This window comes from Rhizobacter sp. (assembly GCF_046595475.1).
Classification (GTDB): Bacteria; Pseudomonadota; Gammaproteobacteria; order Burkholderiales; family Burkholderiaceae_C; genus Rhizobacter.
Genome location: NZ_JBKJOQ010000114.1, coordinates 1 through 44393 on the forward strand (window position 1 = coordinate 1; position 44393 = coordinate 44393).

The 44393-nt window shown below is 66.2% G+C and carries 49 protein-coding genes and 1 rRNA gene; 27 read left to right on the top strand and 23 right to left on the bottom strand.

What is annotated here, in order from left to right:
• Positions 1-2: 2 nt before the first annotated feature.
• A 5S ribosomal RNA gene (gene rrf, locus AC30QB_RS20815) occupies positions 3-115 on the top strand.
• A gap of 99 nt (positions 116-214) precedes the next feature.
• Here rrf and AC30QB_RS20820 read toward each other — a convergent pair.
• Both AC30QB_RS20820 and AC30QB_RS20825 read right to left on the bottom strand, forming a co-directional pair.
• Positions 215-1897, bottom strand: coding sequence for a long-chain-fatty-acid--CoA ligase (locus tag AC30QB_RS20820; RefSeq protein WP_489548185.1), 1683 nt, complete (start codon positions 1895-1897; stop codon positions 215-217).
• A gap of 61 nt (positions 1898-1958) precedes the next feature.
• The gene (locus AC30QB_RS20825; RefSeq protein ID WP_489548186.1) at positions 1959-2681 is read right to left on the bottom strand and encodes a DUF8198 family protein; all 723 of its coding nucleotides are present in this window, start codon (positions 2679-2681) and stop codon (positions 1959-1961) included.
• Positions 2682-2782: 101 nt separating this feature from the next.
• Between AC30QB_RS20825 and AC30QB_RS20830 the strand changes: the two genes are divergently transcribed.
• The 3 genes from AC30QB_RS20830 to AC30QB_RS20840 all read left to right on the top strand — a co-directional run bounded on the left by AC30QB_RS20830 (position 2783) and on the right by AC30QB_RS20840 (position 5910).
• Positions 2783-3298, top strand: coding sequence for a hypothetical protein (locus tag AC30QB_RS20830; RefSeq protein ID WP_489548187.1), 516 nt, complete (start codon positions 2783-2785; stop codon positions 3296-3298).
• 65 nt (positions 3299-3363) lie between these two features.
• Positions 3364-4974 carry a GMC family oxidoreductase N-terminal domain-containing protein gene (locus AC30QB_RS20835; protein ID WP_489548233.1) on the top strand — a complete coding sequence of 537 codons (1611 nt, stop codon included), beginning with the start codon at positions 3364-3366 and terminating at the stop codon, positions 4972-4974.
• 54 nt (positions 4975-5028) lie between these two features.
• Entirely contained in the window at positions 5029-5910 is an 882-nt protein-coding gene (locus tag AC30QB_RS20840; protein WP_489548188.1) for an esterase/lipase family protein, read from the top strand.
• 27 nt (positions 5911-5937) lie between these two features.
• Here AC30QB_RS20840 and phhA read toward each other — a convergent pair whose 3' ends face one another.
• The 9 genes from phhA to AC30QB_RS20885 form a co-directional block, all read right to left on the bottom strand.
• Positions 5938-6810 (bottom strand): phenylalanine 4-monooxygenase, encoded by an 873-nt coding sequence (gene phhA, locus AC30QB_RS20845; protein ID WP_489548189.1) that lies wholly within the window; start codon positions 6808-6810, stop codon positions 5938-5940.
• 12 nt (positions 6811-6822) lie between these two features.
• The gene (gene hppD, locus AC30QB_RS20850; protein ID WP_489548190.1) at positions 6823-7938 is read right to left on the bottom strand and encodes a 4-hydroxyphenylpyruvate dioxygenase; all 1116 of its coding nucleotides are present in this window, start codon (positions 7936-7938) and stop codon (positions 6823-6825) included.
• 100 nt (positions 7939-8038) lie between these two features.
• On the bottom strand, positions 8039-8887 hold the full coding sequence (locus AC30QB_RS20855) for an HDOD domain-containing protein (RefSeq protein ID WP_489548191.1): 849 nt from the start codon (positions 8885-8887) through the stop codon (positions 8039-8041).
• 63 nt (positions 8888-8950) lie between these two features.
• Positions 8951-9958, bottom strand: coding sequence for an ABC transporter substrate-binding protein (locus AC30QB_RS20860; protein ID WP_489548192.1), 1008 nt, complete (start codon positions 9956-9958; stop codon positions 8951-8953).
• Positions 9959-9974: 16 nt separating this feature from the next.
• Positions 9975-10745, bottom strand: a complete 771-nt coding sequence (locus AC30QB_RS20865) for an ABC transporter permease (RefSeq protein ID WP_489548193.1) — start codon at positions 10743-10745, stop codon at positions 9975-9977.
• A 2-nt stretch (positions 10746-10747) separates the two neighbouring features.
• Positions 10748-11506 (bottom strand): ABC transporter ATP-binding protein, encoded by a 759-nt coding sequence (locus AC30QB_RS20870; protein ID WP_489548194.1) that lies wholly within the window; start codon positions 11504-11506, stop codon positions 10748-10750.
• Between the two features lie 59 nt (positions 11507-11565).
• Entirely contained in the window at positions 11566-11832 is a 267-nt protein-coding gene (locus AC30QB_RS20875) for a hypothetical protein (RefSeq protein WP_489548195.1), read from the bottom strand.
• Between the two features lie 48 nt (positions 11833-11880).
• Positions 11881-12048, bottom strand: a complete 168-nt coding sequence (locus tag AC30QB_RS20880; RefSeq protein WP_489548196.1) for a hypothetical protein — start codon at positions 12046-12048, stop codon at positions 11881-11883.
• A 342-nt stretch (positions 12049-12390) separates the two neighbouring features.
• Positions 12391-12936 carry a hypothetical protein gene (locus tag AC30QB_RS20885; RefSeq protein WP_489548197.1) on the bottom strand — a complete coding sequence of 182 codons (546 nt, stop codon included), beginning with the start codon at positions 12934-12936 and terminating at the stop codon, positions 12391-12393.
• A gap of 98 nt (positions 12937-13034) precedes the next feature.
• Here AC30QB_RS20885 and purT point away from each other — a divergent pair, with 98 nt between their 5' ends.
• From purT to fabG, 15 genes are all read left to right on the top strand, one after another.
• The gene (gene purT / locus AC30QB_RS20890; protein ID WP_489548198.1) at positions 13035-14252 is read left to right on the top strand and encodes a formate-dependent phosphoribosylglycinamide formyltransferase; all 1218 of its coding nucleotides are present in this window, start codon (positions 13035-13037) and stop codon (positions 14250-14252) included.
• A 145-nt stretch (positions 14253-14397) separates the two neighbouring features.
• Positions 14398-14799, top strand: coding sequence for a hypothetical protein (locus AC30QB_RS20895; protein WP_489548199.1), 402 nt, complete (start codon positions 14398-14400; stop codon positions 14797-14799).
• Between the two features lie 124 nt (positions 14800-14923).
• A complete protein-coding gene (locus AC30QB_RS20900; RefSeq protein WP_489548200.1) occupies positions 14924-15193 on the top strand; it encodes a phosphopantetheine-binding protein in 270 nt (89 codons plus the stop codon).
• 4 nt (positions 15194-15197) lie between these two features.
• A complete protein-coding gene (locus tag AC30QB_RS20905) occupies positions 15198-15869 on the top strand; it encodes a COG4648 family protein (protein WP_489548201.1) in 672 nt (223 codons plus the stop codon).
• A complete protein-coding gene (locus tag AC30QB_RS20910) occupies positions 15866-17248 on the top strand; it encodes an AMP-binding protein (protein ID WP_489548202.1) in 1383 nt (460 codons plus the stop codon). The genes AC30QB_RS20905 and AC30QB_RS20910 overlap by 4 nt, the downstream gene beginning before the upstream one ends.
• 2 nt (positions 17249-17250) lie before the next feature.
• Positions 17251-17544, top strand: a complete 294-nt coding sequence (locus AC30QB_RS20915) for an ApeI family dehydratase (RefSeq protein WP_489548203.1) — start codon at positions 17251-17253, stop codon at positions 17542-17544.
• The gene (locus tag AC30QB_RS20920; RefSeq protein WP_489548204.1) at positions 17541-18515 is read left to right on the top strand and encodes a lysophospholipid acyltransferase family protein; all 975 of its coding nucleotides are present in this window, start codon (positions 17541-17543) and stop codon (positions 18513-18515) included. Before AC30QB_RS20915 ends, AC30QB_RS20920 begins: the two co-directional genes overlap by 4 nt.
• Positions 18481-19134 carry a LolA-related protein gene (locus AC30QB_RS20925; protein WP_489548205.1) on the top strand — a complete coding sequence of 218 codons (654 nt, stop codon included), beginning with the start codon at positions 18481-18483 and terminating at the stop codon, positions 19132-19134. The genes AC30QB_RS20920 and AC30QB_RS20925 overlap by 35 nt, the downstream gene beginning before the upstream one ends.
• The gene (locus AC30QB_RS20930) at positions 19134-21512 is read left to right on the top strand and encodes an MMPL family transporter (RefSeq protein ID WP_489548206.1); all 2379 of its coding nucleotides are present in this window, start codon (positions 19134-19136) and stop codon (positions 21510-21512) included. Before AC30QB_RS20925 ends, AC30QB_RS20930 begins: the two co-directional genes overlap by 1 nt.
• Positions 21513-21574: 62 nt before the next feature.
• Positions 21575-22423: a polysaccharide deacetylase family protein gene (locus tag AC30QB_RS20935; protein ID WP_489548207.1), complete on the top strand. Its 849-nt coding sequence runs from the start codon at positions 21575-21577 to the stop codon at positions 22421-22423.
• Positions 22420-23154, top strand: coding sequence for a class I SAM-dependent DNA methyltransferase (locus tag AC30QB_RS20940; RefSeq protein WP_489548208.1), 735 nt, complete (start codon positions 22420-22422; stop codon positions 23152-23154). The genes AC30QB_RS20935 and AC30QB_RS20940 overlap by 4 nt, the downstream gene beginning before the upstream one ends.
• The gene (locus tag AC30QB_RS20945) at positions 23151-24332 is read left to right on the top strand and encodes a beta-ketoacyl-[acyl-carrier-protein] synthase family protein (protein WP_489548209.1); all 1182 of its coding nucleotides are present in this window, start codon (positions 23151-23153) and stop codon (positions 24330-24332) included. Before AC30QB_RS20940 ends, AC30QB_RS20945 begins: the two co-directional genes overlap by 4 nt.
• Positions 24329-25147 carry a beta-ketoacyl synthase chain length factor gene (locus tag AC30QB_RS20950; RefSeq protein WP_489548210.1) on the top strand — a complete coding sequence of 273 codons (819 nt, stop codon included), beginning with the start codon at positions 24329-24331 and terminating at the stop codon, positions 25145-25147. The genes AC30QB_RS20945 and AC30QB_RS20950 overlap by 4 nt, the downstream gene beginning before the upstream one ends.
• Complete coding sequence (locus AC30QB_RS20955; protein WP_489548211.1) at positions 25144-25599, top strand: hotdog family protein; 456 nt, start codon at positions 25144-25146, stop codon at positions 25597-25599. The genes AC30QB_RS20950 and AC30QB_RS20955 overlap by 4 nt, the downstream gene beginning before the upstream one ends.
• Positions 25596-26339 carry a 3-oxoacyl-ACP reductase FabG gene (fabG, locus tag AC30QB_RS20960; RefSeq protein WP_489548212.1) on the top strand — a complete coding sequence of 248 codons (744 nt, stop codon included), beginning with the start codon at positions 25596-25598 and terminating at the stop codon, positions 26337-26339. Before AC30QB_RS20955 ends, fabG begins: the two co-directional genes overlap by 4 nt.
• Positions 26340-26414: 75 nt before the next feature.
• On the opposite strand, the gene AC30QB_RS20965 is transcribed toward fabG, so the two are convergent.
• From AC30QB_RS20965 to AC30QB_RS21005, 9 genes are all read right to left on the bottom strand, one after another.
• Complete coding sequence (locus AC30QB_RS20965) at positions 26415-27620, bottom strand: beta-ketoacyl-[acyl-carrier-protein] synthase family protein (RefSeq protein WP_489548213.1); 1206 nt, start codon at positions 27618-27620, stop codon at positions 26415-26417.
• On the bottom strand, positions 27617-27880 hold the full coding sequence (locus AC30QB_RS20970; RefSeq protein ID WP_489548214.1) for an acyl carrier protein: 264 nt from the start codon (positions 27878-27880) through the stop codon (positions 27617-27619). Before AC30QB_RS20970 ends, AC30QB_RS20965 begins: the two co-directional genes overlap by 4 nt.
• Before the next feature lie 84 nt (positions 27881-27964).
• The gene (locus tag AC30QB_RS20975; RefSeq protein ID WP_489548215.1) at positions 27965-28609 is read right to left on the bottom strand and encodes a phosphatase PAP2 family protein; all 645 of its coding nucleotides are present in this window, start codon (positions 28607-28609) and stop codon (positions 27965-27967) included.
• Between the two features lie 8 nt (positions 28610-28617).
• Positions 28618-29406: a glycosyltransferase family 2 protein gene (locus AC30QB_RS20980; RefSeq protein WP_489548216.1), complete on the bottom strand. Its 789-nt coding sequence runs from the start codon at positions 29404-29406 to the stop codon at positions 28618-28620.
• Entirely contained in the window at positions 29403-30134 is a 732-nt protein-coding gene (locus tag AC30QB_RS20985; protein ID WP_489548217.1) for a lysophospholipid acyltransferase family protein, read from the bottom strand. Before AC30QB_RS20985 ends, AC30QB_RS20980 begins: the two co-directional genes overlap by 4 nt.
• Entirely contained in the window at positions 30131-31042 is a 912-nt protein-coding gene (locus tag AC30QB_RS20990) for a MipA/OmpV family protein (RefSeq protein ID WP_489548218.1), read from the bottom strand. Before AC30QB_RS20990 ends, AC30QB_RS20985 begins: the two co-directional genes overlap by 4 nt.
• Positions 31039-32064 (bottom strand): chorismate transformation FkbO/Hyg5 family protein, encoded by a 1026-nt coding sequence (locus AC30QB_RS20995; RefSeq protein ID WP_489548219.1) that lies wholly within the window; start codon positions 32062-32064, stop codon positions 31039-31041. Before AC30QB_RS20995 ends, AC30QB_RS20990 begins: the two co-directional genes overlap by 4 nt.
• 189 nt (positions 32065-32253) lie before the next feature.
• On the bottom strand, positions 32254-33453 hold the full coding sequence (locus AC30QB_RS21000) for a cation:proton antiporter (protein WP_489548220.1): 1200 nt from the start codon (positions 33451-33453) through the stop codon (positions 32254-32256).
• Between the two features lie 66 nt (positions 33454-33519).
• The gene (locus AC30QB_RS21005; RefSeq protein ID WP_489548221.1) at positions 33520-34275 is read right to left on the bottom strand and encodes a DeoR/GlpR family DNA-binding transcription regulator; all 756 of its coding nucleotides are present in this window, start codon (positions 34273-34275) and stop codon (positions 33520-33522) included.
• Positions 34276-34374: 99 nt separating this feature from the next.
• Here AC30QB_RS21005 and nudK point away from each other — a divergent pair, with 99 nt between their 5' ends.
• Positions 34375-34968 carry a GDP-mannose pyrophosphatase NudK gene (gene nudK, locus AC30QB_RS21010; RefSeq protein ID WP_489548222.1) on the top strand — a complete coding sequence of 198 codons (594 nt, stop codon included), beginning with the start codon at positions 34375-34377 and terminating at the stop codon, positions 34966-34968.
• A gap of 9 nt (positions 34969-34977) precedes the next feature.
• Here nudK and AC30QB_RS21015 read toward each other — a convergent pair whose 3' ends face one another.
• Complete coding sequence (locus AC30QB_RS21015) at positions 34978-35352, bottom strand: cupin domain-containing protein (protein ID WP_489548223.1); 375 nt, start codon at positions 35350-35352, stop codon at positions 34978-34980.
• Positions 35353-35423: 71 nt separating this feature from the next.
• Between AC30QB_RS21015 and AC30QB_RS21020 the strand changes: the two genes are divergently transcribed.
• The 7 genes from AC30QB_RS21020 (at position 35424) to AC30QB_RS21050 (ending at position 41044) form a co-directional block, all read left to right on the top strand.
• A complete protein-coding gene (locus tag AC30QB_RS21020; protein WP_489548224.1) occupies positions 35424-35882 on the top strand; it encodes a MarR family winged helix-turn-helix transcriptional regulator in 459 nt (152 codons plus the stop codon).
• 165 nt (positions 35883-36047) lie between these two features.
• Positions 36048-36665: a DUF1161 domain-containing protein gene (locus tag AC30QB_RS21025; RefSeq protein ID WP_489548225.1), complete on the top strand. Its 618-nt coding sequence runs from the start codon at positions 36048-36050 to the stop codon at positions 36663-36665.
• A gap of 80 nt (positions 36666-36745) precedes the next feature.
• Positions 36746-37456 carry a YebC/PmpR family DNA-binding transcriptional regulator gene (locus tag AC30QB_RS21030; protein WP_489548226.1) on the top strand — a complete coding sequence of 237 codons (711 nt, stop codon included), beginning with the start codon at positions 36746-36748 and terminating at the stop codon, positions 37454-37456.
• A gap of 15 nt (positions 37457-37471) precedes the next feature.
• Positions 37472-37720 carry a DUF3297 family protein gene (locus AC30QB_RS21035; protein ID WP_489548227.1) on the top strand — a complete coding sequence of 83 codons (249 nt, stop codon included), beginning with the start codon at positions 37472-37474 and terminating at the stop codon, positions 37718-37720.
• 144 nt (positions 37721-37864) lie between these two features.
• Positions 37865-38041, top strand: coding sequence for a DUF3563 family protein (locus AC30QB_RS21040; RefSeq protein WP_489548228.1), 177 nt, complete (start codon positions 37865-37867; stop codon positions 38039-38041).
• A gap of 149 nt (positions 38042-38190) precedes the next feature.
• Positions 38191-38376, top strand: a complete 186-nt coding sequence (locus AC30QB_RS21045; protein ID WP_489548229.1) for a hypothetical protein — start codon at positions 38191-38193, stop codon at positions 38374-38376.
• A gap of 253 nt (positions 38377-38629) precedes the next feature.
• Positions 38630-41044, top strand: coding sequence for a response regulator (locus tag AC30QB_RS21050; RefSeq protein ID WP_489548230.1), 2415 nt, complete (start codon positions 38630-38632; stop codon positions 41042-41044).
• Positions 41045-41147: 103 nt separating this feature from the next.
• Here AC30QB_RS21050 and AC30QB_RS21055 read toward each other — a convergent pair whose 3' ends face one another.
• Positions 41148-42647, bottom strand: a complete 1500-nt coding sequence (locus tag AC30QB_RS21055; RefSeq protein WP_489548231.1) for an AMP nucleosidase — start codon at positions 42645-42647, stop codon at positions 41148-41150.
• 65 nt (positions 42648-42712) lie between these two features.
• Positions 42713-44095, bottom strand: coding sequence for a glutathione-disulfide reductase (gene gorA, locus AC30QB_RS21060; protein ID WP_489548232.1), 1383 nt, complete (start codon positions 44093-44095; stop codon positions 42713-42715).
• Between the last annotated feature and the right edge of the window lie 298 nt (positions 44096-44393).

Here is a 44393-nt window from a genome sequence, read left to right on the forward strand (position 1 = left end):
AGCCTGATGACCATAGCGAGGTGGTCCCACTCCTTCCCATCCCGAACAGGACAGTGAAACGCCTCAGCGCCGATGATAGTGCGGGTTCCCGTGTGAAAGTAGGACATTGTCAGGCTATTATTAGAGAAACCCCCGTCACGAAAGTGTCGGGGGTTTTTTGCGTTCTGATTCAAACGAGGTGAGACGACATCGGTTTTCAATGTCGCGCAGGGTATTAACTCCCTCGGAGCTCTCTTCGAAGAATTTTGCCTACATTTGACTTGGGCAGTTCTTCGCGGAACTCGATGGCCTTTGGTCGCTTGTAGGCCGTGAAGTTCTCCGTGCAATAAGCGACTAAGCTTTCCTCGTTCAGTGTCGGGTCGTTTCGGACAACGAAAAGTTTAACGACTTCTCCCGAGCGCTCGTCTGGGATACCAATTGCCGCGCACTCCAAAACACCAGGGTGCATGCCGACGACTTGTTCGATCTCGTTTGGATAGACGTTGAAACCAGAGACAAGAATCATGTCCTTCTTGCGGTCGACGATTTTGACGTAGCCTTGCTCGTCCATCACGCCTATGTCGCCTGACTTAAAGAACCCGTCGCTGGTCATGACCTTGGCTGTTTCGTCTGGCCTGTTCCAATAGCCAGCCATCACCTGCGGGCCTCGGATGCAGATTTCACCAGCCGTGCCTGCCGCCACGTCGATACCTTCGTCGTCGCGTATCGCGATGTCTGTCGAGGGAACGGGGAGGCCGATCGTGCCAGTGAAGCTTTCGATATCGAAGCGATTGATGGTCGCTACAGGAGACGTTTCCGACAAGCCGTAACCCTCCACCACAGGGCAGCCCGTGATCTTCAACCATTTCTCGGCGGTGGCCTGCTGCACCGCCATGCCGCCGCCGTTTGAAATCGCGAGTTCAGAGAAGTCCAAACTTGTGAAATCGGGGTGATTGGCCAACGCGTTGAACAAGGTGTTCACCGCAGGGAACATGTTGATCTTGCGCCCTCGTAAAATCTTGATGAAACCGGGAATATCTCTTGGGTTCGGAATCAGCAGATTCAACACACCAAGCCGGGCGCCAAGCATGTAGCACGCGGTCAGCGCGAAGATGTGATACAGCGGGAGTGCGCACACGACAACCAGCTGTCGATCGCCAACCTGTTCAAGCTTGGGCATGAACCAGGCTTCGGACTGAATGATGTTGGCCACCACATTCCGATGCAACAAGGTCGCGCCCTTTGAGACCCCTGTGGTACCGCCGGTGTACTGAAGAAAGGCCACGCTCTCCGGCCCAAGCTTCGGGCGTTGCAACGTTGTTCGCGAGCCCTCGGACACGGCGCTGTTGAACTTTGTCACAGTCCGCCCGGAATCCAGTGGCAGGCGAAACTCCGGCACGAGCTTGCGGACGTTGCGTACCACTAAGTTCACCATCTGGCCCTTTGCGGCGCCCAGCAAGTCGCCCATGGATGCCAGGACCACGTGACGCACATTCGTTGCGTTGATGACGTGCTCGAGTGTCTTCGCGAAATTCTCCAGAATGAAAATCGCCTCAGCTCCCGAATCCTTCAGCTGGTGCTCAAGCTCGCGGGCGGTGTACAGCGGGTTGACGTTCACCACGATGTAGCCGCCACGCAAGATGGCTGCGATGGCCGGCATGTACTGCAGCACGTTGGGCATCATGATGGCCACCCGAGCACCTGGCTGCAGACCCTTGGCCTGAAGCCAAGCGGCGAGTGAGGTCGACATGCGGTCGATGTCGCGAAACTTCAGCGTGCTCCCCATGCAGATGGCCGCATCACGCTGGGCGTACTTGGAATAGGACTCCTCTAGCAGTTCCACAAGCGAGGTGTACTGCGAGGTGTTCACTTCGGCCGGGACGCCAGGGGGGTAGCTCTTCAACCAGGGTTTTTGCATGGTGCGGGGAATCTCCGACGTGGTTCTGACGGCGGATGATCTCAGCGCTGGCCTGCCGCTGCTACGGTAATTGTCCTAGCGCGCGCGTGCGGGCCTCGCCTTTGCGCGCGGCCACGGGGTCGAACAGCGCCGCAGCCAGCAGGTGCTCGCGCGCACTCACCAGGGCCAAGAACTCTTTCGCTCCCCGCATCGCCTGGAAAGTGTCGAAGCCGCTCTCAAGAAACTGCTGCAGGTCGGCCAGCCCTGCAGCACGCGCCGGCCCGCGCATCATGCGCAAGGTGTGCCTGAGCAGCGGCTTGCGGGTGAGCTCGTCGAGCGACTGGCCCACGGCCAAGGTCAGCGCGATCTGGTTCTCGCGACTGGCTGCAAGTCCTGCGGCCTGCCACGCGTCTAGATACGAATCGGCCCGAACCGGCCCTTGCGCCAAGTGGCGTGCCATCTCGCTGTCCAGCGTTTCAGACAAGGCATGCAGTTGGGCGAGCGTGTTCACCGTCTCCACCACGTCACGTGGAAACAAACGCACCAGCGCTGGCACCACGCGCGCAAACTGTGCGTCGCGTTGGCTGAAGTCTCCCGGCCCGTACAGCTCTTCCAGGAAAAATCGCGAAGCACCGCCATAGCGCGTCGTTGCCAACAGGTCGGCGTAAGTGTGCGAAAAGCGTTGCTGTTGATAGGCCTTGATGGCCAACACCTGCTCCAGCAGCATCGAAGAGGCTGCGCGAGCATCGCGCTCCTGAGCGACAACGGCAAGGTGACTCAGGATAGATTCAGCAGAGGCTGGCATGTGATCGGCGCGGGTTTCTCATGGGGCGAGTTAGTCGCTCAACTCTACGGACGACTCGGCGAATGATGCAACACTCGGCGCGTTTCACTGTGCACGCGAGCATGCAACGACGACGCTTTCTCAAATTGGGTGTGGGTGCCGCCGCGGTGCTGGCTTTGGCGGGCGGCGGTCTGGCATTGTTCCAACCGGGCCTGGCGCAAGGGCGCTTGAGCCCGGCAGGTCGTGAGGTGTTTGAAGCGGCAGCGCGCGCGGTGCTCGACGGCAGCTTGCCGGACGAGCCCGCTCAACGCGCGGTGGCACTGCAAGCCCACCTGCAGCGTCTGGACGATGCGCTCGCAGCGTTTCCCACTTCTGTCCAGACCGAGCTGTCGCAGCTGCTGGCCATCCTCGCCGCCGCTCCAGGACGTGTGGCATTCGCCGGGCTCTCCGCGCCGTGGTCAGACGCCACAGTGCCTCAGCTGCAAGTCGCACTGCAAAGCATGCGTACCTCATCGCTTGCGCTGCGGCAGCAGGCCTATCACGCGCTACGCGACCTGACGAATGCCGCCTACTATGCTGACCCGCTGGCTTGGAGCCTGCTCGGCTACCCCGGCCCGCGGGCGATTGGAAGCGCATGAGCGCGCCGGCCCGCCCCAATAGCGAACACCGGATTGCGCAGCACGAAGGTAGTCCAGTGAACCAGATGCCAGACCCGATACGCGAAGGCTTGAACCGTGGGTGGCGAGTGTTCGGAGGCACGCACCCTGTATTGCCCGCACAGCTGAGCTGCGATGTGGTGATCGTCGGCACTGGCGCAGGGGCAGGCATCACCGCCGAGCTGTTAACCCAAGCCGGGCTGAGCGTGGTGCTGGTGGAAGAAGGCCCGCTCAAGAGCAGCAGTGATTTCCGCCAACGCGAAAGCGAGGCTTATCCCGATCTCTATCAGGAAAGCGCGGCCCGCAAGACAGCTGATAAGGCGATCAACATCCTGCAAGGCCGCTGCGTGGGCGGCTCCACCACGGTCAACTGGACGAGCTCCTTTCGCACGCCACCGAGCACGCTGCAACACTGGCAGAAGCACTTTGGCCTATCCAGTTTGACCGAAGCGGCGATGGCCCCTTGGTTCGAGCAAGCCGAGCGCCGCTTGAACATCGGGCCCTGGCTCGCCGAGCCCAATCAAAACAATGAACTGCTGCGCACCGGCGCTGCGCGTCTCGGCATTCCCGCGGCCGGAATTCAGCGCAATGTGAAGGGCTGCTGGAACCTGGGCTCCTGCGGCATGGGCTGCCCCACCAATGCCAAGCAGTCGATGCTTGTGACGACGATCCCTGCCGCCCTCGACCGCGGTGCCACGCTGCTGGTGCAGACGCGGGCGCACATGTTCGAGCTGACACAGCAAACGGTGAGCGCCCTGGTGTGTGTGCCCGTCACCAGCAATGGCAGCGTGGTGGCCGGTAGCAGGCCTACACGAATCGTTGCCAAGCACTACGTGGTGGCAGGCGGTGCCATCAACTCCCCTGCACTGCTTAAACGCTCTGATGTGCCCGACCCGCATGGCCTGCTGGGTGCGCGCACCTTCCTGCACCCTGTGGTGATTTCGGCAGCCACCTTCGAGCAAAAGGTCGAGGCCTGGGACGGCGCGCCGCAAACGCTCTACAGCGATCACTTCTTGCAAACGCACCCCATCGACGGCCCCATCGGCTACAAGCTCGAAGCGCCGCCCATGCACCCGCTGATCTTCTCCAGCACCTTGGCCGGCTACGGCCAGGCGCAGGCCAGCTCGCTGCGGCAGTTCCCGCACATGCACAGCCTGTTGGCGCTGATGCGCGACGGCTTTCACCCGCAATCGATTGGCGGCCAGGTGAAGCTCAATGGCGATGGCTCGCCGGTGCTCGACTACCCCCTCAATGACTTCGTGATGGAAGGCGCCCGCCGTGCCTTTCTCAGCATGGCCGAGATCCAGTTCGCCGCGGGCGCGCGCGCTGTTGTGCCTGTGCACGAGATGGGCGGCGAGTACAGCAGCTGGGCGCAGGCGCGCGAGGCCATCAAGGCCTTTCCGATGAAGCCCCTGCTCACCCGCGTGGTGAGCGCGCATGTGATGGGTGGTTGCGCCATGGGCATGAGCGAGCAGCGGGGTGTGGTGCAACCCGATGGCACCCACTGGCAGGTGAGCAACCTGTCGGTGCACGACGGGTCGATCTTCCCCACGAGCATCGGCGCCAACCCGCAGCTTTCGGTCTACGGCTTTGCCAACAAGCTCGCGACCGGCTTGGCCAAGCGCCTCAGCGGGCGCGAGGTTCACTTGATGCCCTAGGATCACCGCATGCTTGCGCGGCTCCAGCAATTCACGACCCTTTCACTTCTCACCTTGGCCGCGCTATGGGCCGCTTGGTTCTGGAACGCAGGCCAGCCCGGCTGGGCCTTCGGCGGCGCCGTGTTGGTCGTCTTCGGCTATGCAATCTTCCTGGCGGTCGAGTTCGTGATGCTGTGGTTCGTTCACGGCGACGACCCAGCGCCCAAGGCAAGTGCGGCTCAGTTGTTCAAGGCCTGGGTCGGTGAGGTGCTCACGGCACCTCGCGTTTTCTGCTGGCAGCAGCCCTTTCGCTCCCGCAAGGAGCCCGACTTCTTGCCCGCCGAGGCCAAGCGACGGGGCTTGGTGCTGGTGCATGGTTTCGTTTGCAATCGCGGGCTCTGGAACCGCTGGTTGCCGCACCTGCGTGAGCAGGGCATACCGTTTGTGGCGGTAAACCTGGAGCCGGTGTTCGGCACCATCAGCGACTACGCCGCCATCATCGAGCAAGCTGTGCAGCGCCTGGAGCGCGACACCGGTTTGCCGCCGGTGATCGTGGGGCACAGCATGGGCGGGCTCGCCATTCGCGCCTGGCTTGCCGCGTTCAACGGAAATGCGCGCGTGCACCGCATCGTCACCATCGGCAGCCCGCATCGGGGCACGTGGCTGGCGCGCTTCGGCATGACATCCAACGCCCGCGAAATGGCCTTGGGCACCGCCTGGCAGCGTGCGCTCGAGGCGCGTGAAGCGGCTGAGCATTTCGAGCGCTTCACCTGCTTCTACAGCCACTGCGACAACATCGTCTTCCCGCCGTCGACCGCCACCCTGCCGGGCGCCGACAACCGCCACGTGGCGGGCTCAGCCCATGTGCAGCTGCTCGATCAACCTGAGGTGTTGAGCGAGGTATTGGCTTGGGTCACGCCCGCCTTGTCAGTGGAACCTGCTGTGTTGGCTGGGTAGTTCAGCGGCAAACAAACGGGCCCAGGCTCAGTACACGGTGTCACTGGGCAGGCGCGCGTCGGCGCTCAATTCACCCTGCTGGGCCACCCGCTCGTACAGCGGCGTGAAATCGGGGGCCGTGGCTTCAAACAGCTGCTCGAAGCCTTTGATCACGAAGTAGGTGCCCTGAAAGTTGTCGATGCGGTAGTGTGTGCGCATGATGCGCTCCACGTCGAAGCCCAGGCGCTGCGGCGCGGGGCTCAGCACGCTGTGGCGCAGCTCGCCGGTTGACGACAGGATGCCCGCGCCATATGCCCGCAGGCCTGCCGGCGTGGCGATCAACCCGAACTCCACCGTGTACCAATACAGCCGCGCCAGTTGTTCGCAGGCCTGCAGCCGGCTCGCCTTCAGGCCGCCAGCACCGTAGGCCTGCATGTAGTCGGCAAACATCGGATTGAAGAGCAAAGGCACATGGCCGAAGAGGTCGTGAAAGACATCAGGCTCAACCACGTAGTCGAACTCTTCGGGCCGCCGTATCCAGCCGGTGACGGGGAAGCGGCGCTGCGCCAGCAGGCCGAAGAACGCTTCTTCAGGGATGAGGCCTGGTACGGCGGCCACCTCCCAGCCGGTGGCGCGTTGCAGCCGCTCCGACAGCGCATCGAAGCGCGGGATCGCGTCTGGCTTGCCCAGCTGTTGAACGGCAGTGATGAACTCCTCGCAGGCCAGCCCCGGTAGCTGCGCGGCCTGGCGCTCGTACAGACGCTGATACAGCGCATGCTCTTGCGGCGTGTAGCGATCCCACTGCTGGTCGCAGGTGTAGTCGGCGCGCGCCGCCGCGTAGTCGCCTCGCGGCGGGCGTGTGCCATTGCCATAGGTGACGGGCGCCACCCCCTGGTTGACGGCCTTGTCGTTTCTTCCCATGACGCCCATGGCTCAGGCAGCCGACGCATCGATGAGCACACCGCGGCGCACCTGGTCCAACTCAATGCTCTCGAACAGCGCGCGGAAGTTGCCTTCGCCAAAGCCTTGATCGCCCTTGCGCTGGATGATCTCGAAAAAGATCGGCCCGATCACCGTCTGCGTGAAGATCTGCAGCAGCAGTTCGTTGGGCGCGCCTTGGTGCGTGGCGCCGTCGACCAGCACGCGCAGCAGCTTGAGTTCGGCTATGTCTTCGCCGTGCCCAGGCAACCGCTGATTGATCAGGTCGTAATACGTGTCGATGGTGTGCTGGAAGGCCACGCCGTGCTCTCGCATCGCGCGCACCGTGGCGTAGATGTCGTCGGTGCCCATCGCGATGTGCTGGATGCCCTCGCCGTGGTACAGGTCGAGGTACTCGGCGATCTGGCTCTTGTCGTCAGAGCTCTCGTTGATGGGAATTCGGATCTTGCCGCAAGGGCTGGTCATGGCCTTGCTTTTCAGGCCGGTGAGCTTGCCTTCGATGTCGAAGTAGCGCACTTCTTTGAAGTTGAACAGGCGCTCGTAGAAGTCGGCCCACTCTTTCATGCGGCCGCGGTGCACGTTGTGCGTCAGGTGGTCGATGTAGGTCAGGCCATCGCCTGCCACTGAGGCCACGGCGCCGGGGATGGGCACGAAGTCGACGTCGTAGATGCTGATGTTGCCGATGGCGCCTGGCGTGGCGCCGTCTTTTCCCTGCCAGCGATCGACGAAGTAGATGAGCGAGTCACCGATGCCCTTGATGGCCGGAATGTTCAGCTCCATCGGCCCGGTCTGGTGGTCGAAACCCCAGGCACCCAGCTCGAGCGCACGGGCATACGCCAGGTTCGCGTCTTTCACGCGGAAGGCCATGGCGCAGACGCTGGGCCCGTGCAGGCGCGCAAAACGCTGTGCAAAGGAATTGGGCTCGGCGTTGACGATGAAGTTGACCTCGCCTTGGCGGTACAGCGTCACGTCTTTGTGGCGGTGCCGGGCGATGGGGCGAAAGCCCAGGGTTTCGAACAGCTGGCCCAAGGCCACGGGGTCGGGTGCGGCGTATTCGACAAACTCGAAGCCGTCGGTGCCCATGGGGTTGTCCCAAGGGATGAATTGCATGTGATGCTCCTGATCGATCTGTTTGATCTACCCGGATCGTAGGTTCCTCGGGCTGCCCTCGTTTGGCAAGACCGCTTTCCCCTAGCGGGGTATCAGGGGATCAGTCGTCCAGATCGCGCACGAACTTCATCGTGGCTGCGAGCGACAGGTTGAGCAGCTGCGCCAGCTCGACGATGTCATCGGGAATGGCCGCGTTGTCCCAGCTGTTGGCGGTGTGCCGCGCGAGCCGTATGGCCAGCACCACACTTTGCACGCTGGGGTGCTCGGCATGGCGGTCATCGGTGATGCGGATCAGCAGCTCGGGCAAGGCCCAAGCCTTCATCAGCGTTTGCTGCAGGTCGGCGAAGTCGACGTTGAGCAGGCTCAGTTGGGCTGCGCGCGAGCGCAGCGTGGGGTCGTCTTTCAGGGCAGCGCGCAGCTTGAGCGACAGCGCCGGCGCGTGGCACCACATCAGCATTTCGGCAAAGTCGTGCAGCAACGCGGCTTCATAGATCACCGCCGCGTCATGGTCCATGCGGTGAATGGCAAAGGCGAGCGCGAAATGCGCCGCGCGGTGGCTGCGCCGCAGCACCTCTTGCAAGCCTTGCAAGGCTTCGGGCTCCGTGGCCAGCCGGTCTTCAATCGTGGGCTGCTCACCGAACGCGCCGAAGAATGGCGAAATGCCCATCAGCACCACGGCGGCGGTGACGGTTTCCACATCGGTCACCAGGCGCGGCGGGCGGTGCGCGGCGGCGTAGGCCAGCACCTTGAGTGTCATCAGCGGGTCATCGGCCACCATCTCGCCGATGAGGTTGGCATCGACGTCGTCTTCGTTGGCGCGCATGGCCTCCAGTGCGTCGGCCGTGTTGCCCAGCACCGGGATCTCGGCTTGCCTGAAATAGTCCACCCACGCCGAGAGCTCACGCAGCGGCTGCGTGAGCGGGGTGAAGGGGGTGGGCGTGTTGGTCAAGGTACAAGAAGCAGAGGTCGTACCGGGAATATCGGCAGCAGGCCGCGGCGACTTGAGTCGTGGCTATTTGGCGCCCAGCTTGGCCTTCAGGTCCAGCCCGACCTTCTTGTTGATGAACTGCAGCGATGCCACCTTCGTCAGGTCGACTTCGCCGGCTTTGTACAGCCCGGCCTTCACCATCTGCGCATAGAAGTCTTGAATGCGCGCCTGGCTCATCGCGCCGATGCCACCGGCGAGGGCTTCGCCCGAGTCGACGATGCCTTGCTGCTTCATCAACCCGACCGAGGCCTCCATTTCGGCGAGGGTCATCTCGGGGTTGTCTTTCATCATCAGCGCGGCTGCAGCCTTGCGGTCGCCGTAGAGGTAGTTCACCCAGCCGATGGCCGAAGCATCGACAAAGCGCTGCACCAGATCGGGTTTGGTCTTGACCGTGTCGGCGCGCGCCTCTATCAGTGTGGAGTAGGTGCTGAAGCCATGGTCAGCCAGCAGGTGCACCACAGGCTTGAACTTACCCTGGTTCTCCACGTAGATCGGCTCTGCCACCGAGTAGCCCTGTTGGATAGCCTTGGGGTTGGCCAGGAAGGGGCCGAGGTTGTAGTTGTAGGGCTTGAGCACTTCGTCTTTGAAGCCGTGCGTGACCTTAAGCCACTGCCACCAGCTGAACTGGCCGTCTTTGGCGATCAAAGCGATGGGCGCGTTCTTCAGCGCCTCGAAGCTCTCGTATCCCTGGCCGGGGTGGGCGATCAATGCTTGCGGGTCTTTCTGGAAGATGGCCGATACCACCACCGTAGGCACGCCGTTCTTCACGTTGTCGAAACTGTGCAGCAGGTTGCCCGTCATCAGAAAATCGATGCGCCCGGCCGGCAGCAGCGGGCGGTTGTTGACCTGCGGGCCGCCTTGCTGAATGGTGACGTCGAGGCCGTACTTCTTGTAGGTGCCATCGGCCACCGCCTGGTAGAAACCGCCGTGCGCGGCCTGTGCCTTCCAGTTGGTGGCGAAGGTGACCTTGTCTTGCGCGAACGTGTTGCTGGCGGCGAAGGCCAGGGCGATGAGAGCGAGTCTGGTCAGCATGGGAATGGGCTCCGGGTTAGTCGATGCGGGTGGACTCCACTGCATGCCAGCGCCCGAGCAAGGCGCGCGACAAGGCGTTGAAGCCCCAGAAGATGATCACGCCTGTCAGTACCAGCAGCACGAGCGCGGCAAACATTTTGGGTGTCTCGGTGCGAAAGCTCGCCTCCAAAATGCGTGAGGCGAGGCCGGTTTCGCGGCCCGCGGCACCGGCCACCATTTCGGCTGTGACCGCGCCGATCAAGCTCAGGCCGCCGGAGATTTTGAGCCCTGCCACGAAGTAGGGCAAGGCGCTGGGTACCAGCAGCAAGCGCAGGCGCTGCAGGGGCGTGGCGCGGTAGAGGCGAAAGAGGTCGCGCAAATGCGGTTCGGCCGCGCGCAGGCCAATCACGGTGTTCGACAGAATCGGAAAGAAGGCCACGATCCAGGCGCACAGCAGCAGCGCCGCGGTGGTGCTCTCCACGTAGATCAGGATCAGCGGCGCCACCGCCACGATGGGCGTCACTTGCAGCATCACCGCCACGGGAAACAGCGCCACCTCGACTGGCCGCCACAGCGCAAACACGGCGGCGATCAGCACGCCACCGGCGCACGCCAGCAGCAGTGCGCCGAAGGTGATCTTGAGCGTGAACCACCAGCTGCCGGCCAGCGAGCCGAAGTTGAGCCACAGCGTCTGCGCGACCAGGCTGGGCGCGGGCAAGGTGTAGTGCGGAATGTGGGCCAGGCGAACCAGCGCTTCCCACGCGGCGAGCAGGGCCAGCAACGTGAGGGCAGGGGCGTAGCGCTGCATCGTCAAACGGGGGCCTGGGCCGAATCGAGCGCCTGCGTGATCTCGGCGCAGGCTTCGGCGTAGCGCGTAGAGGTGCGAAACGCGGCCAAGCGCGGGTAGGGCTCGTCTATGTGCAGCTCGGCGATCACGCGCCCCGGTCGTGCGCCCATCACCAGCACGCGCTGGCTCAGAAACACGGCCTCGAACACGCTGTGCGTAACGAACAGCAGCGCCAGCGGCTGCGCTTGCCACCACTTCAGCAGGTCGCCGTTGAGCTTTTGGCGCGTGAACTCGTCGAGTGCGGCAAAGGGCTCGTCCATCAGCAGCACGCGGGGCTGCGTCACCCATGCGCGGGCGATCGAGGCGCGCATCTTCATGCCGCCCGACAGCTCTGAGGGGAAGGCCTGCGCAAAGTCTTGCAGGCCAACCGATTGCAGTGCGGCGCTCACGCGTTCTCTGGCCTGCGCGCGCGACAAGCCGGCCAGCCGCAATGGCAGCCACACGTTGTCGAACACGCTGGCCCAGGGCATCAGGGTTGCGTCTTGAAAGACATAGGCGGTGTCGGCCACGGCCTGTGCCGACAAGGCCGGTGCGCTGATGTGGCCGTGGCTCGGTGCATCAAGACCGGCCGCCATGCGCAGCACGGTGCTCTTGCCGCAACCCGAGGGGCCGAGCAGGGCCACGAACTCGTCAGCGCCGACCTGCAGCGAGGTGTCGCTCAACGCCACGAGGCCGTTTGCAAAGCGCTTCTCGACGTGTTCAAGGGTGATCACCGCGGGCATGCGACGAAGTGTGCCCGCATTTCGCGTGGGGCCGGCGGGTGCCGGCCCCACGCAGCGCATCACAGGCGCTTCACGCCGGGCAGGTAGCCGACGAGCTTGCCGTCGAGGTACAGCGCGCCTTCCGGGGCGCCGGCTTCGGCGTAAAACTCCAACACTTCGGGCACTCGACGGGCATCGGGCACAGGCGGCACGGCGCAGAGCTGTGCCAGTTGGGCGAGTGCGCTGCTGGTGCCGCGCAAGCCGGCGGCCAAGAGGCGACGCACCGGGTAGGTCCAAGGAGGTGTGGCGGTGTCAGGGTGCCACGAAAGGGGTCTCTGGCTGGTCATGATGTTGTCCTTCGGGGGCCGCCCGCTTCGCGAGGCTCGGCCTTTTGTTCATGGGATGTCTTTGGTTCGGGTGAGCTGATCGAGCTCGCGCTTCAGCGTGCGGCCGACTTGCTGGCGCAGCGCGCCACCGCGAGGGCGGTGGCTGCCGGCGCGGCGAAAGTGCGCGGCGGCAATCAGCGGGTTGCGGGGCTTGGAAGAGGTGATGGTGATCTTCATGAAGGTTCTCCTAGAGGGCTGAAGAAATCAGCGACAAAAAACAAAACGGCCCGGGGCAGTGACGCAACCCGGGCCGTTTGAGGCTCTGTGTTCAGAGCACTCAATGCGGTGATGCGCCGGGCGGCGCCTCCATGGCACCGATGACTGCAAACGAAGCTCGCGCGCAGCGGCGCTTCGTTGAATTCAGTACACAGGTGAGTGCCATGGGGCTCCGAGAAATGGGTGGGTCGATCGGGGTGTCGTTGCGGTACGTCTCTGATCCGCGACTTGCGCAGATGATAAACATTTGATTATCTTGCGCAAGACCCCTTGCGCACTTTTTTCTAGGGGGTGCGACAGAAATCAGCGTTTGCGTTTCAGCGGCGCCACGCCGGCCTGGGTGCGCACCCAAAGGTCGTCGGCGTCTTGGGGTGTTTTGGCGCCGGCCTTGGGTGGCGCCGCTGGTGAGGGCGACAGTACTTCGCCCAGCAGGTCGAGCAGCCGCGCGCGGGCGCGCTGAGGGTGTCGCCGGTAATAGGTGAGCACCAGGCCGACGATGAAGCGCTCGTCGTCGTCTTGCGGCACGTTGCGCGCCGCGTCGTCGTCGGCAGGGCGCGGTGGCGCTGCTGCGGCGAGGCTGGCCTCGTCGTGCGGCTGATCCATCCAGCCAGTGGGTTTGTGGCACAGCTGCTCGAACTGCCGCGCCAGCCGCTCGCCGATCTGCCGTGAGCGCCCCTTGATCTGGCTCCAGTAGCTGGGCTGAATCTGCAGGCGCTCGGCGAAGCGGCCTTCCAGGCCGCGCAGCGTGGCGGCATCGGCGTGTTTGACAGTGGCACGGACGAACTCGTCGAACAAGGCCAGCGCGTTGTCCAGACGCGTCTGCGCCACATCACGGGGGCCTGTTTGCATGGGCGCGATGATAAAGCTTCGTTGACCTGCGCCTCTCTAGAATGCCGGCTGCCATCCCTTCTCCTTCTCTTCACCATTTGTCCTCTGGAAGCGCCCTCATGACCACGCTCGGAACCCCTTTGTCTCCATCGGCCACAAAGGTCATGCTGCTCGGCAGCGGCGAGCTGGGCAAAGAGGTGCTGATCGCGCTGCAGCGCCTGGGTGTAGAGACCATCGCGGTCGACCGCTACGACAACGCCCCCGGTCAGCAGGTGGCGCACCACGCCCGCACCATCACCATGAGCGACCCGGCACAGCTCAAGGCCTTGATTGAGGCCGAGCGCCCGCATCTGGTGGTGCCCGAGATCGAGGCCATCGCCACCGCCATGCTCGAAGAGCTGGAAGCCGCCGGCACCGTGCGCGTGATCCCCACCGCCCGTGCGGCGCGGCTCACCATGGACCGCGAAGGCATTCGGCGCCTGGCGGCTGAGACGCTCCGGTTGCCAACCAGCCCCTATGTGTTTTGCGACTCCCTGGCCGAGCTGCAGCAGGCCATTGATGGCGCGGGCGAGAAGCAAGGCATCGGCTACCCCTGCATCGTCAAGCCTGTCATGAGCAGCTCAGGCAAGGGCCAAAGCCGACTCGACGGCCCCGCCGACGTGAAGACCGCGTGGGACTGCGCCATGGCAGGCGGCCGCGTCAGCCACGGGCGGGTGATCGTCGAAGGCTTCATCGCTTTCGACTACGAGATCACGCTGCTCACCGTGCGCGCCCTGGGCGCCACCGGCCAGATCGAAACCCACTTTTGCGAGCCCATCGGCCACATCCAGGTGAGTGGCGACTATGTGGAGAGCTGGCAGCCGCACCGCATGCCGCCCGCCGCGCTGCAGCGCTCGCGCGACATCGCCCAGGCCGTGACCGACAACCTCGGCGGCCAGGGGCTCTTTGGGGTGGAGTTGTTCGTGAAGGGCGACGAGGTGTGGTTCAGCGAGGTCAGCCCACGCCCGCACGACACCGGCATGGTGACGATGATCACCCAGTGGCAAAACGAATTCGAGCTACATGCCCGCGCCATCCTGGGCCTGCCGGTCAACACCGCGCTCAAGAGCCCAGGCGCCAGCGCGGTGATCTACGGCGGGGTTGACGCCACCGGCATCGCCTTCGATGGTGTGGACGAAGCCCTGCGTGTGCCCAACACCGAGCTGCGATTGTTTGGCAAGCCCGAGAGCTTCAAGAAGCGCCGCATGGGCGTGGCGCTGGCCTTCGATGCCGACGTGCAAGCCGCTCGCCGCCACGCCAAGACCGCGGCGGCCAAGGTGAAGCCGCGTGTGGTTTGAGCCAACAATCGTGTGAGTGGTACGTGCACTTTGTCACGGCACCTGTAACCGTCTTGCACACAAGTACGCCGATGCTGAGTAACCTCTCACTCTTGTGCAGCGGGTGTCAATACAGGCCGGCGCACGCAGCACACCGAGGCTTGCGATGGACATGATGGGTTTGGCGTCGATGTTGTTGGCTGGGCTGATGGGCGTCCTTATCGGGGGCGCCATTGCCTGGCGTCTGATGGGCAAGCGCGCTGCGGCGCGCCACGCGCGGCTGGTGGCCGCTGCCCGCGACCAGATCGCCACCACTTCGCAAAACCTGCGGGCCGCCAACGCCAAGCTGCTAGCCGAGCTGGAGAAGGAAAAATCTTCCTCCCAGCAGCGCCAGGTGGCTTTCGTGACGGAGCAGCGTTCTTCAGTCACGCGGCTTGAAGGCCAGCTGCGTTTTGCTTATGCCGAGATCGACCGCCTGAACGCCTCTGCCCGCGGCTCCAGCGGCGCGAAAGATGATGGCATCACCGACGGCAGCGGCTTCGCGCTGACCCGCCCCTTCGAGCGCTGAGGCTCTTGGCTTTTCACCGGCGCGGTCTGGCCTTTCCCAGGGTGGCGCGTAACACGCCTTTGATAAACTGACGCCCCGCTGCCCAGCCGCAAGGCTCGCCTGCTTTCACCGGTTCCACACACGCATGACCTCTCCCCATCTCGAACTCCAGCGCGAAGTGGCCGCACTGCTAGTCGAATCACTCAACCTCGAAATCGCCCCCGACGCCATCGACCCGCAAGCCCCGCTCTATGGTGACGGCCTGGGCCTTGATTCCATCGACGTGCTCGAGGTCGCACTGGTGGTCTCGCAACGCTACGGTTTTCAGCTGCGCTCCGACGACGAAGACAACGTGCGGATCTTCACCTCGCTGGCCAGCCTGACCGAGCACATCGCCACCCACCGCGTCAGCTGAAGCCATGCAAGCGCGTGTGGCTGCCCGTGTCGCGGCAATCGTGCTGGCCAGCCTGGCCTACGTGGCGGGCTCGCACTGGCTGATGACGCAAACCGAGGCCTCGGCCTGGAACGTGGTCGGTGTGCTGAGCCCCATGCTGCTCTTGATCGCCCTCGGCACCTGGCGCGGCGCCCACCGCTGGGTCGGCGTGGTGTCTTTGCTCAGCCTGCTTGTCTTGTGTGCGTTGGCCTTGTGGGGCATTCAGGTGTCATCGCATGCGCTCTACCTGGCCCAGCATGCCGGTATCAATTTCTTCCTCGCCATCTTCTTCGGCAGCACGCTGCGCCCCGGGCACACGGCCTTGATCACCGCGGTGGCCTTGCGCGTGCACCGCGGCCGCTTGTCGCCAGGGCATTTGCCTTACACGCGCAAGCTCACGCTGGCATGGGTCGTTTTCTTCTTGAGCATCGTGGTGGTTTCGTTGCTTTTGTATGCATACGCGAGCTTCGAGACCTGGGCCGTGTTTGCCAACATCGTCACCCCCATCGCCACCGGCTTGATGTTTGGCGTGGAGCACCTCATGCGCTACCGCCTGCACCCCGAGTTCGAGCGCGCGAGCGTGGTCGAAGCGGTGCGCGCCTACATGCAGGGCAACGAGCCGCCCGCGCGCCCCCTGCCACGCCACTCTGCTCCATGACGCGCTCAGCTCTCCTCTGGGGCGACGACCTGCACGCGCCGCTGGCGTGGCGGCAAGGCCAGCCCATTTCACGCCAGCAGTACCTGGCCGATGTGCAGCAGCTCGCGCAGCGCCTGCCCGAGGTCGGCGCCATGCTCAACCTTACCGGCGACCGCTACGGTTTCGTCGTGGGCCTGGGGGCTGCCATGCTGCGCGGCCACAGCAGCCTGCTGCCCCCCAACCACACGCCCGACATGATCGAGCGGCTGCGTGGCCTGTTCCCTGCGGTGTACGTGTTGACCGACCACCCCGGCATCGTGACGACCGACCTGCCGACCCTCCGCCACATCGAAGTCGCGACCGGGCCAGGCCCTGCCGCGGCCCCGCAGATCGCAGCTGACGCCTTGGTGGTGCAGGTGCTGACCTCGGGCTCTACCGGCTCACCCGTGCCACACGCCAAGCACTGGGGCCATCTGGTGCTGAATGCGCAGGCCGAATCGAAGCGTCTGGGGCATTACATGTCGCGGCCCTCGGTGGCGGGCGTGACGCTGGTGTCTACCGTGCCTTCGCAGCATATGTACGGCTTCGAGTCGGTCGTGCTGCTGGCCCTGCTGGGCGGCGCGGCCATCGACACCGACCGCCCGTTCTACCCCGCCGACATTGCCGCCGCACTGGCCCGCGCGCCGCGCCCGCGCATGCTCGTGACCACGCCCTTCCACCTGAAGTCTCTGCTCGATTCGGGTGTGGACTTGCCCGCCATCGACCTCACCCTGTGCGCCACCGCGCCACTCTCGCCGCAGCTGGCCGCACGCGCCGAGGCCGCGCTGGCCGCGCCGCTGGTTGAGATCTATGGCTGTACCGAGACCGGGCAGGTCGCCACCCGCCGCACCCACCAGGGCGCCGAGTGGCAGACCTTCGATGGCCTGCACCTCACTGGCGACGGTGATGCCACCGTGGCGCAAGGCGGCCATGTGCCTCAGCCCACCACGCTGGCCGACGTGATCGAGGTCATCAACCCGACCACCTTCCGCTTGCTGGGCCGCTCCAACGACCTGATCAACATCGCCGGCAAGCGCAGCTCGCTGGGCCACCTCAACTTTCACCTCAACACCATCGAAGGTGTGCGCGACGGCGCTTTCTGGCTGCCGCCCGAAGACGTGGCCGATGGCGTCACACGCCTGATCGCCTTCGTGGTCGCGCCCGGTGTGCCACCTGCCGAGCTCACCAAGCGTGTGGTTGCGGGCATGCGCCAGCGCGTCGATGCCGCTTTCGTGCCCAGGCGTGTGGTCGCCGTGCCCGAGCTGCCACGCTCAGAAGGCACGGCCAAGCTGCCGGCCGCTGTGTTCGCCGCCTGGGCTGAGCGTGTGCTCGCCGCGCGGCGCAGCGCTGGCGAAAGCTGAGCGTGGACATCCACATCTCCGCGCAGCACCCTGCGTTCGCAGGTCATTTCCCAGGCCAGCCGCTGCTGCCGGGTGTGTCGCTGCTGTCAGAAGTGCTGGAAGCCGTGCTGCGCGACCCCGCACTCGCCGCCCTCGTCGGCCCGCGGCCCAAGCTGGGCGCGGTCAAGTTCCTCGCGCCGGTGCGACCCGGTGCTGCGCTGACGCTGAGTTTTGCGCCCACTGCCACCTCGCTGCGCTTTGAAGTGCGCCTGGCGGATTGCGTGGCGGCCTCAGGGCATTTCGAGCGCGCCACGTGACCCGCCGCGCCCATCGGCCCGCTCACGCCAGCGCCGCCAGCTGGGCCGCCGAGCGCGAGCGCAGCCACCCTTGGGCGTTGCACCTCATCCGCTGGATCGCCATGACGGCCGGGCGCACGCTCACGCGCCTGCTACTGCACCCGATCACGCTCTACTTCCTGCTGGCCAACGGCAAGGCGCGTCGCGCCTCCCAACGCTACCTCGCCCGCGCCTTGCAGCGCCCGCCCCGGCTGGGCGATGTGTACCGGCACATCCACTGCTTCGCGTCCACCGTGCTCGACCGCATCTACTTTCTGCAGGAGCGCTTTGGCTGCTTCGACATCACCATCACCGACGGTGCTCTGATCCATCAGCCGCTGAAGAACGGCGAAGGCGTGATGGCGGTCGGCGCGCACCTCGGCAGCTTCGAGGCCCTGCGTGCTGATGCGCAGCAGCACGGTGGGCGCGTGGCGATGCTGATGTATGAAGAAAACGCGCGGCTCATCAACGCCACCATGGCGGCCGTCGCACCGCGGGCCAGCCTGCACACCATCGCGCTCGGGCAGCCCGGGACCATGCTCTCGTTGCGCCGCTGGCTCGATGAAGGCGGCATTGCCGGCCTGCTGGCCGACCGCACGCTGCCGGCGCAATCAGGCCGCTCGCGCACCGTGATGTTCGACTTTCTGGGCCAGCCGGCGCCGTTTTCCGATGGCCCTTTTCGCCTGGCGGCGATGCTGCGCCGGCGCATGGTGTTCGTGACGGGCCTCTACCATGGTGGCAGGCGCTACGAGCTGCGCTTCGTCGAGCTGGCCGATTTTCAGGCCATCCCCGCCGATGACCGTGCGGCGGCCGAGCGTCTTGTCAGCCAGGCGATGCATCGCTACGTTGAACTGCTGGCAGGCTTGTGCCGCGAGTCGCCTTACAACTGGTTCAACTTCTATGACTTCTGGGCCGACGATGCGGATGCTGTTCAAGCCGACCCGCCGCGCTGAGCGCTGCCTTGCCCTCGCCAGCTTGTGCATGGCGTTGATGTTGCCGCTGCCCCTGTGGGCGCAGGCCACTTTCGATCTGCAGCAGCTCACACAACTTCTTTCGCAAGTGAAGAGCGGCGAGTCTGTTTTCACCGAGAAGCGCACGGTCGACATGCTGGAGCGCACGCTTGAGTCCTCGGGCCGCCTGTCGTTCGCGGCGCCTGATTCCTTCATGCGCGAAACCCTCAAGCCACGGCAAGAGAAGGTGGCCGTGGTGGGCAACAAGGTCACGCTGAGCGCGGGCAGCCGCAGCCGCACCGTGCCGCTCGACAGCGTGCCCGAGGCCGCCGTCATCATGGAAGCCATACGCGGCACGCTCACCGGCAACCGCGAGTCGCTGGAACGCCACTTCGCCGCCACCGTGTCGGGCACGCCGCAGCGCTGGGTGCTTGAGCTGGTGCCCATAGAGCCGCGGCTGCGTGAGCTGGTGCGCACGGTGCAGCTGTCGGGCCAGAAGTCTGATGTGCGTGGCGTCACCGTCGTGATGGCCGATGGCGACCGCTCGGTGATGACGATCGAGCCTATGGCACCCGTGGCGCCCGTGGCGCCGCCAGCCAAACCGGCCAGCGCCTCCAGCTGATGCGGGCCCTCTTTGCGCGTAGCCGCGCGCTGGTCGTGTGGCTGGCCCTGGTGGTGGTTGCGCTGGTCATCACGGTGCGCACGACTTACGTGGCCGACCTGTCGGCCTTCCTGCCCTCATCGCCGAGTGCCGAGCAAGCCGTGCTGCTCGACCAGCTGCGCACTGGCGTGGCGGCTCGCCTGGTGTTGATCGGCATCGAGGGCGGCACGCGCGAATCGCGCATCGCCGCGTCTCGGCAGCTTGCTGACGCGCTGCGCAAGAGCAGCGCCTTTGAGGCAGTGCACAACGGCGACAACTCGCAGTTCGAGGCCACCGGCAAATTCCTCTTCGAGCACCGTTACCTGCTGAGCCCGGCGGTGGACGCGCAGCGTTTCACGGCTGAAGGCCTGCGCGCCGCCATTGACGAGTCGACCTCGCTGCTGGGCACACCGGCCGGCAGCGTGATCAAGCAAGTCATCTTGCGCGACCCGACCGGCGAGACCGTGCGCATGGCCGAGAGCATGCTGCCCAGCCAGGGGCCGCGCAGCGACGGCGGCGTGTGGGTCTCGCGTCAGGCCGATCGCGCGGTGCTGATCGCCACCACCCGCGCCGATGGCGCCGACCTCGACGCGCAAGAGCGCAGCCTGCAACTGGTGCACGACAGCTTTGCCGCCATCGCCACGCCAGGCGTGCAGCTGCTGGTGTCGGGCTCGGGCACCTTCGCCGTGGCCTCGCGGGCGCAGATCAAGACAGAAGTTGAGCGCCTCGCCATCGCGGGTGGCGTGGCCATCGTGGGCATCTTGCTGCTGGCCTTCGGTGGCTCGCTGCGCACCCTGGGCAGTGCGCTGCTGCCAGTGGTTTGCGGCGTGCTCGCAGGCATTGCGGCGGTGAGCCTGGCCTTCGGTAACGTGCACGGCATCACCTTGGGCTTCGGCACCACGCTGATCGGCGAGGCGGTCGATTACGCCATCTACTACCTGATCCAGGCGCGCTCGGTGCCGGGCTCGCCCAAGGGCTCGGGCGCGCGGCACTGGGTGCTGCACAGCTGGCCGACGGTGCGCCTGGGCTTGTGGACATCGGTGTGTGGCTTTGCGGCGCTGCTGTTTTCGGGCTTCCCGGGCCTGGCCCAACTCGGTGTGTTTTCGGTGGCGGGCCTTGCGGCTGCAGCGCTCACCACGCGCTACGTGTTTCCGGTGCTCGCACCCGATGGAGCGCCGGGGGTTGGTCTGCGTCACCACCTGGGGCACTTCGTCGGCAGGTGCACGGCGGTGTTGCCGCGCGCCCGCTGGCCGCTGGCCGCGCTGGCGCTGGCTGCGGCCATCACCTTGGCCTGGCTGCCCTCGGCCTGGCGCGGCGATCTGTCGTCGCTGAGCCCGGTGGGCGCCGAGAAGATGAAGCTCGACGCCGATCTGCGCGCCGACGTGGGCGCCACCGATGCCGGCACCCTGGTGGCCGTGTCGGCGCCCGATGAAGCCGGCATGCTGGCCCAAGCCGAAGCGGCGGGGGCGCGGCTCGACAAGCTGGTTGAGTCGGGCCTGATCGCAGGCTACGAGTCACCGGCGCGCGTGCTGCCCAGCCCGGCCCTGCAGCAGCGGCGGCAAGAGGCGCTGCCCGATGCCGCCACGCTCACCACCCGCCTCGACCAAGCCACCCGCGATGGCCCGCTGCCGGCGCGGCGCCTGGGTGCCTTCGTCGCCGATGTGCAGGCGGCGCGACAGCAGCCCACGCTGACCTTGGCGTCGCTCAAAGACACACCGCTCGCGCCGGTGCTGGCCGCGCTGATCCTGCCCGGCGATGGCACTCACCCCTGGCGCGCGCTGCTCAGCGTGCAGGCGGGCGCCGGGGCCACCGACATTGCCAAGCTGCGCACCACCTTGGCCGATCTGCCCGGCACGCAGGTGGTCAACATCGGCGACGAGCTTGCAGGCCTCTATGCACGCTACCTGCACGAGGCCACGCTGCAAGCCCTGCTGGGCGCACTGGCGGTGGTGGTGCTGCTGGCCTTCACCTTGCGTGACGCACGGCGCCTGTGGCGCATGGCGCAGCCCGTCGTCGCCGCGGTGCTGATCGTGCTGGCCCTCATGAGCGCACGCGGCGTGCCGCTGGGCATCTTGCACCTGGTGGGCCTGCTGCTCACGGTGGCCATAGGCTCCAACTACGCGCTCTTCTTCGACCAGATCCGCGTGCAGCAAGAGGCGCAGGCCAACGGCCAGCCGGTCGAGATCGACAACGACACCTTGGCCTCGCTGGCGCTGGCCAACCTGACGGCGGTGGTGTCGTTCTGCCTGCTCGCTTTTTCGAGCATTCCGGCGCTGTTTGCTGTGGGGCAGGTGGTGGCCCCCGGCATCTTGCTGAGCCTCTTGCTGTCGGCCGCCTTCATCCCCTTGCCCAAGCGGTGATTGCAGCAGGGCCGGCGAGGGTGCCTGTGCAAAAATCGCACCCTCATCGGGCCCATTCGCGCATGCATTCTTTCTCGTCCCTCACGCAGCCTGCCGGCCGCTCTGCTTGGCGCATGCCGGTCTTCGTGAAAGCCAGCGTGGCCTGCCACCTGGGCGCCGGGGCGATGGTGCTGGCAGAGCCGGCGCTGTGGCCGTGGGCTGTGGGTGCGCTGGCGGTCGACCATGCGCTGATCACCGCGGCCAGCCTGTGGCCGCGCTCAACCTGGCTCGGCAGCAACATGCGCCGCCTGCCGGCCGCTTCTGCCGCGCGCCACGAGATCTCGATCACCATCGACGACGGCCCCAACCCCGAAGTCACGCCTGCCGTGCTCGACCTGCTCGACGCGCACGGCGCACACGCCACCTTCTTTTGCATTGCCCGCCAGGCCCAGCGGCACCCCGCGCTGTGCCGCGAGATCGTCGCCCGCGGCCATAGCGTGCAAAACCATACACACAGGCACTCGCACACCTTTGCGTTCTCAGGCCCGCGCGCCTTTGCACGCGAGATCGGTGCGGCGCAAGACGCGCTGAGCCAGATCACCGGTGAGCGGCCGGCCTTCTTCCGCGCCCCCGCGGGTTTGCGCAACCTCTTTCTCGACCCGGTGCTGCACGACAAGGGCCTGCAACTCGTCAGCTGGACGCGCCGCGGCTATGACGCCGTGTACCGCAACCCGGCCGGCGTGCTGGCGCGCCTGACACGCCATCTGGCCGCGGGTGACATCCTCTTGCTGCACGACGGCAGCGCAAGCCGCACCGCCAGTGGCAAGGCGGTTTTGCTGGAAGTCTTGCCCGAGCTGCTGGCGCAAGTGGCGCAGGTGGGTCTGCGCACCGTCACGCTGCCGCAGGCCGTGGGTGAAGAGGCGCTGGCATGACGCTCACCGGCTCGACGCGTGCGCATTGGGCGGCGCTGGTCACGGCGGCGGCCGAGCCTTATCGACAGTCGGGCCGCTTCGCCTGGCGCTTTGCACGCGGCAAGCTGGGCTTCGACCCCGTGTTTCGCCACCTGGTGAGCCAGGGCCTGATCGCACCTGGCGCGCGCGTGCTCGACATCGGCTGCGGCCAGGGCCTGCTCGCCAGCCTGCTGGAGGCCTGCAACGCACCCTCGCTGCAAGGCCGCTGGCCTAGCGATTGGGCGCAAGCGCCGGCAGCCGCCCGCGTCACGGGCATCGAGCTGATGCCACGCGAAGTGGCGCGAGCCCAGGCCTCGCTGGGCGCTGCGGCTGACTTCGTGTGCGGCGACATGCGCCACACGCCATTCCCGCCGGCCGACACCGTTGTCATGCTCGACGTGCTGCACTACATCAGCCCGTCAGAGCAAAACGAGGTACTTGCCCGCGCGCGCTGCGCCTTGCCGCCGCAGGGCCTGCTGTTGCTGCGCGTGGGCGATGCCGGCGCGAAGCGGCGCTTCCTGCTGAGCCAAGGAGTTGACTGGCTGATGGCACGGCTGCGCCGCCATCGTGGCCTGCCCACGAGCGGGCGCAGCCTGCACGACTGGATCGCACACCTCGAATGGCTGGGGTTCGACGTGCGCAGCCAGCCCATGAGCCAGGGCACACCGTTTGCCAATGTGCTGCTCGTTGCCAAAGTTCGCCACACGTCATGAAACCACTTGCGATATCGGCTTGCACCCTCAGCACGGCGCTGGGGGCTGGGTGTGCTGCCACGCTCAGCGCCTTGCAGGCGCAGCGCACCGGCCTTGCGCCGGTGACTTTCATGGGCCTGCCTTTGACCACCTGGGTCGGTGAGGTTGAGGGCGTTGATGCGGTCACCTTGCCCGAGGCCCAGGCCGTGTTCGACTGCCGCAACAACCGCCTGGCCTGGCTGGGCTTGAAGCAAGACGGCTTTCTCGATGCGGTACAGGCCGCGCGGGCGCGCTGGGGCGCTGCGCGCGTGGGCGTGTTCCTCGGCACCAGCACCTCGGGCCTGTTGCAGACCGAGCTGGCCTATCGGGAGCGCAAGCCTGACGGCACATTGCCCAACAGCTTTCTCTACGGCCCCACGCAAAACACCTACTCGGTGGCCGATTTCGCGGCTCATGCGCTGGGCTTGCAAGGTCCGAGCTGGGTGGTGTCGACGGCTTGCTCTTCCAGCGCCAAGGTGTTCGGCACCGCGGCTCGCATGATCGACGCGGGCTTGATCGACGCGGCCGTGGTCGGTGGCGTTGACAGCCTGTGCCTGACCACGCTTTACGGCTTCAACTCGCTTGAGTTGCTGGCCAACGAGATCTGCCGGCCCTGGGATGCGCAGCGCAAGGGCTTGTCGATAGGCGAAGCCGCCGCGTTTGCATTGGTCGAGCGCGACTCGGCCTCGCCGCAAGGCTTCTTGCTCGGGGTGGGCGAGAGCAACGACGGTTATCACATGAGCACGCCGCACCCCGAAGGCGCAGGCGCCATCGCCGCCATGCGCAGCGCGCTGGCCGATGCGGGCTTGCGCAGCAGCGACATCGACTACATCAACCTGCACGGCACGGCCACGCCCAGCAACGACGCTGCCGAAGACCACGCAGCCACACAGGTGTTCGGCACCGCCACGCCTTGCAGTTCAACCAAGGGTGCCACGGGCCACACGCTGGGCGCAGCGGGGGGTGTCGAAGCCGTGATCTCGCTGCTCGCGATCCACCATGGCCTGATGCCTGCGGGGCTCAATGTGCTGCAGCGCGACCCTGGTTTGAAGCTCGAATACCTGCAAGCCAACCGGCACGCCTCTGTGCGGCACGTGTTGTCCAACTCATTCGGCTTCGGTGGGTCCAACGCCAGCTTGGTGTTCGGAGGTGTGGCATGAGCGGCGGTTTGCAGGTGTGGGTGCAAGGCCTTGGCCTCTTGGGGCCGGGCCTCGCTTCGTGGGCAGCGGCGCAGGGCGTGCTGCGTGGCGAGCAGCCGCACGCCAGCGCCATCACCGTGCTGCCGGCGCCGGCGCGCCTGCCGCCAGCCGAGCGTCGCCGCGCCGGCTCAGCGGTGAAGCTCGCCATGGCAGTGGCCGACGAGGCGGTGGCCATGGCGCATATCGACCCGGCCACGCTGGCCACGGTGTTCGCGTCGTCCAGCGGCGAGTGCGCCAACTGCCATTCGCTTTGCGAGACGCTGGCCACGCCAACGCCCATGGTGTCGCCCACGCGCTTTACCAATTCGGTGCACAACGCCTCGTCGGGGGCCTGGCACATCGCCGTGGCGAGCCGCGCCTCGTCGACCAGCCTGTGCGCCTTCGATGGCAGCTTCGGTGCGGGACTGATCGAGGCCGCCGTCAGCGTGCGCGCCAGTGGCCAGGCCGTGTTGCTGGTGGCCAGCGATTCGCCCTATCCCGAGCCCTTGAATGGCGCGCGCCCGCTGCCCGACCATTTCGGCCTCGCGCTGCTGCTCACCCCGCAAGCCACCGAACACTCGGTGGCTGCACTGACCATCCGGCTGACCGGGCCGCAGGCCGCTGCAGGCTCGGTGGGCAGCGCGTCGCTCGACGCGCTGCGTGCCATCCCGGCGGCAGCGGCCTTGCCCTTGCTGGTGGCCCTGGCGCAAGGTGGCACGCATGCCGATGTGGCCGTCGACTTCCTGCCCAGTGCCGGGCTGCGCGTTGACGTTTCATCGGTCGCCGCCATCGCATGAGCGCGCCACAGACCCTCGCGCGCGACGGCATTGCGGCGCTGATTCCGCACAGCGGCAGCATGTGCCTGCTGGCGCGGCTGGAGGAGTGGAGTGCGCAGCACATCGTCTGCACCGCCACCAGCCACCGTGATGCTGATCACCCGCTGCGCACGCACAGCGGCTTGATGTCTCCCTGCGCCATCGAGTACGCCGCTCAGGCCATGGCCTTGCACGGCGCGCTGATCGGGCAAGAAGAAGGCTCGGTGGCAACGCCTGGCTTCCTGGCGAGCGCACGTGGCGTGCAACTGCATGTGCTGCGGCTTGACGATTTGAGCGGCGACCTGCGCATAGCAGCCACCCGGCAGTCGGGCGATGCGCGCCAGATTCTTTACAGCTTCCACGTGAGCCACGCCGGCCGACCGGTCGCCGAAGGCCGTGCCGCGGTGGTGCTCAACACGGCCCTGACCGCATGAACCCCGACGCACCCCTTCCCAAGAAGCGCGCCCTCGTCACCGGTGCCAGCGGCGACCTCGGCCGCGCCATCGCCTTGCGCCTGGCGCGTGATGGCCTGCACGTGATCGCCCATGCCAACAGCCGGCTCGATGCGGCCCAAGCCTTGGTGGCAGAGATCGAAGCGGCAGGCGGCAGTGCCGAGGCCGTGGCCTTCAACGTGGCCGACCGCGATGCCGCGCACGCCGCCTGCGCGCGCTTGCTCGAAGCCGGGCCGGTGCAGGTGATCGTCAACAACGCCGGCACGCATGCCGACGCGGCCTTCCCGGCGCTCACGCAGGCGCAGTGGCAAGGCGTGATCGACGTGTCGCTGAACGGCTTCTTCAATGTGACGCAGCCGCTCACCATGCCCATGCTGCGCACACGCTGGGGCCGCATCGTCAACATCTCGTCGGTGGCCTCGCTCACCGGCAACCGCGGTCAGGTGAACTACGCAGCGGCCAAGGGAGCGCTCAACAGCGCGACCAAGGCGCTGTCGCTGGAGCTGGCAAGCCGCAACGTGACGGTGAATGCAGTGGCGCCGGGCATCATCGATGCCGGCATGGCGGGGGGCACTTTTGACCAGGCGACCATTGATCGCCTGGTGCCGCTCAAGCGCGCAGGTCGCGCCGATGAAGTGGCAGCCTTGGTGGCGTTTCTCGTGTCACCCGATGCCGGCTACATCACCGGGCAGGTGATCTCGATCAACGGCGGGATGGCCTGAGAACAGAGCCCCCACGTCGCTTCGCCCCTGCCCCCCGAGGGGGCGCGAGCCGACTTGACGCGGCTCGGAGTCGGCTCAGGCTCTCTGGAACAGCAGCACGCCGTTGGTGCCACCAAACGCAAACGAGTTGCTGATGGCTGCGTTGAGCTGAGGCGCCGCGGAACCGGCTTGCGGCACCAGGTTGAGCTGGCAGGCCGGGTCGATCTCGGTGCAGTGGGCGTTGGGCGGCAGCTGCCGCTCGCGCAAGGCCAGCACCGTGATGACGGCTTCGAGCGCACCGGCTGCACCGAGCAGGTGGCCGTGCAAGGCCTTGGTCGAGCTGACCTGCAGGTGGTCGATGTCTGATCCCCACACCTGGGCCAGCGCGTCGCGCTCGATCACGTCGCCGATGAGGGTGGCCGTGCCGTGTGCATTGCAGTAACCCACGTCGCGCGGCTGCAGGCCGGCGCGGCTCAGTGCGGCGCGCAGTGCGCGTGCTTGGCCGGCCACGTCGGGCTTGGTCAGGTGGGTGGCGTCGCAGCTGATGCCCCATCCGCTCAAGAGGGCATGGATGCGGGCGCCGCGCTGGCGGGCGCGCTCGGCCGATTCAAGTATGAAAAAGGCCGCGCCTTCGCCCAGCGCAAAGCCGCTGCGGTTGCGTGCAAACGGGCGCACAGCGCTGGCAGCCTCGCCTTCGTTGAAAGCCGCCAGCGTGTGCATGGCCTGCCAGGCCAGCACCACGCCTGGCACGATGAGCGCTTCGGTGCCGCCCGCAATGGCCATGTCGATCTCGCCGCTCTGAACCGCCTTGGCTGCCTCGGCAATGGCCACGGCTGACGAGGCACAGGCCACCGAATAGGTGAGCACAGGGCCTTGTGCGCGCTGGCGCATGGCCACGTGCGCGGCGGGTGCGTTGGGCATGAAGGCCGGAATGGTGAGCGGTGGCACGCGGCCATTGGCACCGCGGTAGGCGGCTTCGAGGGCGGCAGCGCCACCCATGCCGCAGCCGGCATACACGCCCAGTCGCTCAGGCGCCATGCCGCCCAGCCCGCCGGCGTCTTTCATGGCCAGGTCGGCCGCGGCCACGGCCAGCTGGCTGACGCGGTCAACGCCGGCGAGTTGCAGCTTGGTGAACCAACGCGTTTCGTCGAACGCCACCTTGGCGGCGGCGGCAGGCTTGGGCAGCTCGGGGAAGACTGGCTTGATGCCGGACTCGCCCCGCATCAGGGCAGCGAACACTTCGTCGGGCGTGTCACCGTGAGAGGTAACGAGGCCCAGGCCCGTGATGGCGACTGAATTCACACAGCGGACTTGGCGGGAGATTTGGCGGCTGCCTCGGCGCGCACCCGATCGACCACGGCGGCCAGCCCGGCCAGCGTGTCAACGCTGGAGTCGGCATCGGGCAGGTTGATGTGGAAGTGGTCTTCGACGGCGAAGAGAAATTCGACCAGGGCCAGCGAATCGAGACCTTTGTCGCGCATGGACGTGTTCGGGTCGAGCTGGGCCCGGTCGATGCCGTATTTCTCGTGAATCAGATCCTGAAGTTCTTTCAGCGAACTCATGGTGCAAGGCCCCTGTTGATGTCGTACTGCCTGGTTCCGGCCTTAGTGTTTTGGCCGGTCATCAGTGGTTGGCAATGATATCCGCTACGCCCGGGCGCCCGGCTTCCAGCGCAGGCAAGCCAGGGCAAAGATCACACCCAGCAAGGCCCCGGCGGCGGCGTCGAGCAGCACGTGTTGCTTGACGGCCAAGGTCGAGTAAGCAATTGCGACAAACCAGGCGCCGTTGACGAGCCGCAGCAGGCCCGGCGCGCGCACGTGGCGCAGCACCTGGTCTAGCGAGATTGCCGAGAAAATGGCGGCGGCCACGTGCATGGACGGGCAGGCGTTGCCGGCCGCATCTACCCCTTGCAGCAGCGCAAAGCCCGGAAAGCCTGAGACATCGGCTGGGGGTGGCGGCACGGCGGTGGGCCAGAAGTAGAAGATCGCCAAGCCGGTGAGGCACAGCGCCGTGATCCACAGCCCGTAGACGATCAGCTCTGCAAAGGTGAGCTGCAGCGCCGGCGCAATGCCGACGTAAAGCCACAGCGACAGGTAGGCCACCAGCATCACCGGTTGCAGCGGGATCAGGTGGTCTAGCCAGGTCAGCGGCATCAGCGTGACGGGGTAGGCCGGGTGGCGCAGGATGTAGAAATAGCCGATGAAGAAGAGCCAGGTGAAGGCCGTGATGCCCATCGTCTTGATGACGAAGTGGCGGCGCATGCGCAGGCCGAGCTCGGCCTTCCACGTCATGGGCAAGCTCATGGCTGAAACGGTGGCCGGCGCTTGGCGCGGCGCAGCAGCAGGCCTGGCAGGCGCAAGAAAAACTCGACCATCAGGCGCAGGTGCATCCAGGTCAGCAGCAGGTTGTCGCGACCATATTGAAAGTGCGACACGCCGCCTTCCGCGGCCGACAAGTACTTGACCGGCGCGGCAATGTTGAGCGGCTTCACGCCGCGCCAGGCCAGGCGCACCACGGCCTCGGTGTCGAAGTCGAAGCGGCGCATCCAGGGTTGGCCTTGCATCACCGCGATGAGGTCGGCGATGGGGTACACGCGAAAGCCGTACAGCGAATCGGCTATGCCGGCGCCCAGGGTTTCGAGCTGGGTCCACCAGTTGGAAACACGCCGCCCGCGCACGCGCAAGAGCGGCGCCGAGGCATCAAACACGGGCCGGCCCAGCACCATGATTTCGGGGCGCTGCTGCGAGGTCTGCATGAAGGCAGGGATCAGGTCAGCCGGGTGCTGGCCGTCGGAATCCATGGTCAGCGCGTGCGTGTAGCCGGCATCGCGCGCGGCCTTCAATCCGTGCAGCACGGCCGCGCCCTTGCCGCCGTTGACCGGCAGCTCTATGAGTGTCAAGCCTGGGTCGGCTGCCGCCATCTGGCGCAGGCCTTCGGGCGTGCCGTCGGTGCTGCCGTCGGTCACCACCCACACGGGGCTCCACTGTGCGCGTGCGGCGCGCACGGTGTCGTAGACCTGGGGGCCGGTGTTGTAGCTGGGGATCAGCAGCAGGTGGGTGCTTGAGGGCGCTGCCGTTGTCGTTGTCACGGACGCAGCTCGCTTTCGAAGTAGTGCTCAAGCCGCTTCTGCAGGCCCCTGTGGTCGGCCTCGGGCGCGAAGCGCTGGCCCAGGCGAACGCGAAACTCCATCGGGAAATGGGGCGGCTTCCAGATGGGCCAGCCCTTGCTGAGGTAGGGCGAGGTGGTCTCGATGAACACTGTCTGGATGGGCACCTTGGCGATGTGCGCGATCAGCGTCATGCCGGGCAAGAACGTATTGACCGGCGGCACCAGCGTGCGCGTGCCTTCGGGAAACATGATGAGCTGGCCGCCCTGCTGCAGATTGCGCACGGCGCCGCGCACCATGCCCCAGGGCGGGTCGTTGCGGATGTAGCGCGCCAGGCGCGCACCGGCACCGAGAAAGGGGTTGCGCATCAGGCTCGCCCGCATGATGCACACGCCGCGCGGCACCTTGGCCACCACCAGCAGCGCGTCGAGGGCGCTTGGGTGATTGGCCGCGATGATCAGGCCACCGTCGTCATTGAGTTGGTCGAGCGTGCCGTAGTCGAGGCGCATCACGCCGGTGAGCACCAGGCCCGCCCAGAAATTGCGATAGCACCAGGAGATGGCCGCACGGCCGATCACGGTGCCCTTGCCGCGCGACAGGAACGGGTACAACACGTAGCAGACCAGGTTCCAGGTGAGCGACATCGCCCCCAGGTGCAGCAGCGCGAGGTAGAACGCGACGCCGACGACGAACTGCTTGAGCCACCTCATTCGCTGCTCGGCACGAGTTCGGCAGATTTCTTGAGCACCCAGGTCACGCCGAAGCCCACGGTCAGGCCCGAACCGCGCCGCATCAGCGGGCTGTCTTGGTTCACCGCGCCGTGCAGCGCCTCGTGGCGCACGAAGGCACCGAACCAAGCGTCACCGAACTGGCGTGAGGCTGAGGCCAGCGTCTGCCAACCGGCATAGCCGCCGCGTGCGCTGTAAGCCTGGCGCTGCGCCGTGGCGTAGACCGGGTCGACGTCGTAGTAGTACGCCTGATAGCGGCGGTCGGCCAGTAGCGGGCCTGTGAGCATGCCGACGTTCCAGCCGCCGCCTACGTCCTTCACGTCGAGGTTGAGGTTGGGTGAGAAGGTCGTGCCCACGTAGCGTGGCGAGCGTTGCAGCGAGATGGCGCCGCGCAGTGGCAGGCGCAAGTCGAACTTCCAGCGCTTGTCCGCGGGTTCGTCCAGCGTGAGCACGATGCTTGGGCCCACCTCGATGTTGCCGGCCAGGCCGGGCATGCCTTCGCGGGCGGCATTGCTGCTGCGCGTGGGGGCACCTGCGCTAAAGCTCACGTCGAGCTTGGCGCGCGGCGAGTTGAACAGCATGGCCCGCATGCCCTCGCGGTCGGCTCGGAGCCATTTGCCGCGGTAGATGAATTGGGGGAAGGGCAGCAGGTAGCCGTGGTTTTCGTCGGAGCCACGGTAGTCGGGCAGGCGCAAGCCCGACAGGCCTATGCCCAGCTCCCACAGCGGGCGCTGGGGCAGCGGGATCGGGCCGGTGTCGATCACGGGCGCTGGTGAAGGTGCGGGTGCGGGTGCCGCAGACGGCTCTGCCTGGCCTTGTGCGAGCGTCGCTGCGTTGGCGGCCAGCAGCAGCGCTGCCACGAGCGAGCGACGGATCAAACGGCGGATCAAGTGCTGCTCCGCGGGCCGGCAAAGCCGTGTGCTTCGATCTCGACCAGCAGGTCGGCGCGGCACACGTCGGCGTGCAGGTAGACGGCTTCGCGCGCAGCACTGCTGGTGGGGCCGCCCACGGCGCGCTCGAACACCTCGCGCACCGCGCCCAAGTCTTGCGGGCGGCGCAGGTAGAGCGTGTAGACCATGTCACTTGCGGGAAAGGCCAGGCCCGAGCGCGACTCGGCAGACTCGCGCACGGCGGCGATGTTGGCCAGGCTCTCTTCGGTCTGGCGGTGGATGTCGCCCACATGCATGCTCACGTGGCCGACGATGCTGGCCGTGCCCGAGATGAACAGCGCACTGCAGCCGCCACCCATGTCGGCCACCGCCGCGCGCGAGAAGGTGGGCGCGCGCGGGCCATAGTTGTCGGGGTAGCGGTAGGCACTCACCTGGCGCGGGTTTTCTATGGCCAAAGGCGGCATGCGCCCGGCCAGAAAGTACACCTGCAACGGCCCGCCGTGCATGCCCAACGCGCAAGCGGCGGGCGAGCCGTCGAAGGCGCTGCGGTGCGCATCGAGAAAGGCTTGCTGGCGGCCGGCATTGAACTGGCGATAGCGCTCCGAGCCGCCGGCCTCGACGTTGATGTCGGCAAAGTAGTTCCACAGGCGCAGCAGGTGCGGGCTCTGTGAGGCGGCCAACACCGCGAACACGTCTTCATAGACGCGCTGTGCGGAGGCCTGCATGCCCAGCACCTGCTCGTCGATCTCGGCGTAACCGTGCAGCCACTGGCCGTCTGTCACGTAGCGCACGCAGCCGTGTGTGCCGCGTTGCAGCTCGGCGCTGCTGCACCAGGCGTCCAGCACCGGCTCGGCGGGTGAGAGCAGGGGGGAGTGGAGGGCGCCCGTGGCGGGGCCGACCCAGCGCCCGCCGAGCAGGTGGGCACGCAACGAGGCCGGCGTGGTCTTGTCGGCCAGGCGAAGCCTTCGGAAGACCAGGGGGGTCGAGGCGGTGAGCGGGTATCGCTGCGAAGCAACACTCATGAGAAGGCAAGCAATTTCATGCGGTTGATTCAGGGGACTGGGGAGCCGGCAGAAGAATCAGACAGGCATGTGTCCGGGGGATAAAACGCCCCGTGGGCAAGGCCCCGAAGCAAGCTGCGCATTGTAACTTCAGCACCCCTGTGCGCACGGGGTGCGCAGGCCCGTCGAATGGCCGATTCACGCGGGGCTTTACTTCCTGCGCAAGACGATGTTTTGAAGCCGCGCCAGCCGTGGCGCCACCATCGGCGTGGTAAGCATGGTGCTGCCCACCGCCATCAGCAGCAGTGCCGTGAAGGTCTCGTCGGTGATCATGGCCTTGTCGAGCAACACATTGGCAAAAATGATCATCACCAGGCCCTTGGTTTGCAGGAACCAGCCGATCAGCGCGCCCTCGCCTGGTTGCCACTTCAGGATCTTGGCCGCCAGGTGCGTGGCGATCAGCTTGCCTACCACCGCCGCCACGAGCATGGCGCCCGCCGCGATGAACACCGATGCACCACCCACCTGCCAGTTGGTGCGCAGGCCGGTACTCAGGAAGTACACCGGGGCCACCACCAGCAGCACGTTGTGGCGCAGCGAGTCGAGGCGCTCCTGGTCGAACCAGCGCGCGTCGATGATGGCGCCTGCGAGGAACGCGCCGACCATGAAGTGCAACCCCGACCAGTCGGCCCCCAGCCCGCACAGGGCCAGCCAAATGAGGCCTGCGTACCAGCGGTCGCGCTCGGGTATGCGCTGCATCAGCTTGCGAAACGCCCAGCCGAACACCGCGAAGGCGGCCAGGAAGGCCGCTTGCTTGCCCACGCGGTCCCAGTCCATCAGGATGGCGGCCAGCACGGCCCAGATGGCGATGTCGTCCACGCTCGAGTAGCGAAGAATGCGCTGGCCTATGGGTTGGCGCAGCACGTCGAGCTTCTCCATCAGCAAGATGAGCACCGGCATGGCGGTGACGGCGCAGGCCATGCCCACGCCCACCACAAACTGCCAGCCCATGGCCTTCGCGCCGACCCAGCCCGGAAACATCAGCATCACCGCGGCCACCGCGCTGCCCAGGGCCAACGGCACGCTGAGCGCCAGGCCTGCGGTGATGCCGCTCTCGCGCCGGTGCTCCCAGGCCTTTTGCAGGTCGAGCTCGATGCCGGCGATCCACACGAACAGCATCACCGCCCACCACGCGATGCCGTTGAGCGCCTGGATCACCGGTGCGCTGAACACGAACTGGTGAAACTCGGGGTATGCCGCGCCCAGGATGCCCGGGCCGAGCAGGATGCCGACCACCGTTTGCACCACCACCAGCGGCGCGTAGTAGTCGGTACGAAACAGGCGCCAGATCAGGTAAGGGACGCTGAAGATGATCAGCATCGCGATGAGGAAAATCTCGGTGGTGCTCATGGCAAGAAACAGGGTGATGCGCCGCGCGTTTGGCGGCGCGCAGTGTGCCATGCAGCCCGCCCCGGTTCAGGCCCGCTCGATGACCAGGCCCAGCTTCTCGAACGCGGCGGTCAGGCGCTTGGGCACGCTGCGCTCGACGATCAGCCCCGTGGCCGCCTGGCATGGCGCGATGACGCAGTGCGAGGCCGCATGCAGCTTCTCGGTCGACGCCAGCACCCAGGTTTCAGCGGCCTGTGCCATCAGCGCGCGCTTGATGTGTGCTTCTTCCAGGTCACCGGTGGTGAGGCCGGTTTGCGGGTGCAGGCCGGTCACACCCATGAAGTAGGTGTCGGCATGAATGTGGCGAATGCTGTCGAGCGCTGCCGCGCCCACCGCTACCACCGAATGCTTGAAGAGCCGCCCGCCGATCAACACCACCTCGACGCGCGGGTGCGGTACCAGGGCCAGCGCGATGCTTGGGCTGTGGGTGATGACGGTGGCGGCGAGCGAGGCGGGCAGTTGCAGCGCCAGCTGCTCGCAGCTGGTGCCGCCATCAAGAAACACCACCTGCCCGGGCCGCACCATCGCCGCCGCGGTGCGGCCAATGGCGTGCTTGCCGGCAGGCTCAACCAGGGTGCGGGCCGCGAAGTCGCCCACCGCGGGCGAGGACGGCAGCGCACCTCCATGCACCCGCTGCAGCGCGCCTTCGGCGGCCAGCGCGCGCAGGTCGCGCCGAATGGTGTCTTCAGAAAGGCCCAGCTCGGCGCTGAGCGTGGCCGCCACGATCTGCCCATCTTGCTGGAGGCGGCTGAGGATGAGTTGCTTGCGTTGTTTCGTGAGCATGGTGTGAGTGTCCAACTAGAGTGTGCGCGAATTATCTTGACATTGCACGAAGTTGCACGAAATATCGCATTCTGCTTTTACTTCCCCGAGACGATCGACATGAATTCAACGCCTGAGAGCCGCGTGCGAATCGACAGCGTGCAGGTGCTTTCCAACGACTGGTACATGTTGAAGAAGACCACCTTCGACTACCAACGCCGCGATGGCAGCTGGCAGCGCCAGAGCCGTGAGACCTACGACCGCGGCAACGGCGCCACCATCCTGCTCTACAACCGAGAGCGCCAGACGGTGGTGCTGACGCGGCAGTTCCGCTTCCCGGCTTATGTGAACGGCACGCCCGACGGCATGTTGATCGAAGCCTGCGCCGGCTTGCTCGACCAGGACGACCCGGCCACCTGCATCAAGCGTGAGACCGAAGAAGAAACCGGCTACCGCGTGGCCGACGTGCGCAAGGTGTTCGAGGCCTACATGAGCCCGGGTTCGGTGACCGAGCGGCTGTTCTTCTTCGTCGGCGCCTATGAAGCGCGCGACAAGGTCTCGGGCGGTGGCGGCGAAGCGCACGAAGGCGAAGACATCGAGGTGCTGGAGCCCACGCTGGCCGAAGCGCTGGCCATGGTCGGGCGCGGTGAGATTCGCGACGGCAAGACCATCATGCTGCTGCAGTACGCGCAACTGCACCGGCTGGTGGGCTGAGCCCTCGGCTCAAGCAGCCCAGGGCGGCACGAAGGCTGGCGTGTCGCCCACCAGCGCCTGGCCGCCCACGGGCAGCACGGCCACGGCTTCAAAGGGCAGCGCGTGCGGGTTGGACAGCGAGAAATCGGTGTGCGGCGGCACGACCAGGGCGCAGCCGGGCGTGAGCGCGTGCAGCGCGTCGCCCACGCGGGCTTCGGCCTGGCCCGAGAGGGCAATGAAGATCTCTTCTCGGGTGAGGCGGTGCACGTGCGGCGCGGTACCCGGCGCCATGCTCAGGCGCCAGGCGGCGGTTTCGCGCGCGCCGCGGCTGGGTGAGGCGAGGCCGGTGAAGGTGACGCCCGGCAAGGTGAAGACCGGGGCATCCGAGGGCGTGATGAGGGGCATGGAATCTCCAGGGGGTGGGTGTGAAGGCAGGGATATAGTCAAGAGAATTGACTATATGAGTGCAGCACCAAATGGTCAAGAAGATTGACGAATTTGAATTCCCGCCGCTGACCGACCACGTCGGCTGGCGGCTGTGGCGCGCCAGCCAGCAGTGGCTCTCACGCTTCCAGGGCGAGATGGTCGCCGCCGGCCACCCTTGCTTCGCCGAGGCGCGCGGTCAGCTCATTCCCCACATCGACCGCGAGGGCACGCGCCAGTCTGACCTGGTGCTGCGCGTGGGCCTGAGCAAGCAAGCGGTGCAGCAACTGGTGGCGGGTCTGGAAGCTGATGGCCTGGTCGAGCGCCTGCCCGACCCCGACGATGCACGCGGCAAGGTCGTGGCCTTCACCGCCGCGGGCGCGAAGCTGTTGAACCAGGCCCACGAGGTAAAAAAACGCATCGAGCGCGATTACCGCACTCAGCTGGGCGCCGAAGGCTTTGCGCAGCTGCTGCAGGCCCTGGATCGCCTGGACGTTGCGCGCAAGGCCTGAGAGCTGATCGATACTTGCGGCCACCTTATGCATGCGCCCTACCGCCTCATTGCACCATCGTCACCCGGTCGATCAACCTGGCGCGCCGCCTTTGTTTCGGCCCTGTTGCCGGTTGCCTTGACCCTGGTGGTCAGCGACGCGCGCGCTCAGAGCAATGCCTGTGAAATGCTGAAAAGCACGTTGACGGCCCGCATCGACCCGAGCATTCGCGGCTTCAGCATGGAAATCGTGCCGGCTGCAGCGCCGGTACCACCGGGTGCCAAGGTCATAGGCAACTGCGAAACCGGTGCGCGAAAGATCCTGTTCCGCCGCTTCGGGGGCGGGGCGGTGACTGCGGCGAGCGCGCCCGAGGCGGCTGACGCGCTGGCCCCGAGCCCGGCACCGCAAGCGGTCGTCAAGGCCGCGCCGCCGCCGACCGTGGCGCCGAAAAAGGTAGAGCCAGCGAAACCCATGTCGCCCCTTGTTCAGAGCGATCGCGACCTGAGGTCCATGCCAGCGCCCAGCCCTCGCGCCAGCGAGCCCGTGCGCGTGCTGGCAACGGTGCCCGTGCGTGTGCGTGCAGCCGAGCCCATGCCGGCCCCGCCGGCGCCCGCCCCGCCCGAGGCGGCACCGGAAGTGGCGCCGTCGCCGCCGGAAACAGCGCCGTCCGACTTCATGGAAGGCCGGTGGCGATGGGCCTGGGCTTTGCTGTTGCTGCCCCTGGCGGCCTGGGGCTGGGCCTGGCTGGCACGCCGCCGGGCTTACGACGAAGCCGGCTTGCCGCGCGGCCCCAAGCTGAACTGATGCCGGCGCCGGGGCTGGCGCCCGTCACCTAAAATCCGGCCCCCGAGGCCATGGGCCTCGGCAACCGAAGGGGTACGGCAATGGGCGCGCAATGGAAAGCAAAGCACAAGGACCTGGCATCCAATGCCAAGGGCCGCCTCTTCGGCAAGCTGGCCAAAGACATCATGATCGCGGCGCGCCACGGCGCCGACCCGGCGGCCAATGCACGCCTGCGGCTCGTGATAGAGCAAGCCCGCAAAGTCTCGATGCCCAAGGACACGCTAGACCGCGCAATCAAGAAAGGCGCGGGCCTCACCGGTGAGGCCGTGCATTTCGAGCATGCGCTCTATGAAGGCTTTGCACCGCACCGCGTGCCAGTGATGGTCGAGTGCCTGACCGACAACGTGAACCGCGCCGCCTCTGAAATGCGCGGGCTGTTCCGCAAGGGCCAGCTGGGCACTTCGGGCTCAGTGGCCTGGGATTTTGACCACGTGGGCATGATCGAAGCCGAGCCTGCGGCGGCCGGTGCCGACCCCGAGGTGGCGGCCATCGAAGCCGGCGCGCAAGACTTCGAAGCGGCCGGCGAAGGCGTCACTCTGTTCTTCACCGATGCCGCCGACCTCGACCTGGTGAGCCGCGCGCTGCCGGCGCAAGGCTTCACCGTGCTGTCAGCCAAGCTCGGCTACAAACCCAAGAACCCGATGAACCCAGCGAGCCTGAGCGCGGAGCAGCTCGAAGAGGTGGAAGCCTTCCTTGCTGCGCTCGATGCAAACGAAGACGTGCAGCACGTCTTCGCCGGCCTGCACGGTTGAACCCGAGAACCCGCCATGAACGACATCACTGCACAACCCCCGCTGCCCGACCACCTGTCTGTCGACCCGCGCAGCCCGCACCATGTGGCGGCCGTGTTCGAGCATGACATCGGCATTCGCCTGAACGACAAGGAGCGTTTCGACGTGGAGGAATACTGCATCAGCGAAGGCTGGGTGAAGGTGCCCGCCGGCAAGGCAATCGACCGCAAGGGCCAGCCGCTGATGATCAAGCTCAAGGGCCGGGTGGAAGCCTTCTACCGCTGAACCCAGCCCACTGAGGTGGGCTCGGCCGTGAACAAGAGCGCAGACACGGCGCTTCTCTGCGCGCCGGGGGCGGTGAAGCTGGGTACCATGCAGAACTAGGGTTTACCCTCATTCACGCCGAGCCCGAACGGCCCGCCCCACACCATGAACATCCTTCGCACACTTGCCCGCGCGCTTCGCTCGGCCTGGAACAACAGCACCTCGGCCGCCCGCGACGAGCATTACTTGGCCGGCGCAGTCGACATCTACGACCTGGAGCGCCGCATGAACGAGCGGGCCCGCGTGTCACTTTCCATCTACCCCTCGGGCGCTGGCCGCTGAGGGGTGCTGGGTGCTCGCGGCACCCGGGCTGTCTGCGCAAACTGCGCTTCGTGACGCGCTTTTGGCGGCCCGTCGCAATGCGGTAGGCAGCGCTGGAGCGGCTGCCTAAAGTTCACTCCAACGCAACGAAACACGCACTGGAGCCCAACATGATCGACCGCATCTTCGCCCCCTTCCTCACCTTCGTCATGCTGATCGGTGGCACCGCCGCCATCGCCTCGGGTTTCTTCGTCGAGCAGCCCGCGGCGGCCGCCCCGGTGGTGGCCCAGAGCCCGGCCAAGACGGTGATCGTGCTGGAGACGGTGGTCATCACCGCCAAGCGCTCGCCCGTCTGAGCGAAGGCGCACACCCCCTGAAAACGCCAGCATCTGCTGGCGTTTTCAATTTGGCGCTACGCGCCTGCTGTAAGACCTCGCAGTTGTGCGGCAGCTAGAAAGCTGGCCTCATCCGGGCATGACACCCACGGCGAGCCCGACCGGGCCCCGCCCAACCCCTCCCGCCGCGAAGCTTCTGGCGACATGGCCCGCTGGGCCCGTTGAGCGGCGCTTTGCCTGGGCTGCGGTGGGGGTTGCCCTGGCCTTCTTTGCCGTGGCCGCACCGTTCGCAAAGCTGCCCCTGCCGCAGGTTTGGGCGTTCATTCCGATCTATGAGGCGGCGCTCGTCGTCAACGACCTCGTCACCGCGGTGCTGCTGTTCGGGCAGTTCCGCATCGCGCGCTCCAAGGCCGTGCTGGTGCTGGCCAGCGGCTACCTCTTCACCGCCTTCATGACCGTGGCCCACGGCTTGAGCTTCCCGGGCTTGTTTGCGCCCGCGGGCCTGCTCGGGGCGGGGCCGCAAAGCACGGCCTGGCTTTACATGTTCTGGCATGGCGGCTTTCCTCTCTTCGTGGCCGCCTATGCCCTGCTGCGGGGCCACCGGTATGAGGCGGTCAAGGCGCCTACGCGCGCAGGCTGGCTGATCGCGGCAGGGGGTGCGGCCGCCGCGCTGGCCGTGGGTGCCCTGACGCTGCTGGCCACTGCAGGCCACAGCGCGCTGCCCGCCATCATGCAAGGCAACCGCTACACGCCGGTGATGGTCGGCGTGGTCGCCACGGTGTGGCTGGCCAGCTTGCTTGCGCTGGCGCTGCTGTGGCGCCGCCGCGCGCACTCGGTGCTCGACCTGTGGCTGATGGTGGTGCTGTGCGCCTGGCTGTGCGACATCGCCTTGTCGGCGATGCTCAATGCCGGCCGCTTCGACCTGGGTTTTTACTTCGGGCGTGTTTTTGGCTTGCTCGCTGCAAGCTTTGTGCTCGGGGTCTTGCTGCTCGAAAACGGCTTGCTGCATGCGCGGCTGATGTTGGCCCACGCGCATGAGCACCAGCGTGCCCTGGCTCTGCAAAGCCTGAGCGAGCGGCTCGAATCACTCAACGGCCAGCTCGAGCGCTCCAACCATCAGTTGCTGGAGCAGACCCGCCTCAAGTCGGAGTTTCTGGCCAACATGTCGCACGAGCTGCGCACGCCGCTCAACGCGGTCATCGGCTTTTCCGACATGCTGAAAGACGGCATCGTCGAAGACCATGCCAAGCAGCGCGAGTTCGCCAGCCACATCTTCCAGAGCGGCCACCACCTGCTGGCGCTGATCAGCGACATCCTCGATCTTTCCAAGATTGAAGCCGGCAAGGCGGAGATTGCACTCGACCGTGTCGACCTGCATGCTGCTCTTTCCGAGGTGCTGGCCTTGCTCGCCACGCAGGCGCACGCCAAGCGCATCCGCTTCGTGATAGAGCGCCGGGGCGCTCTCGGCGTGCTGCTCGCAGACAACCGGCGGCTCAAACAGATCCTGCTCAACCTGGTGTCCAACGCGATGAAGTTCACGCCGGCCGAAGGCCTGGTGACGCTGGCGGCTGAGGTGGTGGGGCGCGAGCGCGCGTCCAGCGCGAAGCCAGGCTTTCGTGAGGGCCTGCGCATGCCTCTGCCGGCGGGCGAGCATGAGCGTTTCGTCGAGATATCGGTGTCAGACACCGGCATAGGCATCGCACCCGACGAAGTGCGTCAGCTCTTCGCGCCCTTCATGCAGGTACCCAATGCCTTGACGCGCAGCCTAGAAGGCACCGGCCTGGGCCTGGTGATGGTGCACCGCCTGGCGGAGCTGCACGGCGGCACGGTCGCCGTGACGAGCGAGCCGGGCCAGGGAAGCTGCTTCACCGTGTGGTTGCCCTGGCGTGCCGACAGCGAGCCCACCAATGCCGCATCGCTGCCGGCTGCGGCGACGCTTGCCGCGCCGCCGCTGGCGCTGGTGGTTGAAGACAACGAAGAGGCAGCTGCCCTGATGCAGGCGCAGCTCGAAGCCAAGGGCTTCGCGGTGCGTCGCGTGTCGTCGGCCGAAGAGGCGCTGGCACTTGTGGGCCATTGCATTCCCGACCTCATCACGCTCGACATCTTGCTGCCCGACATGGACGGCTGGGAGTTTCTAGCGCGCCTGAAGAAAACGCCTGATTGGGAGGCCGTGCCTGTGGTTGTGGTGTCGGTGGTGGCCGACCAAGGCAAGGGCTTTTCGCTAGGTGCGGCGCTGGTGCTGCAAAAGCCCATCGGGCGCGACGCGCTAGCCAAGGGACTCGCGCACCTTGGGTTGATGCCTGGTGAGGGCCGTGACGTGACGGTGCTGGTGGTCGACGACGACGCCGTTGCCGTCGAGCTGCTCGCAACGCAGCTGCACCAGCGTGACTACACAGTGCTGCGCGCACATGGCGGGCAAGAAGGCATAGAGCTCGCGCGCCGCTTCACGCCCGACCTGATCACACTTGACCTCGACATGCCCGAGGTCAACGGCTTCGATGTGGTCGAAGCGCTGCAAGACCGCCCCCACACGGCGCGCATTCCCATCGTTGTGGTGACGAGCAAAGACTTGAGCGCCACCGACCGCCAGCGCTTGAACGGCCACGTGCTCAACATCGTCGGCAAGGCCGACTTCAACCACGGCCGCTTCATCGGCGAAGTGCAGCGGGCGTTGTCCAAGCTCACCTGAGTCTCCTGGCTCAGGCGCGGGCCGCTCTTGCCTGCAGGTGCTGCCAAGTGAACGAATGCGATCTCTGGCCACCGCGTTTCTTTACCGCGCGGGGGTCGGCACCCTACTGAAACGCCACCTCGGCAAAGCTGCGCAGCTTGCGGCTGTGCAGCTGGTCGACTCCTTGCTCGCGCAAGAGCTCCATCGCACGGATGCCGATGCGCAAGTGCTGGTCAACCCGCTCGCGGTAGAAATGATTGGCCATGCCGGGCAGCTTGATCTCTCCGTGCAGCGGCTTGTCGCTCACGCACAGCAGCGTGCCGTAGGGCACGCGGAAGCGGAATCCGTTGGCGGCAATGGTGGCGCTTTCCATGTCCAGCGCCACCGCGCGGCTCTGGCTGAAGCGGCGCTGCGGCTGGTTGCCGGGCAGCAGTTCCCAGTTGCGGTTGTCGGTCGAGGCGACGGTGCCGGTGCGCATGATGCGCTTGAGCTCCGGCCCCTGGAGGTGCGTCACGTCTTCCACGGCTTTTTCCAGCGCTTTTTGAATCTCCGCCAGCGCCGGAATCGGCACCCACAGCGGCAGCTCTTCATCCAGCACATGGTCTTCGCGCACATAGCCGTGGGCCAGCACATAGTCACCGAGTTGCTGGCTGTTGCGCAGCCCTGCGCAGTGGCCCAGCATGATCCAGGCATGGGGCCGCAGCACGGCGATGTGGTCGGTGATGTTTTTTGCATTGGCCGGCCCCACGCCAATGTTGACCATGGTGATGCCGGTGCGGTCCGCGCGCAGCAGGTGGTAAGCCGGCATTTGCGGAAGACGCGGCGGCGCCATACCGAGCTCATCGCCGGTGGTGGGCGGCAGGCCTGCGCGGCGCGTCACCACATTGCCCGGCTCCACAAACGCGATGTACTCGCTGTCCGGTTTGGCCATCTCCTCATGGCCCAGGCGCACAAATTCATCAATGTAAAACTGGTAGTTGGTGAACAGCACAAAGTTCTGGAACCACTCCGGCGACGTGCCGGTGTAGTGGCGCAGGCGCTGCAGCGAGTAGTCCACGCGCGCCGCGGTAAACAGCGACAGCGGCTGCGGCTCGCCGGGGCGCGGTTCATGCGTGCCATTGGCAATGCCGTCGTCCATCGCGGCCAGGTCGGGCAGGTCAAAGGCATCGCGCATCAGCATGCGCCGGTCCGCGCTCAGGTGGCCTTCGATGTGGTCATGTTCGGCAAAAGAAAAATGCACCGGAATCGGCTGGGTGCTGGTGCCCACTTCCAGTTCGACCGAATGGTTTTGCAGCAGCAGGCGGAACTGCTCAAAGTAATAGTTGCCGTAAAGATCGGGCCGCGTCAGCGTGGTTTCATAGCGGCCGGGCCCGGCCACGAAGCCGTAGCTCAGTTGCGGGATGTCGGGCGTTTCCAGAATCGCGCGCGCCACCGTCTCGGTATGCACCCGCACAAAAGGGTAACAGGCCCGCACATGGCCGGGCAGTGTTTCACCGGCCACGTAGCGGTGCATGGCATCGCGCAGGTGGGCAATCTGCTGGTCATAGATCAGCCGCACCTGGGCCAGCGCGGCGGCCGGGTCGGCGTAACGGGTGGGGGCAATGAAGGCGGGCAGGTAAGGCATGGGCTTATTGTGCCCCGCCCCCGCCAGGCCTGCGCTGGGGGCTGCTGCTGCGTGCCCGCTGGCGCTCACGGTTCGGGTGTGGCTTTCCGCACAGGATCGCGCATCGTGACAAATTCTTCAGCCGCCGTCGGGTGGATGCCGATGGTGCTGTCGAAAATGGCCTTGGTCGCGCCGGCCTTCATCGCCACGGCAAAACCCTGAACCACCTCGCCAGCGTCGGCCCCCACCATGTGCAGGCCGACCACGCGGTCGGAGGCGTCATCGACCACCATCTTCATCAGCGTGCGCTCGGTGCTGCCGCTCAGGGTGTGTTTGAGTGCCTTGAACTCGCTGCGGTAGATGCTGACCTTGCCAAACTCCTTGCGCGCATCGGCTTCCGAATAACCCACGGTGCCAATGTTCGGGTGGGTGAACACGGCGGTAGGGATGAAGTCGTAACTCATGCGGCGCGGCTTTTTGCCGGCTGCGGCGCCAAACAGATGGTCGACCACCGCCATGGCCTCGCCCAGCGCCACGGGGGTCAACTGGATGCGTGCGGTCACGTCACCCAGCGCGTAGATCGACGGTACCGAGGTCTGGTAGTGCGCATTGACCTCAATCGCCCCCTTGTGGTTGACCGCGAGGCCGGCATTTTCCAGGCCCAGGCCGGCCACGTTGGGCAGGCGGCCCGTCGCGTAGAGCACGGCGTCTACCGTGGTGGTGCTGCCGTCCTGCAGTTGTACGTGCAGCCCGTCCGCCGCCTGGCTGATGGCTGCCACATCGGCATGCAGCCGCAAGTCCACGCCGGTCTTGACCATTTCTGCGGCCACGAAGGCCCGCACTTCCGCGTCGAAGCCGCGCAGCACCTGGGCGCCGCGGTAAAGCTGGGTGACCTTCGAACCCAGGCCATTGAAGATGGAGGCAAATTCGCAGGCGATGTAGCCGCCGCCCACGACCAGCAGGCGCGACGGGAAGGGATCGAGGTCGAAGATCTGGTCCGACGTGATGACCAGTTCGCGGCCCTTCACCTCGGGCAGGCTGGGCCGGCCGCCGGTGGCGACCAGGATGTGTTTGGCGGTGTAGCGGCTGCCTTCCACCTCTACCGTGTGGGCGTCGGCCAGTGTGGCCCAGCCCTCGATGATCTGGACGCCCGAGCCCTGAAGCAGCTGGATGTACACGCCGTTGAGGCGTGCGATTTCCAGTGCCCGGTTGGTCTTGAGCCGCGCCCAGTTGAACACCGGCGCTTCGCCGGTCCAGCCGAAGCCGCGCGATTCCTCAAAGGCATCGGCATAGTGCGCCGCGTAGCTGTACAGCTTTTTCGGAATGCAGCCGACGTTGACGCAGGTGCCACCCATGGCGGCCACCTCGGCCAGCGCCACACGTGCGCCGCGCTGCGCGGCCATGCGTGCGGCGCGCACGCCCCCGCTGCCGCCGCCGATGACAAACAGGTCAAAGTCAAAATTTTTCATACGTTGTGTTCTATGTTCGTGCCGGAAAGAGCCCAAGCATGCCTGCAGCGCCTTGAGCCTGCAGGGGACGGGGTTTTTGATATAAAAATGATAGCTGCTTTCTCTCTACCCGCCTGGGTTGCTGGCTTATTGAATGCTTGAGCCTCAGAACCGTCGCCGGCGCGCAGGTTTGAAACTCCCGGAGTTCGTGCCGGATCCGTTCAACCTAAAAACCGCAGTTGGACGTACCCGAGTGGGCCGCTGCGGGCGCGTCTGGGTAGGCGCGACAACGCAGCAGGCTACTGCCTGCAAGGCGGAG

Excerpts from the sequence above, each read along its gene's own strand:
- phhA (WP_489548189.1), bottom strand. The coding sequence starts at position 6,810 with ATGGGAAGAAACGACAAGGCCGTCAACCAGGGGGTGGCGCCCGTCACC.
- AC30QB_RS21025 (WP_489548225.1), top strand. The coding sequence starts at position 36,048 with ATGCTGAAAAGCACGTTGACGGCCCGCATCGACCCGAGCATTCGCGGC.
- nudK (WP_489548222.1), top strand. The coding sequence starts at position 34,375 with ATGAATTCAACGCCTGAGAGCCGCGTGCGAATCGACAGCGTGCAGGTG.
- AC30QB_RS20905 (WP_489548201.1), top strand. The coding sequence starts at position 15,198 with ATGCAAGCGCGTGTGGCTGCCCGTGTCGCGGCAATCGTGCTGGCCAGC.
- AC30QB_RS21055 (WP_489548231.1), bottom strand. The coding sequence starts at position 42,647 with ATGCCTTACCTGCCCGCCTTCATTGCCCCCACCCGTTACGCCGACCCG.
- AC30QB_RS21035 (WP_489548227.1), top strand. The coding sequence starts at position 37,472 with ATGAACGACATCACTGCACAACCCCCGCTGCCCGACCACCTGTCTGTC.
- AC30QB_RS20860 (WP_489548192.1), bottom strand. The coding sequence starts at position 9,958 with ATGCTGACCAGACTCGCTCTCATCGCCCTGGCCTTCGCCGCCAGCAAC.
- AC30QB_RS20830 (WP_489548187.1), top strand. The coding sequence starts at position 2,783 with ATGCAACGACGACGCTTTCTCAAATTGGGTGTGGGTGCCGCCGCGGTG.
- AC30QB_RS21005 (WP_489548221.1), bottom strand. The coding sequence starts at position 34,275 with ATGCTCACGAAACAACGCAAGCAACTCATCCTCAGCCGCCTCCAGCAA.
- fabG (WP_489548212.1), top strand. The coding sequence starts at position 25,596 with ATGAACCCCGACGCACCCCTTCCCAAGAAGCGCGCCCTCGTCACCGGT.
- AC30QB_RS20955 (WP_489548211.1), top strand. The coding sequence starts at position 25,144 with ATGAGCGCGCCACAGACCCTCGCGCGCGACGGCATTGCGGCGCTGATT.
- hppD (WP_489548190.1), bottom strand. The coding sequence starts at position 7,938 with ATGCAATTCATCCCTTGGGACAACCCCATGGGCACCGACGGCTTCGAG.
- AC30QB_RS21015 (WP_489548223.1), bottom strand. The coding sequence starts at position 35,352 with ATGCCCCTCATCACGCCCTCGGATGCCCCGGTCTTCACCTTGCCGGGC.
- AC30QB_RS21030 (WP_489548226.1), top strand. The coding sequence starts at position 36,746 with ATGGGCGCGCAATGGAAAGCAAAGCACAAGGACCTGGCATCCAATGCC.
- AC30QB_RS20935 (WP_489548207.1), top strand. The coding sequence starts at position 21,575 with ATGCATTCTTTCTCGTCCCTCACGCAGCCTGCCGGCCGCTCTGCTTGG.
- AC30QB_RS20895 (WP_489548199.1), top strand. The coding sequence starts at position 14,398 with ATGGACATGATGGGTTTGGCGTCGATGTTGTTGGCTGGGCTGATGGGC.
- AC30QB_RS20930 (WP_489548206.1), top strand. The coding sequence starts at position 19,134 with ATGCGGGCCCTCTTTGCGCGTAGCCGCGCGCTGGTCGTGTGGCTGGCC.
- AC30QB_RS21045 (WP_489548229.1), top strand. The coding sequence starts at position 38,191 with ATGATCGACCGCATCTTCGCCCCCTTCCTCACCTTCGTCATGCTGATC.
- AC30QB_RS20950 (WP_489548210.1), top strand. The coding sequence starts at position 24,329 with ATGAGCGGCGGTTTGCAGGTGTGGGTGCAAGGCCTTGGCCTCTTGGGG.
- AC30QB_RS20885 (WP_489548197.1), bottom strand. The coding sequence starts at position 12,936 with ATGCAAACAGGCCCCCGTGATGTGGCGCAGACGCGTCTGGACAACGCG.
- purT (WP_489548198.1), top strand. The coding sequence starts at position 13,035 with ATGACCACGCTCGGAACCCCTTTGTCTCCATCGGCCACAAAGGTCATG.
- AC30QB_RS20825 (WP_489548186.1), bottom strand. The coding sequence starts at position 2,681 with ATGCCAGCCTCTGCTGAATCTATCCTGAGTCACCTTGCCGTTGTCGCT.
- AC30QB_RS20835 (WP_489548233.1), top strand. The coding sequence starts at position 3,364 with ATGCCAGACCCGATACGCGAAGGCTTGAACCGTGGGTGGCGAGTGTTC.
- AC30QB_RS20940 (WP_489548208.1), top strand. The coding sequence starts at position 22,420 with ATGACGCTCACCGGCTCGACGCGTGCGCATTGGGCGGCGCTGGTCACG.
- AC30QB_RS20945 (WP_489548209.1), top strand. The coding sequence starts at position 23,151 with ATGAAACCACTTGCGATATCGGCTTGCACCCTCAGCACGGCGCTGGGG.
- AC30QB_RS20865 (WP_489548193.1), bottom strand. The coding sequence starts at position 10,745 with ATGCAGCGCTACGCCCCTGCCCTCACGTTGCTGGCCCTGCTCGCCGCG.
- AC30QB_RS20875 (WP_489548195.1), bottom strand. The coding sequence starts at position 11,832 with ATGACCAGCCAGAGACCCCTTTCGTGGCACCCTGACACCGCCACACCT.
- gorA (WP_489548232.1), bottom strand. The coding sequence starts at position 44,095 with ATGAAAAATTTTGACTTTGACCTGTTTGTCATCGGCGGCGGCAGCGGG.
- AC30QB_RS20995 (WP_489548219.1), bottom strand. The coding sequence starts at position 32,064 with ATGAGTGTTGCTTCGCAGCGATACCCGCTCACCGCCTCGACCCCCCTG.
- AC30QB_RS20820 (WP_489548185.1), bottom strand. The coding sequence starts at position 1,897 with ATGCAAAAACCCTGGTTGAAGAGCTACCCCCCTGGCGTCCCGGCCGAA.
- AC30QB_RS20900 (WP_489548200.1), top strand. The coding sequence starts at position 14,924 with ATGACCTCTCCCCATCTCGAACTCCAGCGCGAAGTGGCCGCACTGCTA.
- AC30QB_RS20910 (WP_489548202.1), top strand. The coding sequence starts at position 15,866 with ATGACGCGCTCAGCTCTCCTCTGGGGCGACGACCTGCACGCGCCGCTG.
- AC30QB_RS20985 (WP_489548217.1), bottom strand. The coding sequence starts at position 30,134 with ATGAGGTGGCTCAAGCAGTTCGTCGTCGGCGTCGCGTTCTACCTCGCG.
- AC30QB_RS20870 (WP_489548194.1), bottom strand. The coding sequence starts at position 11,506 with ATGCCCGCGGTGATCACCCTTGAACACGTCGAGAAGCGCTTTGCAAAC.
- AC30QB_RS20880 (WP_489548196.1), bottom strand. The coding sequence starts at position 12,048 with ATGAAGATCACCATCACCTCTTCCAAGCCCCGCAACCCGCTGATTGCC.
- AC30QB_RS21000 (WP_489548220.1), bottom strand. The coding sequence starts at position 33,453 with ATGAGCACCACCGAGATTTTCCTCATCGCGATGCTGATCATCTTCAGC.
- AC30QB_RS20975 (WP_489548215.1), bottom strand. The coding sequence starts at position 28,609 with ATGACGTGGAAGGCCGAGCTCGGCCTGCGCATGCGCCGCCACTTCGTC.
- AC30QB_RS21040 (WP_489548228.1), top strand. The coding sequence starts at position 37,865 with ATGAACATCCTTCGCACACTTGCCCGCGCGCTTCGCTCGGCCTGGAAC.
- AC30QB_RS20925 (WP_489548205.1), top strand. The coding sequence starts at position 18,481 with ATGCGGATGCTGTTCAAGCCGACCCGCCGCGCTGAGCGCTGCCTTGCC.
- AC30QB_RS20970 (WP_489548214.1), bottom strand. The coding sequence starts at position 27,880 with ATGAGTTCGCTGAAAGAACTTCAGGATCTGATTCACGAGAAATACGGC.
- AC30QB_RS21020 (WP_489548224.1), top strand. The coding sequence starts at position 35,424 with ATGGTCAAGAAGATTGACGAATTTGAATTCCCGCCGCTGACCGACCAC.